57 protein-coding genes and 1 pseudogene (1 of these 58 only partly in view) are annotated in these 56,397 nt (G+C 66.4%); 38 read left to right on the forward strand and 20 right to left on the reverse strand.

The genetic code is table 11. The features are described 5' to 3' along the window. Window positions 1–64: 64 nt before the first annotated feature. Together VH326_RS00005 and VH326_RS00010 are read right to left on the reverse strand one after the other, a co-directional pair. Window positions 65–346 carry a DUF3297 family protein gene (locus tag VH326_RS00005; RefSeq protein WP_329629738.1) on the reverse strand — a complete coding sequence of 94 codons (282 nt, stop codon included), beginning with the start codon at window positions 344–346 and terminating at the stop codon, window positions 65–67. Between the two features lie 181 nt (window positions 347–527). Continuing rightward, a complete protein-coding gene (locus tag VH326_RS00010; RefSeq protein ID WP_329629739.1) occupies window positions 528–872 on the reverse strand; it encodes a hypothetical protein in 345 nt (114 codons plus the stop codon). A gap of 188 nt (window positions 873–1,060) precedes the next feature. On the opposite strand from VH326_RS00010, the gene VH326_RS00015 reads away from it, so the two are divergent. After that, a complete protein-coding gene (locus tag VH326_RS00015; protein WP_329629740.1) occupies window positions 1,061–2,383 on the forward strand; it encodes a hemolysin family protein in 1,323 nt (440 codons plus the stop codon). Between the two features lie 152 nt (window positions 2,384–2,535). Here VH326_RS00015 and VH326_RS00020 read toward each other — a convergent pair whose 3' ends face one another. Both VH326_RS00020 and purD read right to left on the reverse strand, forming a co-directional pair. Then, window positions 2,536–3,240, reverse strand: a complete 705-nt coding sequence (locus VH326_RS00020; protein WP_329629741.1) for a helix-hairpin-helix domain-containing protein — start codon at window positions 3,238–3,240, stop codon at window positions 2,536–2,538. Window positions 3,241–3,356: 116 nt separating this feature from the next. Continuing rightward, entirely contained in the window at window positions 3,357–4,622 is a 1,266-nt protein-coding gene (gene purD / locus VH326_RS00025) for a phosphoribosylamine--glycine ligase (RefSeq protein WP_329629742.1), read from the reverse strand. Between purD and xseA the strand changes: the two genes are divergently transcribed. Next, window positions 4,621–5,997 (forward strand): exodeoxyribonuclease VII large subunit, encoded by a 1,377-nt coding sequence (xseA, locus tag VH326_RS00030; protein ID WP_329629743.1) that lies wholly within the window; start codon window positions 4,621–4,623, stop codon window positions 5,995–5,997. The two genes, purD and xseA, sit on opposite strands and share 2 nt — an antisense overlap. A 32-nt stretch (window positions 5,998–6,029) precedes the next feature. Here the strand turns inward: xseA and VH326_RS00035 are convergent, their stop codons facing one another. Continuing rightward, complete coding sequence (locus tag VH326_RS00035; protein WP_329629744.1) at window positions 6,030–6,389, reverse strand: hypothetical protein; 360 nt, start codon at window positions 6,387–6,389, stop codon at window positions 6,030–6,032. A gap of 121 nt (window positions 6,390–6,510) precedes the next feature. Then, a complete protein-coding gene (locus VH326_RS00040) occupies window positions 6,511–7,302 on the reverse strand; it encodes a hypothetical protein (protein WP_329629745.1) in 792 nt (263 codons plus the stop codon). A 208-nt stretch (window positions 7,303–7,510) separates the two neighbouring features. Between VH326_RS00040 and VH326_RS00045 the strand changes: the two genes are divergently transcribed. From VH326_RS00045 to VH326_RS00060, 4 genes are all read left to right on the forward strand, one after another. Beyond that, window positions 7,511–7,711, forward strand: a complete 201-nt coding sequence (locus VH326_RS00045) for a DUF2093 domain-containing protein (protein WP_329629746.1) — start codon at window positions 7,511–7,513, stop codon at window positions 7,709–7,711. Beyond that, complete coding sequence (locus VH326_RS00050) at window positions 7,708–8,601, forward strand: M23 family metallopeptidase (RefSeq protein ID WP_329629747.1); 894 nt, start codon at window positions 7,708–7,710, stop codon at window positions 8,599–8,601. The genes VH326_RS00045 and VH326_RS00050 overlap by 4 nt, the downstream gene beginning before the upstream one ends. A gap of 248 nt (window positions 8,602–8,849) precedes the next feature. Then, the gene (locus tag VH326_RS00055) at window positions 8,850–11,894 is read left to right on the forward strand and encodes a TonB-dependent receptor domain-containing protein (protein WP_329629748.1); all 3,045 of its coding nucleotides are present in this window, start codon (window positions 8,850–8,852) and stop codon (window positions 11,892–11,894) included. A 295-nt stretch (window positions 11,895–12,189) separates the two neighbouring features. Then, the gene (locus tag VH326_RS00060) at window positions 12,190–15,297 is read left to right on the forward strand and encodes a TonB-dependent receptor plug domain-containing protein (protein ID WP_329629749.1); all 3,108 of its coding nucleotides are present in this window, start codon (window positions 12,190–12,192) and stop codon (window positions 15,295–15,297) included. A gap of 92 nt (window positions 15,298–15,389) precedes the next feature. Here VH326_RS00060 and clpB read toward each other — a convergent pair whose 3' ends face one another. Beyond that, the gene (gene clpB, locus VH326_RS00065; protein ID WP_329629750.1) at window positions 15,390–17,969 is read right to left on the reverse strand and encodes an ATP-dependent chaperone ClpB; all 2,580 of its coding nucleotides are present in this window, start codon (window positions 17,967–17,969) and stop codon (window positions 15,390–15,392) included. Window positions 17,970–18,087: 118 nt separating this feature from the next. On the opposite strand from clpB, the gene VH326_RS00070 reads away from it, so the two are divergent. From VH326_RS00070 to VH326_RS00090, 5 genes are all read left to right on the forward strand, one after another. Beyond that, window positions 18,088–18,642: a hypothetical protein gene (locus tag VH326_RS00070; RefSeq protein ID WP_329629751.1), complete on the forward strand. Its 555-nt coding sequence runs from the start codon at window positions 18,088–18,090 to the stop codon at window positions 18,640–18,642. Further along, complete coding sequence (locus VH326_RS00075) at window positions 18,639–20,771, forward strand: penicillin acylase family protein (protein ID WP_329629752.1); 2,133 nt, start codon at window positions 18,639–18,641, stop codon at window positions 20,769–20,771. The genes VH326_RS00070 and VH326_RS00075 overlap by 4 nt, the downstream gene beginning before the upstream one ends. A 78-nt stretch (window positions 20,772–20,849) precedes the next feature. Then, window positions 20,850–23,666: a pitrilysin family protein gene (locus tag VH326_RS00080; RefSeq protein WP_329629753.1), complete on the forward strand. Its 2,817-nt coding sequence runs from the start codon at window positions 20,850–20,852 to the stop codon at window positions 23,664–23,666. Window positions 23,667–23,685: 19 nt separating this feature from the next. Beyond that, on the forward strand, window positions 23,686–23,988 hold the full coding sequence (locus VH326_RS00085; RefSeq protein ID WP_329629754.1) for a hypothetical protein: 303 nt from the start codon (window positions 23,686–23,688) through the stop codon (window positions 23,986–23,988). Between the two features lie 256 nt (window positions 23,989–24,244). Further along, a complete protein-coding gene (locus VH326_RS00090) occupies window positions 24,245–26,137 on the forward strand; it encodes a CocE/NonD family hydrolase (RefSeq protein ID WP_329629755.1) in 1,893 nt (630 codons plus the stop codon). Window positions 26,138–26,257: 120 nt separating this feature from the next. Here the strand turns inward: VH326_RS00090 and VH326_RS00095 are convergent, their stop codons facing one another. Together VH326_RS00095 and purE are read right to left on the reverse strand one after the other, a co-directional pair. After that, window positions 26,258–27,328 carry a 5-(carboxyamino)imidazole ribonucleotide synthase gene (locus VH326_RS00095; RefSeq protein WP_329629756.1) on the reverse strand — a complete coding sequence of 357 codons (1,071 nt, stop codon included), beginning with the start codon at window positions 27,326–27,328 and terminating at the stop codon, window positions 26,258–26,260. Between the two features lie 31 nt (window positions 27,329–27,359). After that, on the reverse strand, window positions 27,360–27,839 hold the full coding sequence (gene purE / locus VH326_RS00100; protein ID WP_329629757.1) for a 5-(carboxyamino)imidazole ribonucleotide mutase: 480 nt from the start codon (window positions 27,837–27,839) through the stop codon (window positions 27,360–27,362). 71 nt (window positions 27,840–27,910) lie between these two features. On the opposite strand from purE, the gene VH326_RS00105 reads away from it, so the two are divergent. Continuing rightward, on the forward strand, window positions 27,911–28,870 hold the full coding sequence (locus tag VH326_RS00105) for an alpha/beta hydrolase (RefSeq protein ID WP_329629758.1): 960 nt from the start codon (window positions 27,911–27,913) through the stop codon (window positions 28,868–28,870). On the opposite strand, the gene VH326_RS00110 is transcribed toward VH326_RS00105, so the two are convergent. Both VH326_RS00110 and gpmA read right to left on the reverse strand, forming a co-directional pair. Beyond that, on the reverse strand, window positions 28,867–29,139 hold the full coding sequence (locus tag VH326_RS00110) for a DUF4242 domain-containing protein (RefSeq protein ID WP_329629759.1): 273 nt from the start codon (window positions 29,137–29,139) through the stop codon (window positions 28,867–28,869). The two genes, VH326_RS00105 and VH326_RS00110, sit on opposite strands and share 4 nt — an antisense overlap. A gap of 61 nt (window positions 29,140–29,200) precedes the next feature. After that, a complete protein-coding gene (gpmA, locus tag VH326_RS00115; RefSeq protein WP_329629760.1) occupies window positions 29,201–29,887 on the reverse strand; it encodes a 2,3-diphosphoglycerate-dependent phosphoglycerate mutase in 687 nt (228 codons plus the stop codon). 83 nt (window positions 29,888–29,970) lie between these two features. Between gpmA and VH326_RS00120 the strand changes: the two genes are divergently transcribed. Further along, window positions 29,971–30,702 (forward strand): dienelactone hydrolase family protein, encoded by a 732-nt coding sequence (locus VH326_RS00120; protein WP_329629761.1) that lies wholly within the window; start codon window positions 29,971–29,973, stop codon window positions 30,700–30,702. Window positions 30,703–31,466: 764 nt separating this feature from the next. Here the strand turns inward: VH326_RS00120 and VH326_RS00125 are convergent. Beyond that, on the reverse strand, window positions 31,467–32,576 hold the full coding sequence (locus VH326_RS00125; RefSeq protein WP_414714228.1) for a M14 family metallopeptidase: 1,110 nt from the start codon (window positions 32,574–32,576) through the stop codon (window positions 31,467–31,469). Between the two features lie 17 nt (window positions 32,577–32,593). Next, the gene (locus VH326_RS00130; protein WP_329629763.1) at window positions 32,594–33,187 is read right to left on the reverse strand and encodes a DUF4136 domain-containing protein; all 594 of its coding nucleotides are present in this window, start codon (window positions 33,185–33,187) and stop codon (window positions 32,594–32,596) included. 145 nt (window positions 33,188–33,332) lie between these two features. Here VH326_RS00130 and ykgO point away from each other — a divergent pair, with 145 nt between their 5' ends. From ykgO to VH326_RS00150, 4 genes and pseudogenes are all read left to right on the forward strand, one after another. After that, window positions 33,333–33,458, forward strand: a complete 126-nt coding sequence (gene ykgO, locus VH326_RS00135; protein ID WP_003046794.1) for a type B 50S ribosomal protein L36 — start codon at window positions 33,333–33,335, stop codon at window positions 33,456–33,458. Window positions 33,459–33,571: 113 nt separating this feature from the next. Further along, a pseudogene (locus tag VH326_RS00140) lies at window positions 33,572–34,185 on the forward strand (HAD family hydrolase). A 38-nt stretch (window positions 34,186–34,223) separates the two neighbouring features. Continuing rightward, complete coding sequence (locus tag VH326_RS00145) at window positions 34,224–34,508, forward strand: type II toxin-antitoxin system Phd/YefM family antitoxin (RefSeq protein ID WP_329629764.1); 285 nt, start codon at window positions 34,224–34,226, stop codon at window positions 34,506–34,508. Then, window positions 34,505–34,900: a type II toxin-antitoxin system VapC family toxin gene (locus tag VH326_RS00150; RefSeq protein ID WP_329629765.1), complete on the forward strand. Its 396-nt coding sequence runs from the start codon at window positions 34,505–34,507 to the stop codon at window positions 34,898–34,900. The genes VH326_RS00145 and VH326_RS00150 overlap by 4 nt, the downstream gene beginning before the upstream one ends. Here the strand turns inward: VH326_RS00150 and pyk are convergent. Then, on the reverse strand, window positions 34,891–36,345 hold the full coding sequence (gene pyk, locus VH326_RS00155; RefSeq protein ID WP_329629766.1) for a pyruvate kinase: 1,455 nt from the start codon (window positions 36,343–36,345) through the stop codon (window positions 34,891–34,893). The genes VH326_RS00150 and pyk overlap by 10 nt on opposite strands. Before the next feature lie 69 nt (window positions 36,346–36,414). On the opposite strand from pyk, the gene VH326_RS00160 reads away from it, so the two are divergent. Continuing rightward, window positions 36,415–36,711, forward strand: a complete 297-nt coding sequence (locus VH326_RS00160; protein ID WP_329629767.1) for a DUF1244 domain-containing protein — start codon at window positions 36,415–36,417, stop codon at window positions 36,709–36,711. A gap of 7 nt (window positions 36,712–36,718) precedes the next feature. On the opposite strand, the gene VH326_RS00165 is transcribed toward VH326_RS00160, so the two are convergent. Together VH326_RS00165 and VH326_RS00170 are read right to left on the reverse strand one after the other, a co-directional pair. Beyond that, window positions 36,719–38,293, reverse strand: coding sequence for an FAD-binding protein (locus VH326_RS00165; protein WP_329629768.1), 1,575 nt, complete (start codon window positions 38,291–38,293; stop codon window positions 36,719–36,721). 17 nt (window positions 38,294–38,310) lie between these two features. Beyond that, window positions 38,311–38,667: a hypothetical protein gene (locus VH326_RS00170; protein WP_329629769.1), complete on the reverse strand. Its 357-nt coding sequence runs from the start codon at window positions 38,665–38,667 to the stop codon at window positions 38,311–38,313. 214 nt (window positions 38,668–38,881) lie between these two features. Here VH326_RS00170 and VH326_RS00175 point away from each other — a divergent pair, with 214 nt between their 5' ends. The 8 genes from VH326_RS00175 to ruvB all read left to right on the forward strand — a co-directional run bounded on the left by VH326_RS00175 (window position 38,882) and on the right by ruvB (window position 45,099). Next, complete coding sequence (locus tag VH326_RS00175) at window positions 38,882–39,121, forward strand: DUF2312 domain-containing protein (RefSeq protein ID WP_329629770.1); 240 nt, start codon at window positions 38,882–38,884, stop codon at window positions 39,119–39,121. Between the two features lie 140 nt (window positions 39,122–39,261). Beyond that, on the forward strand, window positions 39,262–40,443 hold the full coding sequence (locus VH326_RS00180) for an NAD(P)/FAD-dependent oxidoreductase (protein WP_329629771.1): 1,182 nt from the start codon (window positions 39,262–39,264) through the stop codon (window positions 40,441–40,443). Window positions 40,444–40,494: 51 nt separating this feature from the next. Next, window positions 40,495–41,238 carry a YebC/PmpR family DNA-binding transcriptional regulator gene (locus tag VH326_RS00185; RefSeq protein ID WP_329629772.1) on the forward strand — a complete coding sequence of 248 codons (744 nt, stop codon included), beginning with the start codon at window positions 40,495–40,497 and terminating at the stop codon, window positions 41,236–41,238. A gap of 103 nt (window positions 41,239–41,341) precedes the next feature. Then, window positions 41,342–41,827 carry a crossover junction endodeoxyribonuclease RuvC gene (ruvC, locus tag VH326_RS00190; protein WP_329629773.1) on the forward strand — a complete coding sequence of 162 codons (486 nt, stop codon included), beginning with the start codon at window positions 41,342–41,344 and terminating at the stop codon, window positions 41,825–41,827. A 189-nt stretch (window positions 41,828–42,016) separates the two neighbouring features. Beyond that, the gene (gene ruvA, locus VH326_RS00195) at window positions 42,017–42,610 is read left to right on the forward strand and encodes a Holliday junction branch migration protein RuvA (protein ID WP_329629774.1); all 594 of its coding nucleotides are present in this window, start codon (window positions 42,017–42,019) and stop codon (window positions 42,608–42,610) included. Window positions 42,611–43,157: 547 nt separating this feature from the next. Then, window positions 43,158–43,493 carry a GFA family protein gene (locus VH326_RS00200; RefSeq protein ID WP_329629775.1) on the forward strand — a complete coding sequence of 112 codons (336 nt, stop codon included), beginning with the start codon at window positions 43,158–43,160 and terminating at the stop codon, window positions 43,491–43,493. A 29-nt stretch (window positions 43,494–43,522) separates the two neighbouring features. After that, a complete protein-coding gene (locus VH326_RS00205; RefSeq protein WP_329629776.1) occupies window positions 43,523–44,080 on the forward strand; it encodes a DUF4337 domain-containing protein in 558 nt (185 codons plus the stop codon). Beyond that, complete coding sequence (ruvB, locus tag VH326_RS00210) at window positions 44,077–45,099, forward strand: Holliday junction branch migration DNA helicase RuvB (RefSeq protein ID WP_329629777.1); 1,023 nt, start codon at window positions 44,077–44,079, stop codon at window positions 45,097–45,099. The genes VH326_RS00205 and ruvB overlap by 4 nt, the downstream gene beginning before the upstream one ends. Before the next feature lie 26 nt (window positions 45,100–45,125). On the opposite strand, the gene VH326_RS00215 is transcribed toward ruvB, so the two are convergent. Genes VH326_RS00215 through VH326_RS00230 form a run of 4 tightly spaced genes read right to left on the reverse strand, consistent with a single transcriptional unit; the run spans window position 45,126 to window position 47,958 of the window. Beyond that, window positions 45,126–46,553, reverse strand: a complete 1,428-nt coding sequence (locus tag VH326_RS00215) for a hypothetical protein (protein ID WP_329629778.1) — start codon at window positions 46,551–46,553, stop codon at window positions 45,126–45,128. Then, window positions 46,553–47,284, reverse strand: a complete 732-nt coding sequence (locus tag VH326_RS00220) for an ABC transporter ATP-binding protein (RefSeq protein WP_329629779.1) — start codon at window positions 47,282–47,284, stop codon at window positions 46,553–46,555. The genes VH326_RS00215 and VH326_RS00220 overlap by 1 nt, the downstream gene beginning before the upstream one ends. A 22-nt stretch (window positions 47,285–47,306) precedes the next feature. Continuing rightward, on the reverse strand, window positions 47,307–47,516 hold the full coding sequence (locus VH326_RS00225; protein ID WP_329629780.1) for a helix-turn-helix transcriptional regulator: 210 nt from the start codon (window positions 47,514–47,516) through the stop codon (window positions 47,307–47,309). After that, a complete protein-coding gene (locus VH326_RS00230) occupies window positions 47,509–47,958 on the reverse strand; it encodes a hypothetical protein (protein WP_329629781.1) in 450 nt (149 codons plus the stop codon). The genes VH326_RS00225 and VH326_RS00230 overlap by 8 nt, the downstream gene beginning before the upstream one ends. Before the next feature lie 126 nt (window positions 47,959–48,084). On the opposite strand from VH326_RS00230, the gene ybgC reads away from it, so the two are divergent. From ybgC to VH326_RS00290, 12 genes are all read left to right on the forward strand, one after another. Next, a complete protein-coding gene (gene ybgC, locus VH326_RS00235; RefSeq protein ID WP_329629782.1) occupies window positions 48,085–48,543 on the forward strand; it encodes a tol-pal system-associated acyl-CoA thioesterase in 459 nt (152 codons plus the stop codon). Between the two features lie 19 nt (window positions 48,544–48,562). Next, window positions 48,563–49,255 carry a protein TolQ gene (gene tolQ / locus VH326_RS00240; protein WP_329629783.1) on the forward strand — a complete coding sequence of 231 codons (693 nt, stop codon included), beginning with the start codon at window positions 48,563–48,565 and terminating at the stop codon, window positions 49,253–49,255. Between the two features lie 3 nt (window positions 49,256–49,258). After that, window positions 49,259–49,699, forward strand: a complete 441-nt coding sequence (gene tolR / locus VH326_RS00245; protein WP_329629784.1) for a protein TolR — start codon at window positions 49,259–49,261, stop codon at window positions 49,697–49,699. Next, window positions 49,696–50,622 carry a cell envelope biogenesis protein TolA gene (locus VH326_RS00250; RefSeq protein WP_329629785.1) on the forward strand — a complete coding sequence of 309 codons (927 nt, stop codon included), beginning with the start codon at window positions 49,696–49,698 and terminating at the stop codon, window positions 50,620–50,622. The genes tolR and VH326_RS00250 overlap by 4 nt, the downstream gene beginning before the upstream one ends. 8 nt (window positions 50,623–50,630) lie before the next feature. After that, window positions 50,631–51,998, forward strand: a complete 1,368-nt coding sequence (gene tolB, locus VH326_RS00255) for a Tol-Pal system beta propeller repeat protein TolB (RefSeq protein WP_329629886.1) — start codon at window positions 50,631–50,633, stop codon at window positions 51,996–51,998. Between the two features lie 122 nt (window positions 51,999–52,120). Further along, window positions 52,121–52,633, forward strand: coding sequence for a peptidoglycan-associated lipoprotein Pal (gene pal, locus VH326_RS00260; protein ID WP_329629786.1), 513 nt, complete (start codon window positions 52,121–52,123; stop codon window positions 52,631–52,633). Between the two features lie 154 nt (window positions 52,634–52,787). Further along, window positions 52,788–53,777: a mechanosensitive ion channel family protein gene (locus VH326_RS00265; protein ID WP_329629787.1), complete on the forward strand. Its 990-nt coding sequence runs from the start codon at window positions 52,788–52,790 to the stop codon at window positions 53,775–53,777. 58 nt (window positions 53,778–53,835) lie between these two features. Continuing rightward, a complete protein-coding gene (locus tag VH326_RS00270) occupies window positions 53,836–54,747 on the forward strand; it encodes an SPFH domain-containing protein (protein WP_329629788.1) in 912 nt (303 codons plus the stop codon). Window positions 54,748–54,756: 9 nt separating this feature from the next. Next, complete coding sequence (locus VH326_RS00275) at window positions 54,757–54,966, forward strand: toxin-antitoxin system HicB family antitoxin (protein ID WP_329629789.1); 210 nt, start codon at window positions 54,757–54,759, stop codon at window positions 54,964–54,966. Further along, on the forward strand, window positions 54,963–55,910 hold the full coding sequence (locus VH326_RS00280; protein ID WP_329629790.1) for an alpha/beta hydrolase: 948 nt from the start codon (window positions 54,963–54,965) through the stop codon (window positions 55,908–55,910). The genes VH326_RS00275 and VH326_RS00280 overlap by 4 nt, the downstream gene beginning before the upstream one ends. Further along, the gene (locus tag VH326_RS00285; RefSeq protein ID WP_329629791.1) at window positions 55,907–56,149 is read left to right on the forward strand and encodes a hypothetical protein; all 243 of its coding nucleotides are present in this window, start codon (window positions 55,907–55,909) and stop codon (window positions 56,147–56,149) included. The genes VH326_RS00280 and VH326_RS00285 overlap by 4 nt, the downstream gene beginning before the upstream one ends. Before the next feature lie 114 nt (window positions 56,150–56,263). Further along, on the forward strand, window positions 56,264–56,397 hold the 5' portion of the coding sequence (locus VH326_RS00290; protein ID WP_329629792.1) for an aspartate aminotransferase family protein. Its footprint extends 1,063 nt past the window's final position; only the first 134 of its 1,197 coding nucleotides appear in the window; its start codon is at window positions 56,264–56,266; its stop codon lies beyond the right edge, outside the window.

Below are 56,397 nucleotides of genomic sequence, written 5' to 3' on the forward strand. Positions count from 1 at the left end.
CCCATCGACAGCTTATCCTTCGCCACGCTGCGGTCGCGTGCTGCGACAGGTCATCGGCGGTTTATCACGCTTTGTCCTCGTCGGCGCTAGGCGCTTCTTCATGGCCACCGCTCTCAAACCAGGCCTCGACCTCCCCGCTCAGCTTCAACGTCAGCGGATTGCCGTGCCTGTCCACCTTCTTGCCCAGCGCCACCCGGATCCAGCCTTCGGAGATGCAATATTCCTCGACGTCGCGGCGCTCGACGCCCTTGAAGCGGATGCCGACGCCGCGCTCGAGCAGCGGCTGGTCGAAATACGGGCTGTTGGGGTTGGTCGAGAGGCGGTCGGGGGCGGTGTCGGTGCTCATGCCCGCGTCCTTAGCCGCGGGGGCTGCGCGAACGCAACGGCGCGGGAGGGGTTGAGCCTCTCCCGCGCCGTCTTTCTTGTCCGGGGGTGGCGCCACGTCGTCAGACGGAGCCGCTGCGCGGCACCGCTGCCCGACGTGGCGTCTCGTGGATTAGCTTGGCGCTAATCCACGTGCGCCCGTGTCAGTAACAAACCCGCACGCGTACCGGGCGCCCGTAATACGGGTCGTAGCGGCGCTCGATACGGCACTCGCGGTAATTGTAGCGCGGGTATTCGTTGTAATAATTGTACCGCGGCTGGTTGTAGTAATAATCGTCGCGATAATAGCGGTCGCGATTGTTGCTGGACGCGATCGCCGCGCCGATCGCGAGGCCGGCGATGCCGCCGACGATCGCCGCGCCCGTGGCATCGCCGCCGCGGTGATAGCGGTGGCCGCCGTAACGCTGCGCCTCGGCCGGGGCCGCGGCGGTCAACGCAGTGGCACCGAGCGTCGCGCCCAGTACCGCTTTGGTCAGAAAGCTATTCATCTCGAACCTCCGTCTACATGAGCCCGTTTTTCCGCATCGCGTATCAACGCAGAACTGTCCGAGCCTGTTGCATGGGTGTAGGCGATTCGGTCTGAATGGCCGCTGAGAGGCGCATTCAGTTGCGGTTTAACTACGAAAGGGCGCTGTTGCGCCTGACCGCCGCACCCGTATAGGCTCCGCCCCGCACCATGGCCCCGGCTCCCCCTCTCGACCCCTTTCCCTGGATCGACGTCGTCATCATCCTCGTGCTCGTCGCGGTCAACGGCGTGTTCGCGATGACCGAGATGGCGATCGCCTCGTCGCGCAAGGCGCGGCTGGAGGCGATGGCGCGGACCGGGAGCCGCGGCGCGCGCGCGGCGATCGATCTCGCCGCCGATCCCGGCAAGTTCCTGTCGACCGCGCAGGTCGGGATTACTTTGATCGCGGTGCTGTCGGGCGCCTATTCGGGGGAGGCGCTGGGCGGCCCCGTCGCCGCGCGGCTCGAGCTGGCGGGGATGAGCCACGATAGCGCGGGCACGGTCGGGTTCGTTCTGGTGATCGGACTCACCACCTTCGTCTCGCTGATTGTCGGCGAACTGGTGCCCAAGCAATTCGCGTTGCGTTCGCCCGAACCGATCGCGGCGGTGATGGCGATCCCGATGACGTGGCTGTCGCGGATCGCGGCGCCGCTCGTGTGGCTGCTCGATTCGACCAGCGGGCTGTTGTTCCGGCTGGCCGGATTGAGCCGCGACAGCGAGGATCAGGTCACCGCCGAGGAGCTCCATTTGATCGTCGCCGAGGCGAGCAAGTCGGGCGTGATCGAGGAGCATGAGCGATCGATCATCTCCGGCGTGGTGCGGTTGGCGGATCGCCCGGTGCGCGAAGTAATGACGCCGCGGACCGAAGTCGACTGGCTCGACAGCAGCCTCGACGATATCGGCATCCGCGCCAAGCTCGCGGGCACGCAGCATACGCGGCTGCCGGTCGCCGACGGTTCGATCGACGCCGTGATCGGCGTCGTCCAGGCTCGCGACATCGTCGCCGCCGCGATCAAGGGCGAACCGCTCGACCTCAAGGTGCTGATGCGCGCGGCGCCGGTGGTGATCGACCAGCTCGACGCGATGGACGCGCTCGTGCGGTTGCGGCGAGCGCCGGTGCCGATGGCGCTGATCCACGACGAATACGGCCATTTCGAAGGGATCGTGACGCCCGCCGATCTGCTCGCCGCGATCGCCGGGGAATTCGCGTCGGACGCCGATCCGAACGAATCGCCCGATTTCGTCCATCGCGACGACGGCAGCTATCTGGTCGCGGGCTCCGCCTCGGCCGATCTGCTCGCCGAAAAGCTCGACCTCGATCTGCCCGACGACCGCGACTATGCGACCGCCGCGGGCTTTGCGCTCGCCGCATTCCGCCGCTTGCCGGGCGAGGGCGAGAGCGTCGTCGAGCAAGGCTGGACGTTCGAAGTGGTCGATCTCGACGGGCGTCGCATCGACAAATTGCTGGTCACGCGGGCGAGGGAGGGGCGCTAAAGCGCTCGATAATTTTACGCTTCCCCGGCGAAGGCCGGGGCCCAGTTACAGTACAGATGTGATGAGGCAGCGCCTTCAATTCGCCGCTCCCACCTGGGCCCCGGCCTTCGCCGGGGAAGCGTAAGGGGAGCAGTAAAAAGGAAAGCGCGACGCTAGCCTAGTTTCCCGAACTCCGCCTCGTAGCCCGCGGTGTCGCCGCTCGCGAGCAGCCTGGCCTGGTCGATCCAGCGGTCGCGCGTCATGCGGCCGGTGAACGCGCCGAGCTGGACGTCGAGCGCCGCGGCGTCGTCGGGGGTCAGCGCCGCGATCTGATCGACTCGCGTGATGCCGCGCTCGGCGAGCATCGCCGCGACCTTGGGGCCGAGACCCTTGATCGTGGTGAGCGCCAGCGCGCCGGCAATCGCCGGTTCGACCGCCGGCGCAGCTTCGGGCTCGACGGCGGGTGCAGCCTGGGGCGCGGCGGCCGCGACGGGCTCGGGCTCGGGCTCCGGGGCGGCCGCAGGTCGGGCTGGCTCGGGCTCCGGCTCGGGCTCGGGTTGGTCTTCGGCCGGCGCGGCGGGCGCCAGTTCGTACCCCGGGTCCCGCGGCGTTCCGGGGGTGGGGCCGGCTTCCGCTTCGGGCTCCACGGCAGCGATCGTCTCGCCGTCCGCAACCTGTTCGGGCGGCAGCTCGATCCCGGCTTCCTCGGCGCGCTCCTCGGCGGCTTGTTGCGCGCGATGCCGCTGGTGCGCGAGGCGCCGGCCATAGAGCATGCCCGCGACCACCGCGACGGCGGCGAGCGCCATCAGGATCAGCTGGATGATCGTCCAGCCATAGAAGGCATCGGCGGCGCCACCGACCGTTACGGGCGTCTGCATCCTGGGAGTCCTCGATCGTATCTTCCCGTCACCCTTAGCGGATGACGGGCGATACGCCATAACGGGGCCGGTCGGTGGACGTTCCGCGGCGGCGGTCGGCGAGCGTTGCCGCGCGCTCAGTCCGATTCGCGGGCGATCTCGCGCGCGCCGATGTCGCGGCGGCAGAAGCCGGTGGGGAAGTCGATCGCGTCGACCGCGCGATACGCGGCGGCTTGCGCGGCGCGGACGGTGGCGCCGGTCGCGGTGACCGCGAGCACGCGTCCGCCTGAGGCGATTAGGCGGCCGTCGACCGACTTGGTTCCGGCCTGGAACACCTTGGCGCCGCCCGCCTCCGCCGCGTCGATCCCGCCGATGGCGCCGCCGGTCTCGGGCGTTCCGGGATAGCCATTGGCCGCCATCACCACCGTCAGCGCGACATCGTCGCTGAACACCGGGGCGGGCGCATCGCTCAGGCGCCCCTCCGCAATCGGCAGCAGCAGCGCGAGCAAGTCGCTCTCCAGCCGCATCATCAGCACCTGGCATTCGGGGTCGCCGAACCGCGCGTTATATTCGATCAGCCTGGGCCCCTGGCCGGTGAGCATCAGCCCCGCGTAGAGCACCCCCGAATAAGGCATGCCTTCCGCGGCCAGGGTCGCGATGGTCGGGGCGACGATCTCGCGAAGCGCGCGGGCTTCGAGTTCGGGCGTCAGCACGCGCGCCGGGCTGTGCGCCCCCATGCCGCCGGTGTTCGGGCCGGTATCGCCATCGCCGACGCGTTTGTGGTCCTGCGCGGACCCGAACGGCACCATCGCTTTGCCGTCGGTCAGCACGAACAGGCTGACCTCCTCGCCGTCGAGGAATTCCTCGATCACCGCGCTCGCGCCGGGCTCGGCGAACAAGGCATCGATCGCGGCCTCCGCCTCGGCCATTGTCATTGCCACCGTCACGCCCTTGCCGGCGGCGAGACCGTCGGCCTTGACCACCACCGGCGCGCCGAACGCGGCGAGCGCTGCCCGCGCCTCATCGAGCGAATGCGCCGTGCGATAGCCGGCGGTCGAGATGCCGGCGCGGTCGCACAGCGCCTTGGTGAACGCTTTCGATCCTTCGAGTTGCGCGGGTGCCTTGTCGGGCCCGAAAACCCTGATCCCGGCCGCGCGCAAATCGTCGGCGAGCCCCGCGACCAGCGGCGCTTCGGGCCCGACCACCACCAGCGCGATCCCGGCTGCGCGGCAGAAATCGATCACGCCCGGATGGTGCGTCACGTTCAGCGCGACCAGCTCCGCCTCCTCGCCGATCCCCGGGTTTCCGGGCGCGGCGTAGAGTTTCGTGAGGAGGGGCGATTGCGCGAGCTTCCACGCAAGGCCATGTTCACGCCCACCCGATCCGATCAGCAGGACGTTCATGCCCGACCCTTTTCCCGACGACGACAACGCGCGGCTGGTAGCGGAGGCTCGGCCTGGCGACAATTCCGCGCCGGAAAGCGTGTCGGAACTGTCCGGACGCCTCAAGCGCATGGTTGAGGGCGAGTTCGGCCGCGTCCGGCTGCGCGGCGAGATTTCTGGGTACAAGCGCGCGGCGTCCGGCCACGTCTATCTGTGCCTCAAGGACGATGCCGCGGTGATCGACGGGGTGATGTGGAAGGGGCAGGCGGCTTTGCTGCCGTTTGCCGCGCAGGACGGGATCGAGGTGATCGCGTCGGGCAAGCTCACCACCTATCCGGGCCGTTCCAAATACCAGGTCGTGATCGATCGCATGGAGCTGGCGGGCGAGGGCGCGCTGATGGCGCTGTTCGAGAAATTGAAGCAGCAATTGGGCGCCGAAGGGCTGTTCGACCAAGGCCGCAAGAAGACGCTGCCGTTCATGCCGCGCGTGATCGGCGTGGTCACCTCGCCGACCGGCGCGGTGATCCGCGACATCCTCCACCGCCTCGCCGATCGCTGCCCGACGCGCGTGATCGTGTGGCCGGTCAAGGTGCAGGGCGTCGGTGCGGCCGCGGAGGTCGCCGCGGCGGTGCGCGGGTTCGACGCCCTGGCGGCGGGCGGCGCGGTGCCGCGTCCCGACCTGGTCATCGTCGCGCGCGGCGGCGGGTCGATCGAGGATCTGTGGGCTTTCAACGAGGAAGTCGTCGTCCGCGCGGTCGCGGCTTGCTCGATCCCGATCATCTCGGCGGTGGGGCACGAGACCGACACGAGTCTGTGCGACCACGCCGCCGACTTGCGCGCGCCGACCCCGACCGCGGCGGCCGAGCTCGCGGTGCCGGTGCTCGCCGAATTGCGGCTCGGGCTCGACGCTTATGCCCAGCGCGCCGAGCGCTGCGCACGGCGCTATGTCGAACGCGGGCGCGAGCGGAGCGATGCGCTCGCGCGGCTGCTGCCCAAGCGCGACGCGCTGCTCGGCCCGCAGCGCCAGCGCGCCGACGATGCCGCGCAGCGCCTCGACCGAGCGCTCGAACGGCGCGTGACGCTGGCGCGGGGCCAGCTCGACCGCACCGCCGGCGCGTTTCGCCCCGCCTTGCTCGTCCAGCGCGTCGCTGCCGCGCGCCAACGGCTCGACCAGACCTTCAAGCTGGTCGAAGCGCTCAACCCCCGCCACGTGCTCGATCGCGGCTATGCCTGGGTCGAGGCGCGGAGCGGCGGCGCCGTCGCCAGCGCGGTCGCCGCGCGCAAGGCCGGCGCGCTGACGCTCCATTTCGGCGATGGCGACGTGGCGGCGCGAGTCGAGCAGCCGGGCGGCAAAACCCACGTCAAGGACAAATCGGATCAGCCGACCTTGTTATAGCGGTTGCCCGTCAAACGGCGTTTGTGCCCACATCACCGCCAGCGGACTTGCGATCCCGGCTGGACCGCCCGCATCAGTCCCTCCAGTTCGGATAGGATCAGGCCGATGCTCTCGGGCTTGAAAACCAGCGGCAGCTCGGTTCCGCCGTCGAGCGACAGGAACAGCACCGGCTCGCCCTGCTCGGTCCGTCCCGTCTGCATTCCTGTGGGCCGGATGAACTGCTGGTTGCCCTCCCCGTTCAGCTTTTCTGCCTCGGCGGCCAGCGCCGCTCCGAGGGCGCCGGCACATTCGGCGCTCACCTCGAAACGGTGAAGCTCCTGATCGTCTCCGAGCATTTCGAAGCGGATGCCGTCGCGCTCCGCCGACCATTGAACAACCTGAACGTACTTCAACGCAGCTTCCCCTCGATGCGACGATGATCGTGCCGGCGAAGCGTGCATCGCCGCCGGCTTGTTTGCAAATTGCCGAGCGCCGTTGCTCGCGATGACGATGGCCGCGGACGGTGCGGCGGCGTCATTCCTTCGGGAATAGCAACTTCGCCGGCCGGCGCTCCCGAGCGTTCTTGAACAGCGAATAGGTCTGTCCCACGATCTCGCTGACGCCGGTAATCGAGGCCATATGGCTTTCCAGTTCGGGCGTCTTCTTCGCCGCGATCAGCCGCACGGGTGCCGCCGGATCGGGTCCCTCGAACCGGACGTAGAAAAGCGGCTCGCCGCGCCGGAGAATGAGGTCCTTCGCGGTGTCGTGCCACTCGAAGGCCCACATCAGCGCGCGCGGCCAGATATCGATCGGGAAGCGCCCGTCGATCTGGATCCCCGGCCTGTCCGGCGTATAATGGAGGATCGGGGGATATTGGTTGATGTAGACCGGATCGTCCGAAACGAACACGTAGGAGGTCAGCATCTGCAGCACCGGCCGCTGCGGGTGGCGCCACTCGTGCCGCGGCTGGAATACGATCCATCGCTGGAGCGCGTCGGCGCGGATCGGGCTTTTGTCCGCGAGCACGTTGGTGATGTCCATCCCGCCCGGCGTCAAGTTCAGGCGCAGATGCACGTCGATCGGGCAATTGATCACGAAATGACGGCGGTCGAAGTCGAGAACCGAGGGACATTGCCCGACCGACCTGGGATCGCTGCTTTGGGATTCGGTCCGGACCGGCTTCGGGGTGTCCCAGATGATGCTGGCATCTTCGGTCTTGAGCAGCCAGCCGACAGTGTAGGCCCGGGATTCGGCCGGTTCCGAGCCGGCAAGGCTCGGCTCGGTCTCCGCAGTGCGGGGACCCTTCGAAAACAGATTCCTCAGCATTGGCGGGTTAGTGGCCTTTCTGTCGCTTCGGCTGCCCTGACGCGCCGGCTTGTGCGGCATCGGCGCGTAGCACGGCAGTCCCCGGCGAGCTAGCGGGCCGGCTTCAGACCGAGTTCACGCAAGCGGCGTCAACAGCCAGTGCAATTTCAATCGGGCGGGATTATCAAGTCGGATGTCGCGTGTGGATCACGAAGGGAATGCTGCGCTCATGCTGATGTCCAATACCGATCGCCCGGCGCGGCTCCACTACATGGCGAACGGGTTTCGCGTGCTGCAGCCGGGCAGCCATGTGACATGCGCGGTGTCGGGCGCCACGATCGATCTCGACGACCTGCGCTACTGGAGCGTCGAGCGGCAGGAAGCCTATGCCGACGCCAGCCTCGCGCTAGAGGCCGAAACCCGGCGATGAAGCGCGCGCGGCGCTGGGTCTTCGGCCTCGCCGCTTCGGTCGCCACGGGAAGCTGCATCGAGGCTCCTGCGCGGCTGGCCCTCATCTCCGCGCCGTTGCGAGCCGCGCCGCTTGTTCCGCAAAACTCCGCTGCGTTCGAACTCAACGGCAGCATGACACAAGGCGGATTGCTTCGCGGGGTGGTGCCGCCGCGGACCGCCTCGCTGGCGCTCGACGGCGTTCCAGTTGCGGTGGCGTCCGACGGTGCGTTCGTGATCGCGTTCGACCGCGATGCGGGGCCGAGCGCGATGCTGGTCGCGACATTGGCCGACGGCGGTATCGTGTCGCGCGCGCTGAGCGTCGCGCCGCGCGCATGGAACATCTCGCGGCTGTCGACTCTCCCGAAATATCCGGTGCCGCCCGCCGATTTCGCCCGCATTCGCCCCGCCGAGCTTGCCGCGATTAAGGCCGCGCGCGCGGCATCGATCGAATCCGAAGGCTGGCGCCAGCCATTCCGCTGGCCCGCGACGGGGCGCATCTCGACGCTGTTCGGGTCGCAGCGCGTCTACGCAAACGGCGAGGCCGGCGCGTACCATTCGGGGATCGACATTGCGGTGCCCGAGGGGACGCCGGTGTTCGCGCCCGCCGACGGCGTGGTCATGCTGGCGTCGGACCATCCGTTCCTGCTCGAAGGCAATCTGTTGCTGGTCGGGCACGGCATGGGCGTCGAAAGCGCGTTCATGCACTTGTCGCGGATCCTCGTCGCGGCCGGCCAGACGGTCACGCGTGGGCAGGTGATCGCCTATTCGGGACGGACCGGGCGAGCAACCGGGCCGCACCTCCATTGGGGCCTGCGGTGGCGAGGCGCCAGGATCGACCCGTTGCTCGTCGCGGGGGCGATGCCGAGGTAGCCGAAGAGAGACGGCAGCCATACTGTCCTATCGCAATAAGACACCTAATCTGCCCCTTTGTGGCAAAGTTGTTACGCCGATGCACCAAATCGCGCTTGGTCCGGTCCGGCCGCTTTACACAGGTTACGACTCGTTTATCGATTGGTCGTCGGTTCGGCTGGAGGGCTTGCGACCGGCGAGAGGGGATGTGGCCGGCGCGCAGGGGGTCTGCGCGCGGGCTCCAACCCATATTGGGGATATATACCAGGATGGCTTTTTTCCGTTCGGCGCCCAAGCTGCGCCTGCTGACGACCGCGGCTCCGCTCGGGCTGATCGCGACGCTCGCCGCTACGCCGGCCTTTGCGCAGACGACGCAGCCGACCGCGACGCCGGCGAGTGCCACACCGGCCGACCAGGCGACCGACGATCAGAAGGACGACATCGTCGTTACCGGCACGCTGTTCGCCAACGCGACCAAGACCGCGTCGCCGGTCACCGTTGTGACTGCGGAGAATTTGGACCGCGCCGGCATCACCAACGTGTCCGATGCGGTGCGCTCGATCTCGGCCGACGGTGCGGGCTCGATCGGCAACGGCTTCAGCAGCGGTTTCTCGGCGGGCGGCTCGGCCGTATCGCTGCGCAATCTCGGCGTCTCGTCGACGATCACGCTGATTGACGGTCTGCGCTCGGCGAACTTCCCGCTGAACGACGATGGCCACAACAATTACGTCGATCTCAACAGCATCCCGATGGCCAACGTCGAGAGCATCCAGGTGCTCAAGGACGGCGCGTCGTCGCTGTACGGCGCCGACGCGATCGGCGGCGTGGTGAACCTCATCACCCGCAAGAGCTTCAAGGGCTTCGACGCTACCGTCGATGCCGGGGTTTCGGAGCGGGGCGAAGCCGCGAAGTATCGCGCGCGCATGCTCGTCGGGTTCGGCGACTATAGCCGCCAGGGCTTCAACATCTATATCGGCGGCGACTATGAGCGCAGCGCGCTGGTCACCAACGACTCGCTCGGCTTCCCGTTCAACACACTCGATCTTCGGGCGATCGGCGGCAACGACAACAATCGCGCCGACGATACGCTGACCACGGCGACCCCCAATGCCGTCGTTACCCGCACGACGCAGACCGACCTCAACAACCCGTTGGCGGGTTCGGTCGCCAATGCCACCACGCCGGCGATCTTCAACTCGCTGACGCCGATCGGCAACTGCCCGTACGGCACGTTCTCCGAGAACACCTCCGCGCGGATCGGCACGGCGTGCGCGCACGACCTGCAGAAGGAATTCGCCATCTTCCTTCCCAAGCAGGAGCGCTACGACTTTGTCGGCCGCGCAAGCTTCCGCCTGGGCAGCAGCATCGAAGGCTATCTGGCGGGGAGCTACGCGAACAATCGGGTCGATATCACCAGAGCGCCGGTTGCCGTTCGCCAGACCCAGGCGTTCGGCGGCAGCCCAGCGACCTCGACGACCACCCCCGGCGTCGTCCTTCCGGTCTATATCTGCGCTGCGGGCACCAACTGCGCGACCGACCCGAACCGTCAGCTCAACCCGAACAACCCCTATGCCGCGGCTTTTGCGGCCAATCCCGCCGCCGGCGCGGCGCGGCTTTACTACCTGTTCGGCGACATCAAGTCGGGCAGCAAGCGCATCAACAAGGTCTACCGCGTGTCGGGCGGACTGAAGGGCGAGATCGGATCCAACTGGCGGTGGAACATCGATTCCGCCTACTCGCGCGACAATCTTGACCTGACGGTGTACGGCAACTTCAACCTGGCCGGTCTGGTCAAGGCGATCAACACGGGGTCGTACAATTTCGTCAATCCGGGTCTGAACAGCGCAGCGGTGCGCAACTCGGTCGCCCCGCCGATCAACGCCAGGTCGGATTCGACCGAAATCACCGCCGACGCGATCGTCAAGGGCAAGCTGCTCGCGCTGCCGGGCGGCGATCTGCAACTCGCGGTCGGCGGCCAGTTCCGCCGCGAGGAACTCAACAACCGCAGCCTCAACCCGAACCTCGACCTGCCCGGCGTGTCGACCGCGCAGGCGTTCGGCAAGCGTTCGGTCGTGGCCGGATTCTTCGAACTCGACGCGCCGATCCTCGACAATCTCGACGTCAACATCTCGGGCCGGTACGACCATTACTCGACCGGGATTGGCCGCTTCTCGCCCAAGGCGACGATCAAGTTCCAGCCGGTGAAAGGCCTCGCGCTCCGCGGCACCTATTCGGAAGGATTCCGCGCGCCGACCTTCGCCGAATCGAACCCCCTCAGCTCGTATTCCGGGTTCGTCGGCTACACCCCGAACGCAGCGTTCGTTGCCGCGCATCCGGGCAATGCCGGGTATGTCGCGGCCTACAGCCTCGGCAGAGGCTTTGTCGGTAACCCGAACATCCAGCCCGAAATCTCGCGCAGCTATACGGCCGGTCTGATCGTCGATCCGGTGCGCTGGCTGACCTTCACGGCCGACTATTACCGAGTGAAGAAGTCGAACCTGATCGTCACCGGGCCCCAAGTCGGCGACGCGATCACGGCGTATTATTCGGTTGCGAACCAGTCCTTCGCTTCGGCGGCTGCCGCGGCGGCAGCCGGCTGCGCCAAGGTCGCGGCGGTTGCACCCGGCTATTCGTGCAACGTCATCGACGGCGCCGATCCGTCGGCGCTCAACGCGTTGCCGCGTTTGCTCGTCGTCAACGCGCCGTATGTGAACTCGGCATATCTGATCAGCTCCGGCCTCGAGTTCAGTCTCGATGCCCGGATCCCGATCTCGAACGATATCAAGCTCGAGAGCCGGCTCGATCTGCAGGAAACGCTGCAATACGACCTCCATCCCACGACCGGCCCGGTGCAGAAATACGCCGGCACGGTGGGGCCGGAGGATCTGTCGTCGGGCGGCGGCACGCCGCGCTGGCGCGGCAACTGGCAGAACACGCTGGTTGCGGGAGCGTTCTCGCTGACCGCGACGACCTATTATGTCGGTGGCATCAAGGCGGTCGCGGCAGACCAGGCGTCGTCAGCGGTCAGCCCGACCGTCAACGACATCTCCTGCAACGCCGTCGTCTACAAGGTGACCGGCCAGCCGGTGGACAAGTTCTGCCACGTGAAGAGCTTCATCTACACCGACTTGAACCTGGCGGCGAACGTGGGCGACCAGTTCACGTTCTCGCTCACCGTCGGCAACGTGTTCGGTGCGCGGGCACCGCTGTTCGCGAACACCGCTTATTCGACGCAGACCAACTACCTGGCGTCGTGGCACGCGGCCGGCCTGATCGGCCGTACGTTTCGGGCGGGTGCCCGGTTCAGGTTCTGATCCGCTGGGCGGGGCAGCGTCGGGCTGCCCCGTCCACGCAATTCGGAACGTCTCCCACGTAATCAACGTCGCGCCGCAGGGCGAGACGGGCGGATTCGCACGCCCGCGGCCTGTGACTTTTTGGCTACAGCCGGTCTGAAATCTCGGCGGCAGGCTACGAGCCGCCTTTACAGTCGCGGCGGCTAGCGCCATCCACCGGCCAATGCCCCAGTCGGCGCTCTGTGCGCCGCGTCGGGGTGTGGCAACCGCCCGGAACCGCGAATGCGTGGCTGGGTCAAGCGAGGGAAACCGCTACGTGACCAAGAATTCGATTTTTTCGCGCTCGCTGCGTGACAGCACCGCGATCCGCGCGCTGACGCTGCTCGGCGCCGGCGCGATCGCCTCGGCGATGTACGCCACGCCGGCACTGGCGCAGGCGACGACTGCGACGCCGACTCCGGCGACGACGCCGACTCCCGATCAGGCCGACGCCCAGGCGGGTAAGGCCAACGACATCATCATCACGGGTTCGATTTCGCGCAACCCGGCCGCCGCAACCGCCTCGCCTGTCGTGACCACGACGGCGGCAGACCTGCAGAACCGCGGCGTCACCACCGTTGCCGACGCGCTCCAGCTGCTGACCGCCAACAACGCCGGCACCGCGCCGCCGAGCTGGTCGTCGTTCGGGTTCGCCACCGGTGCCTCGGCGCCGTCGCTGCGCGGCCTCAACGACGCCTACACGCTGACGCTGTTCAACGGCATGCGCACCGCCTTTTACCCGCTGGGTGACGACGGCTATCGCAACTTCGTCGACATCAACACCATCCCGATCTCGATCGTCGACCGCATCGACACGCTGCTCGACGGCGCGTCGGCGACCTATGGTTCGGATGCGATCGCCGGCGTGGTCAACGTCATCATCAAGCGCCAGATCACCGGCCTGCACCTCAACGGATCGGCCGCTATCTCGCAGCGCGGCGACGCCGGCGAGCGCCGCCTCTCCGCGACCGCGGGCTATGGCGACCTCGATCGTCAGGGCTTCAACGTCTACATCAACGGCGAGTATCAGAAGAGCGACCCGCTGCTCGTTCGCGACCGCGGCTATCCGTTCAACACCGCCGACCTGAGCCGGATCTGCGGCACTGCCGCAGAGGGCTGTTTGAACAACGGCATCCGCAACGGCATCCAGGCCGACAACAGCTTCCTAGGCTTCGCGTCGACCAGCGTTCCGTTCGTGCGGGCATACACCCCTGGGCTTGCGGCGGTCGGCACCCCCTATCAGCTGCTGAACCCGGGGCTCGGCTGTCAGAACCTTCCGGGGTACGCGCTGACCGCGGCCAATAACGCCGCAACCCTTACGCGGACCGGTGCGGGAATCGCGACGAGCACGCCCGCGACCGTCTGCCAGGAAGACTTGGTCAACGAATATCGCGCCTATAATTCGGACATCACCCGCAAGGGTCTGAACGCTCGTGCTACGTTCAAGCTAGGCTCGTTCGGCGAGGCCTATGTGATGGCCAACTATTACAACACAACGACCAAGGGGAACAACGCCGGTCCGCAGGGCTTCACGGGCTCGACGGCCGCTGGTGGTATCATCTCGACGGTCAGCGCGATCTTCCTGCCACAATATGTCTGCTCGGCAGGCACGTCGACGATCGTCGGCGGTAACCTAACGGCTACGGGTTGCACCGCCGCTAACGGCACGCTCAACCCGAACAACCCGTTCGCGGCGCAGGGTAACCTCGCTCGTCTGGTTGCGCTGCCGCAGGTGACGCGTTCGACGAACACCGACACCCGGACCTATCGCATCAGCGGCGGGCTCGACGGCTCGTTCGGCGATGGCTGGAACTTCAACCTCGCCGCGACGGCGTCGGAAGTTCAGCTGAAGACCCAGAACAATGGCTACATCTACCTTCAGGGCCTGATGAACGCGATTGCCCAGGGCACGTACAACTTCGTCGATCAGTCGCAGAACACCGCGGCGCAGATCGCCGCCGTGTTCCCGCAGAACAACAACAAGTCGACGTCGAAGCTGACCCAGATCCAGGCGACCTTGAATAAGGATCTGTTCAACCTGCCGGGCGGCGCGATCAACGTCGCCGTCACCGGTCAGTTCCGCTACGAAGCGATCCACAACCCCAGCGCCAACCCGGCCAACCTGACCAACCCGAATGCCCGTTACTTCGGCATCAATGCGGTCGGCGTGGACGGCAAGCGCCACGTCTGGTCGGCCGGCTACGAAGTCACCGCCCCGATCTTCAGCATGCTGAAGCTCAAGGCGGAAGGGTCGTACGACAGCTATTCGACCGGGCAGAGCCGCTTCTCGCCGAAGTTCGAGGCGGAGTTCAAGCCGATCGAGCAGATCAAGCTGCGCGGTACCTACGGCAAGGGCTTCCGTATTCCGAGCTTCGCCGAGTCGTTCTCGTTGCCGACGACGGGCTATGTGTCGTCATCGATCAACTGCGCCTCGCCAACGTATACCGCGTTCTGCGCGGCGCACGCGACCAACACGGCGTATTATCAGGGTGGGTACAGCTATGGCCTGACGTCGTCGGGTAACCCGAACCTGAAGCCGGAAGTGTCGACGTCGCTCACCGCCGGCATCGTGTTGCAGCCTATCAGCCGCGTCACGATCACGGTCGATTACTGGTCGACGAAGATCAAGAACGTGATCATCGGCGCGTCCGTGTCGGCGGCTGACATCGCCCAATACTATACCAATAACGGCGTTATCACCGCGCCGGGTATCACGGCGGTCAAGGGCGTTGCCGATCCGCAGAACCTCAATGCGCTGCCGTTGCTCGGCTTCGCGGTCGGTTCGTACAAGAATGCCGACTCGTTCCTCGCCAAGGGCATCGACTTCTCGGCGAGCGGGAAGTTCGACCTTACCAGCGGGATTCAGTGGCGGACCAACGCCAATGCGTCTTTGCTGCTCCGCCTTCAGCAGACGAACGAGGACGGGACGATCAACCGCTACGACAACTCGCTCGGCTCGTGCAACATCACGTCGTGCTCCGGTGCACCGAAATGGCGTGCCAGCTGGCAGAACACGCTGAACTTCGGCGACACGGCCAGCGTCAGCCTGACCGGCTATTACACCGCTGGGTTCTCGTCGGTGGCGACGGACTCGGGCGGCGTCTATGGCGACTGCGCGGCCAGCGCGCTGAACGGGCAGCAGGCCATCTACAACAACGGCGATCCGATCGAGTGTAAGTCGAAGTCGGTGTTCAACCTCGACGGCCACTTCGAGTTCTATGTCGGCAAGAAGTTCACCTTCTACGGCGACGTGCAGAACGTCCTCGACCGCAAGCCGTCGTACGATCCGAACGCCGCTTATGGCCTGTATCAGTTCAACCCGGCTTGGGCTGACCGTCTGTTCATCGGCCGTCTGTTCCGCTTCGGCGCGAAGGTCGACTTCTAAAGTCGATCCGAGGACCAAACAAATCGGGCCGCTCCTTCGGGAGCGGCCCTTTTTGTATTCGTAGCGATGGCGGCGCGCTCGGCCGCCCAAGGTCAGGTGACCGATAGCGTCAGCTTGCCGTCGCCCTCGTCGACCGCCACCGTCTGGCCGTCCTTGACGCCGCCCGACAGGATCAGGTCGGCGAGCGGGTCCTGCAAATAGCGTTGCACCGCACGTTTGAGCGGCCGCGCGCCGTACACCGGATCGTAGCCGACACGGCCCAGCCAATCGCGCGCCGCGGGCGTCAGATCGATATGGATCTTGCGTTCGGCCAGCAACCTGGCGACGCGCGCGACCTGGATATCGACGATCGGCGCCATCTCGCTTTGCCCGAGCCGATGGAACAGCACGATCTCGTCGAGCCGATTGAGGAATTCCGGGCGGAAGTGCGCGCGGACGATCTCCATCACTTGGCCCTCGACCGACGCCACGCTCTCACCCTCGCCGAGGCTCGACAGGAACTGACTGCCGAGGTTCGACGTCAGCACGATGATCGTGTTGGTGAAATCGACGGTGCGGCCCTGGCCATCGGTCAGCCGGCCGTCGTCGAGCACCTGGAGCAGCACGTTGAACACGTCGCCATGCGCCTTCTCGACCTCGTCGAACAAAACGACCTGGTACGGCCGACGACGAACCGCCTCGGTTAGGACGCCGCCTTCCTCGTAACCGACATAGCCTGGCGGGGCGCCGATCAGGCGCGCCACCGAATGCTTCTCCATGAACTCGCTCATGTCGATCCGGACCATCGCGGACGCATCGTCGAACAGGAATTCGGCGAGCGCCTTGGTCAATTCTGTCTTGCCGACCCCGGTCGGGCCGAGGAACAGGAAGCTGCCGAGCGGCCGGTTAGGATCCTGTAGCCCGGCGCGCGCGCGCCGCACCGCGGTCGATACCGCGCGCACCGCATCGGCCTGGCCGATCACGCGCTTGCCGAGCTCGGCCTCCATCGCGAGCAGTTTCTCGCGCTCGCCCTCCATCATCCGATCGACCGGAATGCCGGTCCAGCGGCTGACCACGCCGGCGATATCCTCGGCAGTGACTTCCTCGCGCAGCATCGCGCCCTTGGCCGCGCCGGCGGCGTCGGCGAGCTGCTTTTCCAGCTGTGGGATCGTGCCGTACGAAAGCTCGCCGGCCTTGGCGAGATCGCCCGAACGCTGCGCTTGGTCGAGTGCGATGCGGGCGGCGTCGAGCTGCTCCTTGAGCTTTGCTTCGGCGCCGATCTTGTCCTTCTCGGCCTGCCAGCGCTGCGTCAGTTCCGCCGACTGCTGCTCGAGATTGGCGAGCTCGCCCTCGAGGCTGGCGAGCCGGTCCCGCGACGCTGCGTCGCTCTCCTTCTTCAACGCCTCGCGCTCGATCTTGAGCTGGATGATCCGGCGGTCGAGATTCTCGATCTCCTCGGGCTTCGACTCGACTTCCATGCGGATGCGCGACGCCGCCTCGTCCATCAAGTCGATCGCCTTGTCGGGCAGGAAACGGTCGGTGATGTAGCGGTTCGACAAGGTCGCCGCCGACACCAACGCGCCGTCGGTGATCCGGACGCCGTGGTGCAGCTCGTATTTCTCCTTCAGGCCCCGCAGGATCGAGATCGTGTCCGCGACCGTCGGCTCGCCGACGAACACCGGCTGGAATCGCCGCTGCAGCGCCGGATCCTTCTCGACGTATTTGCGATATTCGTCGAGAGTCGTGGCGCCGACGCAATGCAGTTCGCCGCGCGCCAATGCCGGCTTGAGCAGGTTCGACGCGTCCATCGCGCCCTCGGTCTTCCCCGCGCCGATCAGCTGATGCATTTCGTCGATGAACAGGACGATGTCGCCCTCGGCGGCCTTGACCTCGTCGAGCACGCCCTTGAGCCGCTCCTCGAACTCGCCGCGATATTTGGCACCGGCGATCAGCGCGCCCATGTCGAGCGCCATCAGCCGCCGGTCCTTGAGCGTATCGGGCACGTCGCCATTGGCGATGCGGATCGCGAGCCCCTCGGCTATCGCGGTCTTGCCGACCCCGGGCTCGCCGATCAGCGCGGGGTTGTTCTTGGTGCGGCGCGCGAGGATCTGGATCGTGCGGCGGATTTCCTCGTCGCGACCGATCACGGGATCGAGCTTGCCGTCGCGCGCCACTTGCGTGAGGTCGCGCGCGAACTTCTTGAGCGCGTCGAACCGGTCCTCCGCGCCCGCGGTGTCGGCGGTGCGCCCGCCGCGGAGCGCATCGATCGCGGTGTTGAGACCTTCCGCCGTCACGCCCGCCGCCTTGAGCGCCTTGCCCGCGGCGGTGTTGAGGCTCAACGCGAGCGCGACCAGCAGCCGTTCGACCGTGACGTAGCTGTCGCCCGCCTTCGCCGCGATCTGCTCGGCCTGGTCGAGAACGCGGACCGAATCGTTATCGACGCCGGGCGATTGCTGCGCCCCCGATCCTGACACCGCAGGAATCTTGGACAGCGCCAGATCGGTCTCGCTCGCCGCGCGCTTGGTGTCGCCCCCGGCCGACTTGATCAGCCCGGCGGCCATGCCCTGCTCGTCGTCGAGCAATGCCTTCAGGATATGCTCGGGCGTGATCCGCTGATGGTTGAGCCGGATCGCGATCGTCTGCGCCGCCTGGAGAAAACCCTTGGCGCGGTCGGTGAATTTTTCGAGGTTCATCTACAGTCCCTGCTTGCCTGGGGTCGAGATAGTGTTGCACATTAGCAACACAAGGGGCGGCGTGGCTAATCGCGCTTCGCCGGTATAGGACGCGGCGAAACGAACGGAAGGGGCGGGGATGCTGCGCAAGATCGGATGGGGGCTGCTCGCCTCGAGCTTGCTCGGCGCCGGGGGTCCGCCTACCGCCGCCGGCGCCGCAGAGCGGCCCCGACCGCTTATCGTGCTTCGCCCGTCTACCGGCGCTTGCCTTCTGACCTGGGACGGCGCTGCCATCGACACTCGCGACATCCGGCGGCGAGCCCGCGCCTTGCCGCGCCCGCGCAAGGTTACGCTCACGATCGTCGGCAACGCACCCTATCGTTGCATCGGCGCTGTCATCTATATGCTGCAGGGCGCTCGAGCGGAGGTGACCTTCGATCCCCCGCTGCCATTGACAGCGGTGCGGATCACCGTCGAACCGGGGGCATGCCGTCCGACGATCGACGGCGTGGCTTATTCCCTGGACGCGTTCGGCGAACGCGCTAAGGCGTTGCGCCAACAAGAGGTGCATTTCCAGCCAAGCGCCGATGCCAGTTATTCCTGTGTCGATGCCGTGCTGGCCAGGATTCGTGAGGCGGGCATCTATAAATTGGGCTTCATCGGCAACGAATATGTGCCGGAGACACGCAAATGAGATGGCTCCGTCGGATCGGTCTGAGCGTTCTCGTCATTCTTGTGCTAGTCGCGATCTTCCTCGGCACGTGGGAACCGCTGACCGCCGCGCGCGCCGAGGCACCGCCGCCGCACACCTATGATGTGACCGTCGCGCGCGACACGTACGGGGTGCCGCATATCTTCGGCGGGACCGATCCCGACGTTGCGTACGGCATCGCCTATGCGCATGCCGAGGACGATTTCTCGACCTTGCAGGAAGTGCTGGCGATGACTCGCGGGCGGCTCGGCGCGATGACCGGGGGCGATGGCGCGAAGACCGATTTCGCGCTCCATTTCCTCGACGCGCGCGCGACGGTCGATCGCGATTACGACAAACAGCCCGCCGATGTCCGCGCGTTGCTCGATGGCTACGCCTCGGGGCTCAACAAATATGCCGAGCGTCACCCCGACGAAGTGCGGCTGGCGCGGCTGTTTCCGGTCGATGGCCGGGATGTCGCGACCGGGTTCGTGATGCGGTCGCCGTTCTTCTTCGGGCTCGACGCGACGCTCGGCGCGCTCGTGGGCGACAAGCCGCTCCCGCGCGAAACCGCGCCCGCTGAAGCCGCGCCCAACGTCACCCCGGTCGGACCGAACGGGCGGGAGAACGGATCGAACGCGTTCGTCATCGCGCCGAAGAAAACCAGCGACGGCGCGACCCGGATGGTGTCGAACTCGCACCAGCCATGGACCGGCGGCGTCGCCTGGTACGAGCTCGTCGTCCATTCGCGCACCGGCTGGAACTTCGCGGGTGCGACCTTCCCCGGCGCGCCGTATCCGCTACTCGGGCATAACGCGACGCTCGGCTGGACGAACACGGTCAACCGCCCCGATCTGATCGACACGTACAAGCTGACGCTCAACGATGCGGGGGATGCGTACCGCTTCGACGGGCAATGGCGGCCGCTCGAAAAGCGGCTCGTCTGGTTGCGCGTCAAGCTGTGGGGGCCATTCGTGCTGCCGGTCCCCAAATATGTCTATCGCGCGGTGCAAGGCCCGGTGATCGAGAACAAGTCCGGCGCCTACGCGATCCGCTATGGCGGCGCCGACCAGCTCAAGATGGTCGAGGAATATTACCGGCTCAATCGCGCGCGCGACTTCGGCGAGTGGCAGAAAGCGCTGGCGATCCAGGGGGTGCCGGCGACCAACTTCCTCTACGCCGACGCGGCCGGGCACATTGCCTATTTCTACAATGCGAGCTTTCCCAACCGAAAGCCCGGCTACGATTATCGCAAGCTGCTCCCCGGCGACACGTCGGCCGATTACGCGCCCGGCACGGTGCCGTGGCGCATGGTGCCGCGCAACGTCGATCCCACCTCGGGCTTCCTCGTCAACGCCAACTCGACGCCGTTCCTGTCCGCCGGACCGGGCAGCGAACTCAAGCCGAGCGACTGGTCGCCGCTGCTCGGGATCGAGACCGACACCACCAATCGCGACAACCGCGCGCTCCAGCTGATGCTCGCGACGCCGAAGATCGGTGCGGCCGAGATGGCGCGGATCAAGTTCGACACGGGCGTGGCGAAGACCGGCTGGACTGCCAAATGGTTCGGCGATCTGATGGCGGTCGATCCGAAGGGAGACGCGCTGATCGGCCAGGCGCAGGCGCTGCTCCGGCAATGGGACTGGACCGAGGACGGCAAGGGGGCGGCCGACTCGCTCGCCGACATCCTGATGCACGCCGGGCAGACATGGCATTACCAGCGCTTGCCCGAAGCCGATCCGCGTACCGAGTTGGTCGCGGCGGCGCGCTATCTCAAGCAGCATTTCGGCCGGCTCGATGTGCCGCTCGGCACGGTGCTCCGGTTGCGGCGCGGCAAGGTCGATCTGCCGCTGGACGGCGGCCCCGAGATCCTGCGCGCGGCCGCGAACTGGGACGAAGCGCCCGACGGGCGGCTGGTGGTCAAGCACGGCGACAGCTTCGTGATGTTCGTAACCTGGCTCAACGGCCATGTGTCGTCGCAGTCGATCCAGCCCTACGGCGCCGCCTCGACCCGCCCGAACTCTCCGCATTACGCCGACCAGGCAGCATTGTTCGTCCAGCATAGGCTCAAGCCAGTCTATTTCTATCCGGGCGACCTCAAGGGGCACATCGAGCGGGCATACCGTCCTTGACGTGAACGCGCTTGCCAGCGCCTTTTCAGCGTCTTAGCCATAAAGGACATCATCACTGTCCGAGTCTTTGGGGGTATCATGAACACCAAGCTTATCGCGCTGTCGGGCGCCGCCTTGCTCGCGGTCGCCGCGCCTGTCGCCTTTTCGCAAACCGCGCCCGCCGCCGCACCGGTCGCGGTTCTCGCGAAGGCGGTCGACATCCCCTACACGCAGTTCGTCCTCAAGAACGGCCTCCGAGTCATCGTCCATACCGACCACAAGGCGCCGGTCGTCGCGGTCAGCGTGTGGTACAATGTCGGGTCGAAGATGGAGCCCAAGGGCAAGACCGGCTTTGCGCACCTGTTCGAGCATCTGATGTTCAACGGCAGCGAGAACGCGCCCGGCGATTTCTTCGGGCCGCTGAAGGACGTCGGCGCGACCGATTACAACGGCACCACCTATTTCGACCGGACCAACTATTTCGAGACGGTGCCGACCCCGGCATTGGCGCGCGCGCTTTTCCTCGAAAGCGACCGCATGGGCTATCTGACTGGCGCGATCACGCAAGGCGTGCTCGACGAGCAACGCGGCGTCGTCCAGAACGAGAAGCGTCAGGACGACAACGAGCCCTATGGGCTCGTTCAGTACAAGCAGATCGAGGGGCTGTTCCCGCCGGGCCATCCGTACGGGCACACCACGATCGGTTCGATGGCCGACCTCGATTCGGCGAGCCTGGCCGACGTCAAGGAGTGGTTCCGGTCGCACTACGGCCCGAACAACGCGGTGCTCGTGCTGGCGGGCGACGTCGACGTGCCCACCGCGCGGCGGCTCGTCGAGAAATATTTCGGCGGTATCCCGGCGGGGCCGAAGACCGTGCTGCCGGTGGTGACGATCCCGACCTTGCCCGCGTCGAAGTTCGAGACGATCAAGGACCGGGTCGCGACGACGCGGATCACGCGCGCATGGAACGTGCCGGGGCTGAACGACCCGAACAATGTCGCGCTGGACGTTGCCGCCGGCGTGCTTGGCGGCGGGGCGAGCTCGCGGCTTTATCAGGCGCTGGTGCGCGGCGACCGGCTCGCCGTGCGCGTGCGCGCGAGCAACCAGAGCTTCAGCCAGATCGGCAAGTTCGAGATCAGCGTCGACGTGCGCCCCGGTGTGGATCCCGCTTTGGTCGACAAGAAGATCGACGCGATTCTGGCCGACTTCCTCGCCAAGGGGCCGACCGCCGACGAAGTCCAGCGCTATCAGGTGACGACGATCGCCAGCCGGATGAAAGGGCTCGAATCGGTCGGCGGGTTCGGCGGCAAGGCGGTCGCGCTGGCATCGGGCGCACTATTTTTGAACGACCCGGGCTTCTACAAGAAGCAATTGGCCGAGCTCGCCGCGGAAACCCCGGCGGCGGTCAAGGCGGAGGCCGACAAGTGGCTGAGCCGCCCGGTCTATGGGCTGACCATCGTCCCCGGCCCGCGCGACGCGTATGAAGAGGCGAAGGTTCCGCCCGCAACGGCCATCAAACCCGCTGCCGACGTGCCCGCCAAGGGCACGCGCGGGCCGTTGCCGGCGGCCGGATCGATCGCCAATTTGACGTTTCCGCGCGTCGAGCGAGCGCGCCTGTCGAACGGTATCCAGGTGATCTACGCACAACGCACAGCGACGCCGGTTACGCGAGTCTCGCTCGATTTCGACGCCGGCATCGCCGCCGACGATCCCAAGGCTCTGGGCACGCAGACGCTGACGCTGTCGTCGATGCTGGCCGGAACCGCCAGCCTCGACGCGCTGCAGTTGAGCCAGGCGCGCGAACGGCTCGGCGCCGGGATCGGCGCCGGCGCGGATACCGACCGCACGTCGGTCTATATCGACTTGCCGAGCGCCAACCTGCGGCCGGGCATGGCGTTGCTCGCCGACGTCGTGCGCCACCCGGTGTTCCCGGCGGGCGAGGTCGAACGGATCCGCAATCAGCAATTGGCGGCGATCGGCAGCGAGCTGAGCAATGCCAACGCGCTCGCCTCGCGCGCGATCATGCCGTTGGTCTACGGCCCACAATCGCCCTATGCCAAGGCGATGGGGAATGGCGACCTGAACGCGCTCGCCAAAGTCGATCGCGAAGATCTGATCGCGTTCCGCCAGGCCTGGTTCCGGCCCGACAAAGCGACGATCTTCGTCGTCAGCGATCGCCCGCTGGCGGAGGTTCGTTCTGCGCTCGAGTCGGCGCTCGGCGACTGGACGATGGACGGCAAGCCGGGGGTCAAGGGCGACCTGGCGACGATCGCGCCGGCGAGTCCGCGGATCGTGCTGGTCGACCGGCCGGACTCGCCGCAATCGGTGATCTTCGCCGGCATCCCGACGGCGCTCAAAGGTACCGACGATCTGGTGCCGATGGAGATCGCCAACGACGGGCTGGGCGGCGGCTTTCTTGGTCGGCTCAACATGGACCTGCGCGAGGCGAAGCACTGGTCCTATGGCGCGGGCGCCGGGTTGCAGACCACGCGCGGCGCGACGCCGTATCTCGCCTACACTTCGGTACAGGCCGATCGCACGGGCGATTCGATCGTCGCGATGACCGGTGACATCGCCGATTATGTCGGCGCCCGGCCGATGACTCAGGTCGAGTACGATCATGCCGTCTATGGCGCGATCCGCGAGCTGCCGGGGAGTTACGAGACGTCGAACGCGGTGCTCGGCGCGATGGAGCAGAACGAAGCTTATGGGCGGCCCGACGATTACCAGTCGACCCTCGCCAGCCGCTATCGGGCGCTGACGCTGGCGCAGTTGCGCCAGGTGATGCGCAGTACGCTCGACCCCAAAAAGATCGTCTGGGTCGTGGTCGGCGATGCCAAGACGGTGCGGGCGCAGCTTGACAAGACGGGGCTGCCTGTCGAGGTCGTACCCGCGGCGTCGCTCGGCAGCCGCTGACGAGATTCTTGGGAGAGAAATGATGGCAGTCGACGGCACCTACGAAACGGTCGTGAAGTCGCCGATGGGCGACCAGAAGGCGACGCTGACGGTGAACAGCAACGGCGATACCTGGACCGGCACCCAGGCCGGCGCGATGGGATCGACCGAGATCACCGACGGCAAGGTCAACGGCAACACGCTGACCTGGTCGGTCGGCATCACCGTGCCGATGCCGATGACGCTGACCAACGAAGCGACGGTCGACGGCGAGACGATCACGGGCACCGTCACCGCAGGCGCGTTCGGCAGCTTTCCGCTCACGGGTACGCGCGTCGGCTGACGACCAGGTCCCTCCCCGGGACGGGGAGGGGAACGATCGCGCAGCGATGGTGGAGGGGGCGGGCCTCTCTAGTGGTGCGCTTGGGGGGAGCCCCCCTCCGTCGCGCTGCGCGCGCCACCTCCCCGTGAACGGGGAGGATCGAGAGAAGCGTCCTATTGGCTGGAAAAAGGCCCGCCCCCAAATGGCGGGCCTTTTTCGTTGCGCATGCGGCGACTCCGCGCCACCATCCGCCCACACTGAAAACGGGGAGTGGCGTATGCGCTGGCGGCTGGCATTGGCGATCGGGTTGGCGGTGTTCGCCGCATCGAGCGGCACCGCGCAAACCTATGACGACCGCCCGGCCAAGCTGGTCGCCCCCAATTACGGCTTCAACTACGAGCGCCGCACGATCGAGATCCCGATGCGCGACGGGGTCAACCTCCACACCGTCGTCCTGATCCCGAAGGGCGCGCATGACGCGCCGATCCTGCTGACGCGCACGCCGTACAATGCCGACGGGCTGACCACCAACCGCAAGAGCGGCGACTTGGCCACCTCGCTCTACGGTTACGACAACGCCACCGACGTGATCGTCGAGGGCGGCTATATCCGGGTCATCCAGGACGTTCGCGGCAAATACGGGTCGGGCGGGACGTTCGTGATGAACCGCGCTTTGGTCGGCACGGCCGAGAACCCGACCAAGGTCGACGACGCCACCGATTGCTACGACACGATCGACTGGCTGGTGAAGAACTTGCCCCAATCGAACGGCAAGGTCGGCATCCTGGGCATCAGCTATGACGGCTACGAGCCGCTCGCGGCGCTGGTGAACCCGCACCCCGCGCTCAAGGTGTCGGTGCCGATGAACCCGATGGTCGACGGCTGGATGGGCGACGACTGGTTCCACAACGGCGCGTTCCGCCAGATGAACATGGATTACGTCTGGGAGCAGGAAGCGACCCGCGACAACAGCGCGCCGTGGATCAGCTCGAGCGACGATGTCTACGATTTCTATATGCGCGCGGGTTCGGCGGGCGAGCTCGGCAAGCGGATGGGGCTCGACCAGATCGGCTTCTGGCGCAGCCTGACCGCGCATCCCGCCTACGACCAGTTCTGGCAGGACCGTGCGATGGACGCGTATCTCTCCAAGCGGCCGCTCAAGGTGCCGGTGATGTTGGTCCATTCGTTGTGGGACCAGGAGGACAGCTACGGCGCGTTGGCGGTCTATCGCGCGCTCGAGCCCAAGGATTCGGGCAACGACATGGTCTATCTGACGATGGGGCCGTGGCACCATGGGCAGGAGATCGAAGACGCCAGCGCGCTCGGCGAGATGCGCTGGGGGCAGGATACCGGCACCTGGTGGCGCCGGCACGTGCTCGCGCCGTTCCTGGCGCATTACTTGAAAGGCACGCCGATGGATGTCGCGCCGGTGACCGCGTTCGAAAGCGGCACCAACGAGTGGCGGCGCTTCCAGGCGTGGCTTGGGGGCGGCGACGGCGCGAAGCTGTACCTCAAGCCTGGCATGGCGCTCGGCTTCGACGCGGCGGCGGGCGGCGAGGAGACGGCGGATTACGTCTCCGACCCGGCGCATCCGGTGCTGTTCCGCAACCGCCCGGTGATGGCGATCGGATACGACAACAATCCGTGGCCCAACTGGCTCGCCGACGATCAGCGCGCGGTGTCGAGCCGCCCCGACGTGCTGACCTTCACCAGCGACGTGCTCACGCAGCCGCTCAAGATTTCAGGGCGGCCGATGGTCAATCTGACCGCGTCGACCAGCGGCACCGACAGTGACTGGGTGGTCAAGCTGATCGACGTCTGGCCCGACCAGGTGCCCGGTCGACCGGGGTTCGGCGGGTATCAGTTCGCGGTGGGCATGGACATTTTCCGCGGCCGCTATCGCGAGGGGTTCACGGTGGCCAAGCCGCTGACGCCGAACGCGCCGCTCAAATACAGCTTTGCGCTACCGGCGGCGAACCACATCTTCCTGCCCGGCCATCGGATCATGGTGCAGGTGCAGTCGAGCTGGTTCCCGCTCTACGATCGCAATCCGCAGAGCTTCGTTCAGAACATCTTCTTCGCCCAGCCGGGGGATTACGTGAAAGCGACGCAGAAGGTGTGGGTGTCGGGGCCGAACGCGAGCTACATCGCGTTGCCGGTGGTGAAATAGGGCGGGGCGCCAGCCCAACCCAGAAAACGTCACCCCGGCCTCGTGCCGGGGTCGGCCGCTCCATTCGCGAGACGCTCGATTGTGGCACTGCGGATGCCGGGACAAGCCCGGCATGACGGACTAGAGGGAGCGCTTGAGCCGAGTCACATGCCCCATCTTCCGGCCCGGCCGAGCGCCATTCTTGCCGTAGAGGTGCAAGTGCGCGCCGGGCTCGGCGAGGATCGCGGCCCAATCGTCGTCGGCGTCGCCGATCAAATTCTCCATCACGACCTCGGGGGCGGTCAGCGCAGTGTCGCCGAGGGGAAGGCCGCAGATCGCGCGGATATGGTTCTCGAACTGGCTCGCGACCGCGCCCTCGATCGTCCAATGCCCCGAATTGTGCACCCGCGGCGCCATTTCGTTGAGCACCGGGCCGTCGCTGCACGCGAAGAACTCGCACGCCAGCACCCCGACATAATCGAGCGCATCGGCGATCCGCCCGGTCAGCGCGGCGGCGACGCCCCATTGGCTGGCGATCTCCGCCGGCGCCGGGAGCGACGAGCGCGCGAGGATGCCCTCGACATGCTCGTTCCATGGCGGCGGATAGCTGACCATCGCGCCGTCGGCACCGCGTGCGAGAATGATCGAGAATTCGTGGGTGAAGTCGACGAAACCTTCGAGGATTGCCGGGCGTCGGCCGATCGCGTCCCACGCCGCTTGCGCGCCGCTAGCGTCCGCGATCCGTACCTGTCCCTTGCCGTCATAGCCGAGCCGGAGCGTCTTGAGGATCGCGGGCGCGCCGATCTCGCCCAATGCCGCCGTCAACTCGTCGAGCGTTGCGACCCGCCGCCAGGGCGCCGTGCGCCCGTCGATCGATTCGACGAACGCCTTCTCGCTCGCGCGGTCCTGCGCGACCGCCAGCGCATGCGGGTTCGGGTGCACCGGCACATGCCGCGCGAGATATTCGACCGGCTCGACCGCGATATTCTCGAACTCGTAGGTCACCACGTCGCAGCGCGCCGCCATTTCGTCGAGCACGATGCGGCTGTGGTAATCGGCGCGCGTGAAGCTCGAAGCGGTCTGCGCCGCGACGCTCTCGGCGTCGGGGGCGAGGATGTGGGTGCGATAGCCGAGCTCGGCCGCCGCTGACGCCAGCATGCGTCCGAGCTGCCCGCCGCCGAGGATGCCGATCGTGGAGCCGGGGGGGAGCATCGTCACATGCCCAGAGAGGGTAGGACCGAGTTCATTCCGGATCGACCGCGACGCTCTCGGTCTGTTCCGCGCGCCAGGCCTTGAGCCGCTCCGCCAGCGCATCGTCGCTCGTCGCGAGGATCGCCGCCGCGAGCAACCCCGCATTGATCGCCCCCGGCTTGCCGATCGCCAGTGTCCCGACCGGCACCCCGCCGGGCATCTGGACGATCGAATAGAGGCTGTCGGCGCCCTTCAATGCTTTCGACTCCACGGGCACGCCGAGCACCGGCAAGTGCGTCATCGACGCCGCCATGCCCGGCAAATGCGCCGCGCCGCCCGCGCCCGCGATGATCACCTTGAGCCCGCGATCCGCCGCGCTCGTCGCATAATCGTACAGTCTTTGCGGGGTGCGGTGCGCCGACACCACCTTGGTTTCATGCGGCACGCCGAGTTCGTCGAGCTTGTCGGCGGCATGGCGCATCGTCTCCCAATCGGAGGTGCTGCCCATGATGATGCCGACCAAAGGTTGCATCGCGGCGGGGTAGCGGGGGAGCGCGAGCAGGGCAACTGGCGCGCGCGGGCGCAACGCCGTAGAATACCGCCATGAGCGAAGAGAAATCGAACACCACGCGCAACGGCGCGCTGATCGGGCTGGCGGCGATCGTCGCCGTCGCAGGATCGAGCGTCGCGATCGCCCGCGCGGTTCGCGCCAAGGTCGATCGCGGGCGGCGCGACCGCGGGCTGTCGTTCGGCACGGCGCGCGTGCACGGCGCGGTGCTCCACTTCGCGCGGAGCGGGCGCGGGCCGGCGCTGATCCTGCTCCACGGCTTCCCGCAGGATTGGAGCGAGTGGCGCCCGATCATCGCTCGGCTGGCGCGGCGCTTCACGGTCGTCGCGGTCGACTTGCGTGGGATCGGCCAATCGACCGCAGGGTCCGCGCGGTTCGACGCGGCGACGATGGCGGCGGACGTCCATGGGCTGGCGAGCGCGCTCAAGCTCGAGCGGCCTTACGTCGTCGGACACGACATCGGCGGGATGGTTGCGCACGCCTATGCGCGGCTGTTTCCGGACGATCTGCGCGGCGCGATGATCCTCGACGTGGCGCTGCCGGGGCTCGACGGCTGGGACGAGGCGATCGGCGAACCGGGGGCGTGGCACGTCGGGTTCCTGCAGACCCCCGACCTTCCCGAAACGCTGGCCGCCGGGCGGCAGGACCTGCTGCTCAACTATTTCCTGCGGATGGGCCGGCACAGTTCGGCGCAGATGGACGAATCGCTCAAGGCCTATGCGTCGGCGGCGCAATTCCACGCCGCGTGCGAGATGTACCGCGCCTTCCCCGCGAACGCCGAGTTCGGTCGCGAGCAGCGGGGGGCGAACGACGTGCCGATCGTTTACGGCACCGGCGACGGCTCACCCTTTGCCGGCCTCGCCGATCGCATCGTCGCGGCACTCAAGGGCAGCGGCTTCGCCAACGTCACCCGCGCGACCGTGCCCGACGCGGTACATTATCTGGTAGCCGACAACCCGGACGCGACCGCCGCGCTGATCGAGCAATACGCTTAGTCCGCAGTCGTCGGATCGATCACCGTGCGCACTTCCGCGACCGAGTTGGCGGGAAAGCCCGCGGTTTCGGCGTGCTGCTTGATCAGGTCGGCCGACGGCGCGCGGTAGATGCAATAGATCTTGTCGTCGGTGACGTAGCTATGGACCCACTGGATGTCCGGGCCGAGGTCGCGCAGCACGCTGCATGAAGTCTGTGAGGCGCCCTTCAAATCGGCTGCGCTGGCGCCGCCGATACCCGGCATGTCCCGTTCGATGACGAATTGCTGCATTGGCACATCTCCCTTGGCTGAAGGTGCGCCGCGGGTCGGCCACGCGTCTAGGACGAAAGCGTCACCGCTCACTAAGGTAATAACGATCGGTCGCATTCAGCGCATCGTCGAGCTCGTAGACGATCGGCTGTCCGGTCGGGATTTCGAGGCTGGTGATCTCGTCGTCGGGAATGTCCGACAGGTGCTTGACCAAAGCGCGGAGCGAATTGCCGTGCGCTGAGATCAGCACGCGCCGGCCATCGCTCAGCGCCGGCGCGATCCGCCCCTCCCAATAGGGCAGCACGCGCGCGATCGTATCCTTGAGGCTCTCGGTCGCGGGGATCGCGATCCCGGCATAGCGGCGATCGCTGCTCAGATCGTACGCGCTGCCCGCCGCCAGCGGCGGCGGCGGGATGTCGAAGCTTCGGCGCCAGATATGCACCTGCTCGTCGCCATGCTTCGCCGCGGTCTCGGCCTTGTCGAGCCCGGTCAGCCCGCCATAATGCCGCTCGTTGAGCCGCCAGTCCTTCTCGACCGGCAGCCATAGCCGTCCCATCGCCTCCAGCGCGATATTCAGCGTCTTGATCGCGCGCGTCTGGAGCGAGGTGAAGCATTGATCGAAGTCTAGGTCCTTCGCCGCCATCAGCTCGCCCGCCGCCTTCGCCTCGGCCGCCCCCTTTTCCGTGACGTCGACGTCCCACCAGCCGGTGAAGCGGTTCTCCAAATTCCACGCAGACTGGCCGTGGCGGATCAGGACGAGGCTGGGCATCGGGCACTCCTTGCGGGCGGATCGCCGGCTCTGTAGCGATTGCGGCGACGACATCAAACCTTGGGCAAGACCGGGAGAGAGCCATGGCGATCGTGCGGCAGACAATGGTGTATGACGGCCCCGGCGGCCCGTTCGAAGGCGTGTTCGCCTATGACGACGAGGTCGAGACCGCGCGCCCCGGCGTGCTGGTCGTCCCCAATGTGCTGGGGCAAAAGGAAGCCGACAATGTGACGGCGGAGAGCCTCGCCAAGCTCGGCTATGTCGGGTTCGCGTGCGACGTTTACGGCCAGGGCAAGCGCACCGATTTCGATTCGCCCAATCCGGCGGAGTATATGATTGCGCTCAACGCCGACCGCGCGTTGCTCCGCGACCGGCTCAAGGCGTCGCTCGACACGCTCAGGGGCTTCGCGTTCGTCGATCCGGAGAGGACTGCGGCGTACGGCTACTGCTTCGGCGGCAAGTGCGTCCTCGACATGGCGCGGGCCGGGCTCAATGTGCTCGGCGTGGTCAGCTTCCACGGCGTCTACGACAAGCCCGACTATGACACGGTCGCGCCGATTAAGGCCAAGGTGCTGGTCTGCCACGGCTGGGAAGACCCGATCGCCCCGCCCGACGTGATGGTCGGGCTCGGCAAGGAACTGACCGAAGTGCAAGCCGACTGGCAAATCCACGCCTACGGCAATGCCGGCCACGCCTTCACCGACATGGATCGCAAAGGCGGCGCGAACACGCGCCCCGGGGTCGCGTACGAGGAGCGCGCGGATCGGCGGAGTTGGGAGGCGGGGAGGGATTTTCTGGCTGAAGTGTTCAAGTAAACCAGAAATTCGAACTAGGGTGAATGCGATTGCTCGGCAGCCAACTGATTATCAGTTTCAAACGTCATTAGCGGTTTTCCAAAGTGGCGCTCCATATCCCGGTTGTACTGCTTGATCGCTGAGTCGCCCTCGCGAGATTTTCAGTACTCAGGGCCATCACTCCATCAAGAAGGGAGTCTAGCATAATAGCGTAAGGCAAGACCTTGGTTTTCTGATCTGCGGTCAACTCGTGAGTGAACCTTAGACCCTGATTAGCGACAGGTGGCGGCATCAACTCAAATAGAGCCTCATGTCGAATTTTATATTGGTTCATTGCGTACACAATAGATAGGTAGCGCCCCATACACATGTCGATTTCCATAAGGAGGTCGGCAGCTTTTGCCTTCAGCAAGAAATCGATTTCTGTTTGATTTAGTTCAGATACCGGGCGATCCGGCACACCAAGCGGTCGCACGAGCGGAATTTGAAGCCAGCTGGGGAAGGCTTCTCTTGTGACGATAAAGCGCTAGTAATGTGCCGATCTATGTCAGCTGTGTGGTTGAGTACCCGAAGTAGCTTCCAACCTATTGCGCGGCCGACCTCTTTTTCTCGTAGGACCTGTCCCGTCTTTCTGCGTCGGTTGGCAATAGGATAGGCTGAAAGCGCCACGACGACAGCGAGCGCCGACATTGTTCCGGAAAACCAATCCGCCCAGCTTCCGGCGTCAAGGCCGACTAAGCCAAATAAGCTGTAATTTTGATTCATCAGCAGCGCTTCTGTCTGACCTAAATCCCGTCAATCACCTCTTCGATCGTCTCCAAGCACGCCACCGCCAGCACCTTGCACCGCGCCGGGCTCCAACCGAACTCGGCGTCGGGGTTGGGGTCGTGGTCCTTGAACGGCATTTCCAGCGTCATCGCCACCGCGCCGAAGCGTTCGGCGAGTTGGTTGGTCGACATGGTCAGGTTGGCCTTGCCGGGCGGCGATTTGTCATAGCCTTTTTCGGTCTGGAATTCAGGGGTGCGCGCCGCGAGACGCTGCCCGAAATCGTAGAATTTCTCGCCGAGTTCGTCGGTCCAGCTTGGGATTCCCTCGAACCCCGCGAGGAAATTGGCCGGAATCGCTTCGTCGCCATGGACGTCGATCGCAAGCTTGACGCCGGTCGCATCCATCGCGTCGCGGACCAATTTGACTTCGGGGCTCTTCTCCATCGACGGCGCGTGCCATTCGCGGTTGAGATTGATCCCCGCGGCGTTGGTGCGCAGATGCCCGCGAAACGTGCCGTCGGGGTTCATGTTGGGGACGACGTAGAAGCTGCACTTGGCCTTCACCGCATCCGCCGCCGGGCTGGTCAGCCATTCGAGCGCGCCTTCCATCCACCATTCGGCCATGCTCTCGCCGGGATGCTGGCGCGCGTAGAGCCAGACGGGTTTCTCACCACTGCCGATCGTGAACATATCGATCGCGCGTCCATCGAGGCTGTGGCCGAGCTCGCGATGCGTTACGCCCGGCTTGGCGGCATATTCGGCGATCAGCGCTTCGTGCCGCTCCATCGTGTACGGCGCGAAATAGGCGAACCACGCGACTTGCGCGTCGCTGTGCCAATCGAATTCAAGCACGCCATCGGCGTAACGCGTCTCGATCTGCCGCCACGCGACGCGATCGGTCGATGCGCGCGCCTTGTAGCCCGGCCAGCCGAACGGATAGGCCGAGCCGCCGGCGTTGACGATGCGCAAGGTCAGTTTCCGCCCGGCCGCGTTGGCGAGCCGGAACGAGAACCATTGGTAGAAATCGGAGTCGTTGTCCTTAACGATCTCGAGATCGATCCGGTCCCCCTCGATCGCGACGAGCTTGATGTTGCCGCCGTCGAGGGCGCCAGTGATTGCAGGGGTGATGGCGGGGGTGCGGTCGGTCATTTCACCTCGATAGTCCGTCCCGATTCGCCGGGGAACCCCGTGAACAATGCGGTCGCGAGCTTGGGCGCGGTGACGGTCGCGTCGCCGGTGCCGGCGGGGCGCTCGATCTGGTTCTGCGCGCGGCCTTCCCACACGCCCTGATTGCCGTCCCGGGTGTTGATCTTGACCGACAAGGTGGTCGCAACCTGTTCGAGCAATTTGCCTTTGCCGATCGGGATGCCGACACCCCCGCCGATCCCGACTCCGCCGCCACGCCCGCCGCTATACGAGCCGCCGCCCAGCCCGATGCTGAACGGTGCCGGGCCGCGCCGGGTGCGTTTGTCGATCGCGATCCCGACGCGCGCGACATAAGCGGCATTGGTCGCGGACGGCACCACGGTATAGCCCTGCACGGTCAATGCGTCGCCGACCGCGTTGGCGTAGGTGCGGAACTCCGGCCCGTCGCTCGCTCCCTCGTCGGGCACGATCGCGATCGTACCGCGCCCCACCTCGTCCACGTGGAAGCGCGTGACCTCGACCGGCCATGTCCTCGTCGTCGCGGCGCACCCGCTCATCAGGAGCCCCGCCGCCAGCACGATCGCGATCCGCATGTCCTTGTCTCCCGATAAGCAACTATGAATGTGCAACGCGCCGGCACGGTGTCCGTTTCGCGAGGGGCCGCGGGTTGACTTGCGGCCACCCTCCCTATAGGCGCGCCGCTTCCAGTTTTCACCGCAAACATAAGCAGCGCGCTCCATGAAGATTCGCAATTCCCTCAAGTCGCTCAAGGACCGGCATCGCGACAACCGCGTGATCCGCCGCCGCGGCCGCACCTACGTCATCAACAAGACCAACCGCCGGTTCAAGGCGCGGCAAGGCTGAGTTCGGCGGATTAGCCGCGCTAATCCGCAACTGAACGAGGCCCGGCCGGCGGCGCATCGGCGCCGTACGACGACACGAGATTTACGCCCGTGTCGGGCTCCGCGCTTCGTGAAGTGACCGCACCAAATTCCGTCATCTTCGACGTCGGCCGCGTCCTGTTCGACTGGGACCTTCGGTTCCTCTACGAGCGCCTCATCCCCAATGGTGAGGCGCTCGATGCGTTCCTGCGCGACGTCGTCACGCCCGAATGGCACTTCCAGCACGACGCTGGCCGGCCGTTTGCCGAAACCTCCGCCGAGCTGATCGCACAATATCCCCACCACGCCGAAGCGATCGGCGCGCTGTATCCGCGCTTCAACGAAACGATCGGTGCGGCAATGCCGGGCTGGCGGCTTTGGTCGCCGACCTCGAGGCGGCGGGCGTGCCGCTTTTCGCGATCACCAATTTCTCGGGCGAGTTCTGGCCGCCGTTTCGTGCGCGCGAAGCGGCCTTCTTCACCCCATTTCGCGACGTCGTCGTGTCGGGCGACGAGAGGATGATGAAGCCAGACCCCGCAATCTACCGCCTAGCGCTGGATCGCTTCGGCCTGCGGGCGGGGGAAGCGGTGTTCGTCGACGACGTGTTCGCCAACGTCGAGGGTGCACGAAGCGTCGGAATGCACGCGCTCCACTTCACTGGCGCGGACAAGCTCCGAGCGGATCTCCACGGTCTGGGCTTGCGTATCTAACCGAACTGTGTACAACGTGTACACAAGGAGCCGTTCCGATGAAGATGTCCGTCCGCGAAGCCCGCGCGCAATTCGCCGCCGCCTTGACCGCGGTCGAGAATGGCGAGCGAGTCACGATCACCAGGAACGGCAAGGCTGTTGCCGAGCTCGGGCCGCCGCCGAAGAAAGGCGGCCTCGATTGGGAAAAGCTCCGCGCAGCGAGCAAGAAATCCGGGCTCGACAAATATACTCCGGAAGAATTGTGGCCGCCCGAATTCGACGACCCCGCATTCAGTCGCGCGGTGTTGGGTCTGGATGACGATTGGGAGCCGTATCGACCTTGAGGATTCTGCTCGATACGCATTTCCTCGTTTGGCTGGCCGCGGGGGGCAGCAACCTGCGCCCCGCGGAGCTGACCAAGATCCAGGACGGCGATAACGAGATATTGGCGTCGGCGGCGTCGATTTGGGAATTACGCATCAAATGGACCAAGCAAGGTCGCCCGGGCCGAATCGAAGCCACAGCCGATCCAATGGCGGCACTCACGTTCGCGGAGGATGCGGGCATCCCCGTGATGCCGCTATCGGCTGCCGATTGCGCCGTTTCTCTGGAGGTCGCGACCCAGCATCGCGACCCGTTCGATGAAATGCTGCTGATCCACGCGCAGCGGTTGGGCGCCCGCCTCCTGACGCGTGACCGCGCGATGTCGAACCACCCCCTGGCGCTTCAGCTATAACCCTTCAACTCGTCCCCCACGATCCGCACCACATGCAGCACGTTGGTCGATCCCGGGGTCCTGAACGGCACGCCGGCCATCACGATCACGCGGTCCCCAGCCGCGGCGAGCTTGTGGCGCAGCACCATGCGCTTGGCCTTGGCGACCATGTCCTCGAACGAATCGACGTCGCGGGTGTGGACGGCATAGGCGCCCCAAAGCAGTCCCGATCGCCGCGCGGTCTCCATCTTGGGCGTCAGCACCATCAGCGGCACCGACGGGCGTTCGCGCGCGATGCGGCGCGCGGTCGATCCCGACGAGGTGAAGCAGACGATCGCCGCGGCATCGACCGTGCGCGTAATGTTCTTCGCCGCTTCGGACAGCGCGTCGGCGGTGGTCGGGTCGGACCGGATCACGGTGAAGTGGATTCGGTCGCCGTGCGCCGGATCGCGCTCGACTGCCTCGCCGATCGCATTCATCATCGCGACCGATTCGACCGGCCATTTGCCCGCGGCGCTTTCGGCGGACAGCATGATCGCGTCGGCGCCGTCATAGATCGCAGTCGCCACGTCGGACACTTCGGCGCGCGTCGGCGACGGGCTCTCGATCATCGATTCGAGCATTTGCGTCGCGACCACCACCGGCTTGCCCTGGCGCCGCGCGGCTTCGACGATGCGTTTCTGCAGCGGCGGCACGTCCTGCGGGGGCAATTCGACGCCGAGATCGCCGCGCGCGACCATCACGCCGTCGCACGCCTCGACGATCTCCTCGAGCCGCTCGATCGCCGCAGGCTTTTCGATCTTAGCGAGCAACGCGGCCTTGCCGCCGATCAGCTTGCGCGCTTCCCACAGATCCTCGGGGCGTTGTACGAACGACAGCGCGATCCAGTCGACCCCCTGGTCGACCGCGAACGCCAGGTCGCTGCGGTCCTTTTCGGTCAGCGCCGCCATCGGCACGACCACGTCGGGGACGTTGAGGCCTTTATTGTTCGACAGCGGCCCGCCGACCTCCACCTTGGTGACGATGCGGTCGGGGTCATGCTCGACCACACGCAGCACCAGCTTGCCGTCGTCGAGCAGCAGCCGCGCGCCGCCCTCGACCGCTGCGAAAATTTCCTTGTGCGGCAGCTCGACCCGAGTGGCATCGCCGGGCGCGGTATCGCGGTCGAACGTGAATTGGGTGCCAGTCTTCAACTCGACCTTGCCGCCCGCGAATTTGCCGACCCGCAGTTTGGGCCCCTGTAGATCGGCGAGGATCGTCGTCGGCCGGCCATAACGCTTCTCCAGCCCCCGGATCGCCTCGATCACCGCGACTTTCGATGCCTGGTCGCCATGGCTCATATTAACTCGAAAGGCGTCGGCGCCGGCTTCGAACAATCTACCGATCATTTCGGGCGTGTTGCTCGCCGGGCCCAGCGTCGCGAGCACGCGGACCTTGCGCGAGCGGGGGCTGGTCGACTTGGTCATGCGTTCCTCTCGCTTGTCGCGGGCAGGCTCTAATCGCTATCTCGACGCGATCAACCTTGGAGCATTCGTATGGACAGGCTCGACACAATCGACGACGCGGTGGCGGCCGCGGCATTCCGCCGGCTGGTGCGCCATTTGCGCCATCGCAGTGATGCGCAGAACGTCGACCTGATGGGTCTCGCGGGATTCTGCCGCAATTGCCTCGCCGATTGGCTGATCGAGGCCGGCGCCCCGCTCGACAAGGCCGCCGCGCGCGAAATGATTCACGGCATGCCCGCAGCCGAATGGAAGGTCCGCTTCCAGAGCGAAGCCACCTCCGAGCAGCTCGCCCGGATGGCGCAGAGCGTCGCGAAGAACGCGGGCTGACCGCCTTTCAGCCGGCCAGACCGGCGCGGCGGACGAAATCGTTTTCGAACAGCACGCGGTCCACCGGGTCGGGCAGCAACGCATGGCGAGCCGCTAGCCATTTGTCCCGATCTTGGCCGAAGGCCGCCTCGACGCGAGCGGGCGTATAGCCGTTGATCTTGCCCCAATGCTGCGCGAAGGGAATGCCCTTGGCCTCCATGCGTGCCGGCACCGCGTCAAGAAATTTCAGCGAGCTTGGGTTGTAAATCCCGTCGATGCTGATCACCGCAGTCGGATCCCAACGGTTGATCGCGAGCAGCGCCGGCGACTTGCGCTGATAGCGGCACCCGAACACCAGCGGGACCGGCCCAATCTCCTTGTTGAGCGCGATCAGCGCGTCGAGCGCGTCGAGCACGCGCGCCGCGGGTACCGCAACGCTGCCGCTCGCGACTTTGGTGCGCATGGTCTTGTAGCCGAAGATTTCGCCCCAACTGCCCGTCGTCAAGCCCAGCTTGAACATTTGCTGGCTCACCAGATTGGCGAACAGCGGGACGAGGTTGCGGAACAGGTCGAGCGCGCGCCCGGCCACCGAAATGAAATCGAACCCCGGTCCGAACCCATCCTGCCGGGTGCGGTAATCCGGTCGGTAGCCAGCGGGCCAGGGTTGCTCGTACATCTGGGTTATCAGGACATCGGGCGGATTGACGTTGGGATTGATGATGGGCTGAAAGAAGTAGGGCCGGCCGTTTTCTCCTACCGGATTCAGTTCGGGGCTTGCGGCAAAATCGAGTTCCTTGATCCGTTGCCGCACCGCGGGATTGAGGGTCAGGCGCTGCCCATTGCGGTCCGTGCCGTAGTTATACGCGCGCAGCGTGAAGCGCGGCCGCGCCTCGATCACGACATTGTGGATCACGCCGAACGCACCGAGGCCGACCAGTACCGCGTTGAACATGTCGTCGTCCCGGATCAGTTCGGCTCCGAGCGATTGCGCCATCGTCGGCTTGAGCACGGGATAGCCGGCACGCTCGAGCCACACTTGCCGCGCGGGACCGGCGAGCAGGTGAATCGCGACGACATGATCGTGGAACGCGCCGACATCCAGCGCCGATCCGTGAATTCCGGTCGACATCGCGCCGGCGATGGTCTGCCCGTTCGCCGCGCCGCTGGTGCGCAACGACAGGCCGATCGGATCGCTTTCAAGCCAGGCGTTGAGCTCGGAGACGTAGGTCCCGCTCTGGATCAGGCAGAGCCCGTCGCGAGCCTGCGCGGAGCCGCGATAGTCCGGGTCGACCTGGTCGGCCCGCAAGCGCTTGCGTCCGATCAGCAGTGAATTGTCGAGCAGCAGACCGTCAACATAGGGCGCATCGGACAGCGACCAGCCGCGGCCGACAGCGCGATAGGGCTCGCCCGCCGCCTTGGCCGCGGCGATGGCGCGCTGCAATTGCGCCGTGCAGCGGTTGATCGCGTCGGCGCCGTAAGGCGGATTGTCGGACGGGTAGCTGATCTTGTCGATGCCCTTGATCGGCCCCGACACCGTTTCGTGCCAGTTCGTCCACTGCCCCGGGCCGCTGACCCGCTTCACCATTGTTTGATCGTCCGCCACGTCGCGCGCTCCCGTGCTTACAGCTTGTTGGGATCGGGCGCAGCCTCGGGTGGGGGCGCTGGCTTGGCACAATAGAAATAGATCGTAACGGGCGACACGATGCCCAGCGTCAACACCGTGACCAAGCCCTGCCCGAGATTGCGGCGAACCTCGACCCGGGTCAGGCCTTCATTGCCGCATTCTTCTCGCGTCACGTATCCGCTGGAGCCGTGGCTCGACAACCCAGCGCGCCCGGCAATCGACACGTCGGACACCCGGCAGGGCATGCCCGCTAGGCAGGTGCCATCCGGTCGTGCCGAACTGATCAGATGACTGGCGCAGCCGCCCTGCGACAACAGCACGCCGATCAACAGAGTATTTCGAATTCTCTTCATGCCCGGTCCGCCCATAATTCTGAGCCGAATGTACGCCGATACAATCTGAAGGCAAGACGATCTTGTCGGGGACGAGCTTTCTTTTGGCGCTTGATTTCCACGCTACTTGCGGTTCTGGCATGGGTCGATTTTCGTTCATACCGGCATTCCCGAATCGGGCGCTCGGCGCTAGGGCATCGCGCGCGTTTCAATCGATTTAACCCAAGGATATATTATGAGCGACGTGATCGCCGCCGACCAGCTCCGCCTGTTCATCGAACGCATCGAGCGGCTGGAGGAGGAGAAGAAGGCCATCGCCGACGACATCCGCGACGTCTACGCCGAATCGAAATCGAACGGCTACGACACCAAGACGATGCGCGCGATCGTGCGGCTGCGGCGGATGGAAAAGCACCACCGCGACGAGGCGGAGGCGCTGCTCGACACCTATAAAGCCGCGCTGGGTCTCGCCTGATCTACCGGGATCTGAAGTTAACGCGCTTCCCCGGCGAAAGCCGGGGCCCAGTCGCGAGCGGTCCGTTATCGAACGACCCGTTCCGTCGCGTCCGTCTCCCAACTGGACCCCGGCCTTCGTCGGGGAAGCGTAAGTAGGCAATGGCCCGCGCCCATACCTACGACGCGATCATCCTCGGCGCGGGCGCGGCGGGGATGATGGCGGCGGCAGTGGCGGGACAGCGCGGGCGGCGCGTGCTGCTCGCCGACCATGCCGATGCGCCGGGCAAGAAGATCCTGATCTCGGGTGGCGGGCGGTGCAACTTCACCAATTTGCGCGCAGGCTCCGCCAACTACCTGTCGGTCAACCCGCATTTCGCGCGCTCGGCGCTGGCGCGGTACACGCCGGCGGATTTCATCGCGCTGGTCGACCGCTACGGCATCGCCTGGCACGAAAAGACGCTGGGGCAATTGTTCTGCGACGGGTCCGCGCGGCAGATCGTCGCGATGCTGCTGGCGGAATGCGACGCCGGCGGAGTCGAGCTCAGCCTGAGCCGCGCCGCGACCGCGATCGACCATGCCGACGGGCAATTCCGCGTGACGCTCGGCGGCCGCACCGTCACCGCGCCGAGGCTGGTCATCGCGACCGGCGGGCCGTCGATCCCCAAGATGGGCGCGACCGGGTTCGCCTACGATGTCGCGCGGCGTTTCGGGCTCAAGGTGGTCGAGCCGCGCCCCGCGCTGGTGCCGCTGACGCTCGGCGGCGACGAGACGCTGTTCCGCGAGTTGTCGGGTGTCGCGACCGAAGTCGTCGCGAGCGCGGCGACGGGGCGTTTTCGCGAGGCCGCATTGTTCACGCATCGCGGGCTTTCGGGGCCGGCGATCCTGCAGGTCTCGTCCTATTGGCGGAGTGGCGAGCCGGTCGAAATCGACTTCCTGCCCGACCGCGCGTCCGGCTGGCTGACCGCCGAAAAGCGCGCACGGCCCAAGGCGACGTTGCGCTCGACGCTCGGCCAATCGCTCCCCGACCGCCTCGCCGAGGCACTGGCCGAGCGGATCGCGCTGCCCGGCAACCTTGCCGATTTGCCCGACAAGGCGCTCGCGACCGCCGAGCAGCGCCTCGCTGCCTGGACGTTCCACCCCAACGGCAGCGAAGGCTTCGCCAAGGCCGAAGTCACGATCGGCGGCCTATCGACCGACGCTTTGTCGCAAAAGACGATGGAGGCGAAGGCGGTCTCCGGTCTCCACTTCATCGGCGAAGGGGTCGACGTCACCGGCTGGCTCGGCGGGTATAATTTCCAATGGGCGTGGGCGAGCGGTTTTGCCTGTGGCGAGGCGCTTTGACCCTCCGCTGCGGCTGATCTAGAGACGCGGCAACACGCCAATGAGGACCCAATGGCCGGCCATTCGAAATACAAGAACATCATGTACCGCAAGGGCGCGCAGGACAAGAAGCGCTCGGGCATGTTCTCCAAGCTCAGCCGCGAAATCACCGTCGCGGCCAAGATGGGCTTGCCCGATCCCGACATGAACCCGCGGCTGCGCGCCGCGGTCAACGCTGCCAAGGCGCAGTCGATGCCCAAGGACAATATCCAGCGCTCGATCGACAAGGCGACCAAGGGCGACGCCGAGAATTACGAGGAAATCCGCTACGAAGGGTTCGGCCCCGGCGGTGTGTCGCTGATCATCGAGGCGCTGACCGACAACCGCAACCGCACCGTCACCAACGTGCGCACCGCGGTGTCGAAGAACGGCGGCAATCTCGGCGCGCCAGGCTCGGTCAGCCATGCCTTCGACCGGATGGGGCTGATCACCTATCCGGCCAAGGCGGGCGACGCCGACACGGTGTTCGAAGCTGCGCTCGAGGCGGGGGCCGAAGACGTGTCGTCGAGCGAGGACGGCCACGAAATCTGGACCGAGCAGGGCAGCCTGCACGAAGTCGCCCGCGCGCTTGAGCCGGTGCTGGGGGATGCCGAAGGCGCGAAGCTCGCGTGGCGCCCGCAGGTGATGGTCGAGGTCGGCGAAAGCGATGCGGGGACCTTGTTCAAGCTGATCGACGCGCTCGACGACGACGACGATGTCCAGACGGTGTGGGGCAATTACGAAGTGCCCGACGCGGTGATGGAGAAACTGGGTTGATCCTGTTCCCCTCCCGCTTGCGGGAGGGGTTAGGGGTGGGCGTGTTCAACGCCGACTCCTCTCCGGCCCACCCCCGGCCCCACCCGCAAGCGGGAGGGGAGTCATGATCGTCCTCGGCCTCGACCCCGGGCTCGGCACGACCGGCTGGGGGCTGATCCGAGCCGAGGGCAACCGGTTATCGCACCTCGCCAACGGGCAGCTGAAGACCGACGCGAAGGAGAGCCTCGCGCGCCGGCTGGCGCACCTCGACAGCCAGCTCGCCGCGCTGATCGCCGATCACGCCCCCGACGCCGCCGCGGTCGAGGAAGTGTTCGTCAACACCAACCCGCAATCGACGCTCAAGCTGGGCCAAGCGCGCGGCGTCGTGCTGCTCGCGGTCGCCCGCGCCGGGATCGAGCCCGGCGAATATGCCGCGCGGCTGGTCAAGAAGGCGGTGGTCGGGGTGGGCAATGCGGAGAAGCCGCAGGTCCACGCCATGGTCGCCCGGCTGCTCCCCGGCGCCAAGATCGCCGGTTCTGATGCGGCGGACGCACTCGCGGTGGCGATCTGCCACGCGCATCACTTGGCGTCGGCGCGGCGGCTCGGCTAAATTCGCTTTCCTACACGGGGGCGTTCCTGTTAGGTTCCGCACAATGCGCGCGCTGTCTGCCTCCCCCGTTCGAGATCGCCACACAATGCGAGCCGATGCGTCCCGGCGGTTCGATCCCGCCCCCATGGCCAGTGCGAACATTCGGGAACATTCGCGGCGGAGCCAGCCCGATTTGCTCAGTCGCGCCCGGTGATCGCCCACCTCAAAGGCCGGCTCGAAGCGACCGGGACCGATCATGCGGTGATCGACGTCGGCGGGGTCGGCTATCTGGTCGGCGCGTCGGCCAAGACGCTGGCGGCGATCGGGCCGGTGGGGGAGGCGGCGACGCTCTTCACCGAGATGCTGGTGGCGGAGGATTCGATCCGGCTGGTCGGCTTCGCGCGGCCCGACGAACGCGACTGGTTCCGTTTGCTGACGGGTGTGCAGGGCGTCGGCGCGCGCGTGGCGCTGGCGATCCTGTCGGTGCTCGAGCCGATCGATCTCGCGCGGGCGATCGGGGCGCAGGACAAGGCGATGATCGGCCGCGCCAACGGCGTCGGACCAAAGCTCGCCGAGCGCATCGTCCGCGAATTGAAGGACAAGGCCGGCGGGGTGATCCCGGGCGGCATCACCCCGGTTTCGGCGGCGAGCGGCGCGGCATCGGACGCGGTGTCGGCGCTGCTTAACCTGGGGTTTCGGCCCGCGGAGGCGAGTGCCGCGGTGGGCGAGGCGGAGGAGGAGCTTGGCGCCGGCGCGGGGTTGGATGCGCTGGTGCGGCTGGCGTTGAGGAAGGCGGCGAAGTGAGGTGGTTGCGCGCAGGTATCATTGGGCTAGCCGTCGCTTCGATAGTCACCCCTTCTGCGGCCAATGCGTGTACTGAATCAACAGGGCGACGTCAGATCTTTTTTCCGGTGCGACCCCTAACGCTCCCGGCCGGTTTAATCGTCTTACATGTGCGGGCGCCTGCCACGGCGGATGAAGGCTCGGCGATCTTAGTGGACGTCTTGGGGCCGGCGGATGGCGTACGAGACGCCCAGCGCGTTCGAATCAGGATTGAGCCGAAGGACAATGCGCGCCCTTGCGACCTATATGATTTAGGGGTGCTCGATGAGCCGGCCTACGTCGTTGGTGTTTACGAAGAAGGGTCAGAGGGGACCTATTTTCGCGCCATGTGGGTGAATGCGGTGTTTCCCAAATGGCGAGAGCCAAAGGACTGGCGATCGTATATCGTTGATCCTCAAGTCAAAGCCGCGGCCGGTAGACAATGACGGATTCAAGCCGGTTTCCGAACCAACCTCGCACCGCCAGCTGCGCTTGCGGCCAACTCGCGATCGAATGCGCGGGCGACCCTGTGCGCGTCTCCGTCTGCCATTGCCTCGACTGCCAGCGCCGCTCGGGCAGTTCGTTCGCGGCGCAGGCGCGCTTCCCCGAAGATCGCGTGACGATCACCGGGCAATCGAAACAATGGCCGCGGGTCGGGGACGAGGGCGGCGGGGCGGCGTTCGATTTCTGCCCCGACTGCGGTTCGACCGTGTTCTATCGCAACATCGACATGCCCGGTCTGGTCGCGGTAGCCGTCGGCGCGTTCGCCGATCCTAGTTTTCCGCCGCCGATCTATTCGGTCTACGAAGATCGTAAGCACGCCTGGGTCGAGATCGTCGGCGACGGCATCGATCACTACGCATGAGCGCGTGTCACCAAGCGAGGACAGGATAGATGGAAGTCGAGGTCAGCGCCGAGGCCAAGGACAAGCGCCTCAATCGCCTCGTCGCGATCACCGTGGTCGTGCTCTCGGTGTTCATGGGCGTCAGCGGAATCAAGGACGGCAACATCGTCCAGGGGATGCAAGCGGCGCAGGCCTCGTCGGTCGATCAGTGGAACGAGTATCAGGCGTCGCGCACCAAGCTGCACATCGCGGAAGCGACCCGGACCGAGATCGCGTTGCTCGCCGCCGATCCCGCCAAGGCCGCGCCGGTGCTCGCGGAGTACGACCGCGATATCGCCAAATACAAGGCCGAGGCGCCCAAGCTGGCGGCGGATGCCAAGGCACAATCGGACGCGTACGACGCGCTCAACGTCCACGACGACCAGTTCGACGCCAGCGACGCGGCGATCTCGACCGCGATCTCGGTCGCTGCGGTGGCCGCGCTCGCCGAGGCCGGCTGGCTGCTCGCCGTGGCATGGGCGTTCGGTGCGTTCGGAGTGTTCATGGGGCTGTGCGGGTTCTTGGGATGGGGATTCCACCCGGCGGTGCTGAGCGGGTTGCTGGGGTGAGCGACGACCGCCTCCTCGCGCCATTGCGCAAGCCCGACGATGTCGACGCGGCGCTGCGTCCCAAGACGCTCGACGAGTTCGTCGGCCAGAAGGCGGCGCGGGAGAATTTGCGGGTGTTCATCGCCGCCGCCAAAGCTCGGGGCGATGCGCTCGACCATGTGCTGTTCTTCGGCCCGCCGGGGCTCGGCAAGACGACGCTCGCGCAGATCATCGCGCGTGAGATGGGGGTGGGGTTCCGCGCGACCTCGGGCCCAGTGATCGCCAAGTCGGGCGATCTCGCGGCGCTGTTGACCAACCTCGAGGATGGCGACGTGCTGTTCATCGACGAGATCCACCGGCTCCAGCCTGCCGTTGAGGAAGTGCTCTATCCGGCGATGGAGGACCGCGCGCTCGACCTGATGATCGGCGAGGGGCCGTCGGCGCGAAGCGTTCGGATCGACTTGCCGCGCTTCACCCTGGTCGGCGCGACCACGCGGCAGGGGCTGCTCACCACGCCGTTGCGCGACCGCTTCGGCATTCCGGTGCGGCTCAATTTCTACACCGTCGACGAGCTCGAGCGCGTGGTGGCGCGGGCGGCGAAGCTGCTCGACCTCCACGTCGCCCCCGACGGCGCGCAGGAGATCGCCAAGCGCGCGCGCGGCACGCCCCGCATTGCCGGCCGCCTGCTGCGCCGGGTGCGCGATTTCGCCAATGTCGCGGGACACGTGACGGTCGATGCGCCGGCCGCCGACGCCGCGCTCAACCGGCTCGAAGTCGACGGCCTCGGGCTCGACTCGATGGACCGGCGGTATTTAACGATGATCGCCGACATCTATCGTGGCGGCCCGGTCGGGGTGGAGACGCTCGCGGCAGGGCTGAGCGAACCGCGCGACACGATCGAGGAAGTGATCGAGCCCTACCTGATCCAGCTCGGCCTCGTCGCCCGCACGGCGCGCGGGCGGTGCTTGAACGCGAGCGGGTGGAAGCATCTCGGGCTCAACCCGCCGGCGGGGAGCCAGGACGGGTTGTTTGATACCTGATTCCCCTCCCTTCCAGGGAAGGGAGCTTAGGAGAGCAGGAAAACCAGCAATCCCGCGCCGCCGCCGAAGATCACCGCGATGATCAGCCCTAATATGCCGGCGACGAACCCGCCCCGGCGGCGTTTGGCGAAGCTGGCGCGCTGACCGGGCTTGCCGAGCTTCAATTCGATCAGCCCCGCGATGCTCCCGCCGATCGCCGCCATGACCAAAGCGATCAGCCCGCCCAACGGCGTACGGCAAGCGACCGCAAGCGCGACTGGGATCACCGCCGCGAACGGCGCGGTCATCAGCAAGGCGGCGACGAGCTTGGCGGTGTCGACCTGCGCTTTCTGGATCGGCGCGACTGCGATCAAATCGGGCGAATCCTCTCCCGACACGGTGAGCCAGGCGAAGCTGCCCGCAAGCTGCGAGGCGACCAGCACGCTGCCAAAGGCAAGTCCCGGCGCGATCAAATGCCCGTCGCCGCGGAACGCCCACAGCACCAGCGGCGCCATGTACACCATGCGCAGCAGCGCCTGGAACAACAGCCCGGGGTCGCGGCGCAGCAGCCGCCATTCCTTCGCCAGCACGGGCCGGAACAGCCCGGCGTGGAACAGCCGCGCCGACGCCTTGCCCGTCGGGCGCGAGCGGCTGAGCGTCATCGTCGCGTCCTGATATCCGCTCAGGAAAAGCCGCCGCAGCACCGCGCCGGCGCCGGCGAACAGCACCACGCCGATCCCCAGCATCGCCGCGAGCGGGATCAAATACCCGAACGCCGCGTGGCCCGGCACGCTGCTCCATCCGCTCGCGCCGTATCCGCGGGCGCGGAACCAGTCGAACAGCGCCTGGAACGATCCGCGCCGCGCGCCGCCGTGCTGCGACAATTGGCTGGCCAGGAACAGCGCGCCGCCCATCACCGCGGCGGCGACTTGCCCGACCGTGCGCGCCGCGCGCGGCCCGGCGATCCGCGCCAGCACCAAGGTGATCGCGATCCCGATCGCCGCCGCCGCCATCGCCAGCGACGCGAGCAATCCGATCACGCCGAGCAAGCCGGGATGGCCCAATATCGCCACTGGCACCGCCATCGGCAGCAGCAACGTCGCATAGGTCAGCGCGATGATCCCCGCGATCCCGGCAAGCTTGGCGAGCAGCACGTGGCGCCCATCGATCGGCGCGGTGAACAGCAGGTCGAGATCGCGGCTTTCGTACAACGTCTGCTGGCTGCCGAGGATCGCTTGGGTAGTCATGAACGACAGTATCGCGACCGACCCTGCAAGGACGATCACCCCAATCCACGGATTGAACGTGAGCGGCACGCCCATCAGGCCATAAGCGGTTGCCATGCCCGCGATCACGTAGGCAGCGAGCAGCACCAGCGCGATCCAGCGGGCGCGCCGCTTGCTTCGTCCGCGCCACGCCAGCCGCAGCTCGTGCAGCGCCAGCCAGGTCACCGATCCGGGCGCGGCGAGCTGCATCAGGCGGCGCTCGTCAGGCGGATGAAGGTGTCCTCGAGCGTCATGCCTTCGGTCCCGGCACGGTCGCGCAGCTCGTCGAGCGTGCCCTCGGCGAGCAACTTGCCGCCGCCGATGATGCCGATGCGGTCCGCCATCCGCTCGGCGACCTCGAGGATGTGCGTCGTTACGATCACCGTCTTGCCGCGCGTGACTTGTTCGCGCAGCGCATCCTTGACCGCGCGCGCCATCGCCGCGTCGAGCCCCGTCAACGGCTCGTCGAGGATCAGCAGTCGCGGGTCGTGGATCAGCGCACCGGCCAACGCGACCTTCTGCTTCATGCCGCGCGAAAAGCCTTCGCAGCGCGTGTCGCGCTCGTCCCACAGATCGAGCCAGTGCAGCAGCCGCTCGGCTTCCTCCGCAGCGTGGTGCGGCTCCATCCGCCACAACCCCGCGACGAAGGCGAGATACTCCATCGGGCTCAACTTGTCGTAGAGCATCGGCTCATCGGGCAGCCACGCGGTGATCGCCTTCGCCGCTTGCGGATCGCGCCGCGCATCCACCCCGAAAATCTCGATCGATCCGGCATCGGGCCGCGTGAGCCCGGTGACCATCCGCAACGTCGTCGTCTTGCCCGCGCCATTAGGGCCGAGCAGCGCGTAGAGCTGCCCGGCGGCGATCTCCAGATCGAGCCCCGCGATGACGGGTTTGTCGAACGCCTTGGAAAGGCCGCGAATCTTGAGGGCAGAGGTCATGCCGCGCTGTTCTAGCTAACCATTACGCCTCGTCCAGCACGAACAATTGCTCGACCGGCTTGCCGATCGCCGCGGCCAGCTTCAGCGCGAGGATGGTCGATGGGACGAACACGCCATTCTCGACCGTGTTGATCGTCTTTCGGCTGACGCCGACGCGCTCGGCCAGCTCGGCCTGAGTCCAGCCGAGCCGTGCGCGTTCGTCGCGCAAGGTATTGGTCAGCGCGTCAGCCACCCTTGAGCGCGCGCCGCTCAAGCATGCCAAAGCGCAACAGCGCCGCTGCGATGCCGATCGCCGTCAGCACATGGATCGCCGCGCGCGCATCGACCGGCGTGAACAGCGACAGAATGTAGAGCAGGATCGCCCCGCCCATTGTGAAGAGGAAACCCCACTGGAAGGCTTGGGCGCGATTGGCCAGTGTGTTCTCGTCGTTCATCAGCGCACGGACGCGCCTGTCGCGCAACAGGGTGCCGCCCGTCACCAGCCCGAACAGGAGGACGACCGACAGCACCAGCCACCCGCCGATCGAGACGTAGTTGACGAGGCGCAACTTGCCCTCGTCGAGCCGGCTCCCGGTAAAATAGACCGCCTGTTGCGCGACGAACATCATCGCGAGCGCCGGCATCATGCGGGCTCGCTTGTCCATCAGCCGGTCGGCCGTGTCGTTGTCGGTCATGTCGTACCCCTCATTTCGATGTAACCTATACTACTCATGTAACCCACGGGTTACATCGCTGCAAGGGGCAAAATGCGGGACCAAATGGGTTTGCCTCGCGAGTCCGGCCCGCTAGAGCCTTTAACCATGACCGCCGTTGCCACCGATCAGCCCGTCGAAGGCCGCTTCGACGGACGCGAGCACCGTTTCCCGGTCCGCGTCTACTTCGAGGACACCGACCTGTCCGGCGTGGTCTATCACGCCAATTATCTGCGCTACATGGAGCGTGCGCGGTCGGACATGCTACGGCTGGTCGGGGTGGATCAGCGCGGGGTGATGGAGAGCGGCGGCGGCGCCTATGCGGTGTCCGAACTCGCGATCAAATACCATCACCCGGCCAGGCTCGACGATGCGCTGATCGTGGTGTCGCGGCTGACGCAAGTGCGCGCGGCGGCGGTCGCCATTCATCAGCGAGTCATGCGCGGTACGGACATATTGACCGAAGCGGACGTAACGGCGGCGTTGGTTGCGCCCGACGGGCGGCCACGGCGCCAGCCGGCGGAATGGGCGGCGGCGTATAGAGAGTTGTTGTGGAAGCCGGAATGAACAGGGGACTGACGAACTGATGCATTGGAGTTTCGACCTTTCGCCGGGATCGACCTCGCCGCTCGCTTTGCTGCTCCACGCCGATGTGGTGGTGCAGATCGTGATGGCCGGGCTGTTGATCGCTAGCATCTGGACCTGGGCGATCATCCTCGGCTCGTCGCGCCGGCTCGGCGGCACGCGCCGCGCGACCGCCAAGTTCGAGAACGATTTCTGGAAGGCCGACGATATCGATGCCTTCTACAAGGCCAACGCCGACAGCGACTTGCCCGCCGCGCGCGTGTTCTCAGCCGGCGTCACCGAATGGCGGCGATCGACCGCGGGCGGGATCGTCGACCGCGAGGGCGTGCGCGAGCGGCTGGCGACGGCGATGGGATCAGCGGTCGCCAACGAGGTCGATAAATTGTCCGACCGGCTCAACATCCTCGCGACGGTTGGGTCGGTGGCGCCGTTCGTCGGGCTGTTCGGCACGGTGTGGGGGATCATGTCGAGCTTCACCGGCATTGCTGCTGCACAGAATACCAGTCTCGCCGTCGTCGCTCCGGGGATCGCCGAGGCTTTGTTCGCGACCGCGATCGGACTGTTCGCCGCGATCCCCGCGGTGATCGCGTACAACCGGCTGGGTCACGCGGTGAACAAGATCGAAGCGCGCTTGAACCGCTTCGCCGACGGATTCCACGCGACGCTCAGCCGCCAGCTCGAGGCGAAGCGTTAGATCGTGGCCGCCTCGCTCCCCTCTGCCCGTGGCAAGGGCCGGCGCGCGCCGATGGCGGACATCAACGTTACGCCGTTGGTCGACGTGATGCTGGTGCTGCTGATCATCTTCATGGTCACCGCGCCGCTGATGACCGCGGGCGTGCCGGTCAACCTCCCCGACAGCCGCGCGAAGTCGCTCGACCAGGACCAGAAGCCGGTGTCGATCGCGATCGAGCGCGACGGTACGATCTATCTCGACGACAAGACGATCGACGAGGATGCGCTGCCCGACCGGCTGGCGGCGCTCGCCGCTGACAGGACTCCCGACGGCAAGCCGCGCCAGGTGTTCCTCCGCGCCGACCGCGGTCTCGATTACGGCAAGGTGATGAGCGTGATGGGCGAGCTCAACCGCGCCGGGCTCAACCGGGTCGCCTTGGTCTCCAACGCGAAGGAGAAAAGGTGACCGCGATCGCCGCCCGGCCGATCCTGCTGCCCGAGCGCGCCGCGGGCGGGCGCTGGACGTGGCCCGCGATCGGCCTGTCGATCGTCGCGCACCTGTTGCTGTTCGCGTTCCTGTCGCTGACCTTCTTCGCGCGCAAGGAACCGCCGCCGCCCGCCGCGATGGACGTCACCATCGCCGACGATGTCGGGCTGCAGGCGAGCGCGCCGCAAGCCGTCACGCCGCCCGCGCAGAGCCAGGCGCCGGATCTCGGCAAGCCCGAGGATGCCGCGCCGCCTACGCCGAGCGTTGCGGCCGCCGAGCCCGCGCCGCCCAAGCCGCAGCCCGAGGCGGCGCCGCCGCCCAAGCCCGCCGAAGTCGCCAAGCCGCAGCCGCCGAAGAAGGTCGCGCCGCCGGTGCCGCAAGCCGCCAAGGCCCCCGCGCGCCCGGCGCCATCCTCGACGCTTGCAAAAATCGTCGGCAAGGGTAGCGGCGCGACCGCCAACGCCGCCGCGCAACGCCCGCGCGGTTCGTCGCTCGGCGGCGTGATGAGCGGGCTGTCCCCCAACCCGAGCAAGTCGCAATCGGCGGTGCCCAAGGCCGCGATGACCGGCGCGGCGAAGGCTGACATTGCTAGCAAGATCGCCCAGCAGATTCAGCCCTGCGCGCGCAACCACAAGCTGCCGCCGACCCCGGGAATCGACAAGGTCCGAGTCATCGTGAGCCTCAGCTTCGCGCGCGACGGCAATCCGTCCGCAGCGCCGCAGATCGTCCGGATCGAGGGGCTCAACGACAATACCGAACGCTATGCCGATCTTGTGCGGCGAAGCGCGCTCGCGACGTTCAACGACAAAGGATGCCAGCCGATCCGCGGGCTTCCGGACGATCTGTACGACGTGCCGGGCGGCTGGCGCAGTGTGACCTTGGGCTTCAGGCTACCGGGATGAAGAAGATGATACGCAGCCTCCTGTCGACCAGTATCGCCGCCTTGGCGATCGCCGCCGTACCCGCGGTCGGGCAAGTCGCGCCCGCCCCAGCCCCAGCCGCGCCGCAGTCGGAAGACCCGATCGTCGACGTGATCGGCGGCATCTCGCAGCCGATGGGGATCGCCATCCCGCCGTTGCCGACGCCCGAGTCCGTCTCGACCCCCGCCGGCTCGACCGACGAACTCGGCCGCCAGCTCGCTCAGGTGATCACCAACGACCTTAGGAATTCGGGACTGTTCAAGCCGCTTCCCGCCGGGCAGTTGCTCGCGGTGCCGTTCGCCGAGGCGACGTCGCCGAATTACGCCGGGTGGAGCACGGCTGGCGCCACCGCGCTGGTTCAGGGCTATGTCCGCGCCAACGGCGACGGCACGATGACGGTCGGCTGCTACCTCTACGATATCGTGCAGCAACGCGAGATGGCGCGCCAGGGCTATATTGTCCCGTTCGCTGAATGGCGCCGCGCCGCGCACAAATGCGCCGACATGGTCTATACCAAGCTGACCGGCGAAGGCCCGTATTTCGACAGCCGAGTCGTCTATGTATCCGAAACCGGGCCCAAGGCGCGCCGAGTCAAGCGCCTCGCATTGATGGATCAGGACGGGTTCAACGGCCGCTTCCTGACCAACGGGCAGACGATCGTCCTCACCCCGACGCTGTCGCGCGACCAGCGCAAGATCGCGTACCTGTCGTACCTCGACAAGAAACCGACGATCTACGTCTACGACATCGCGGCGGGCACGCAGCGCAAGCTCGTCAGCGACGTCAGCCTGGCGTTCGCGCCGCGCTTCTCGCCCGACGGGCGGTGGATCCTGTTTTCGATGGCCACAAATGGCAGCACCAACCTGTACCGCATCCCCTCGGGCGGGGGGCAGTGGCAGAAACTGACGAGCTCGCCGGGCATCGACACCGGCGGCAGCTATTCGCCTGACGGATCGAAGATCGTGTTCGAAAGCGATCGGTCGGGCGCGCAGCAGCTGTACGTGATGAACGCCGATGGATCGAACCAGCAGCGCATCAGCTTCGGCAACGGCCGCTATGCCACCCCCGCCTGGAGTCCGCGCGGCGACTTGATCGCCTTCACCAAGATCGGCGGCGGCTTCCATGTCGGGATCATGTCGCCCTCCGGCGGCGGCGAGAAGATGCTGACCGACGGCTGGCAGGACGAAGCGCCGAGTTGGTCGCCCAACGGTCGCGTGATCATGTTCTTCCGCTCGACCGAGGGCGGATCGGGCGTGGCCGATCTGTGGTCGGTCGACCTGACCGGGGTCAACGAGCGCCGGTTGCCGACGCCGTTCGACGGTTCCGACCCCAATTGGGGACCCATTCGCACCGATTGATCATTATCCCTGTCATCCCCCCTCCCGTTCGTGCTGAGCTCGTCGAAGCACCTGGAGTTTGCGCCCTTCGACAAGCTCAGGGCGAACGGTTCTGTAAGAACGCCAAAGAAGGAGTACCGACAATGGCACGCACTACCACCAAGCTGATCCTGCTCGCCGCGCTCGCGGCGACCACCGCGTGCGCGCACAAGCGGCCAAAGGTGCTGCCGCCGGCGGCGGGCGACGTCGCGCCGCCGACCAACGACCAGACCGGGAGTGCTGGCGCGATCGAGCCGGGTAGCCCGCAGGACTTCCAGCGATCGGTGATGAGCGACACGATCCACTTCGCGCTCGACCAGTACGACATCGATCCGCAATCGCGCGCGATCCTCGACACGCAGGCGGCGTGGCTGGCCAAATGGCCCAACCGCCGGATTACGATCGAGGGGCATTGCGACGAACGCGGCACGCGCGAATACAATCTCGCGCTCGGCGATCGCCGCGCCAACGCGGCCAAGAACTACCTCGCCGCCCGGGGTATCGACCCGTCGCGGATCACCACGATCAGCTACGGCAAGGAACGCCCGATCGCGCTGGGTTCGGACGAGGCAAGCTGGGCGCAGAACAGGCGCGCGGTGACCATCGTTCTGCAGTAACTGGAATTATTCCCCTCCCGCCTGCGGGGAGGGGTTAGGGTGGGCATGTCCTACGGGGTGGCGCTGATGACAGGCCCACCCCCGACCCCTCCCGCAAGCGGGAGGGGAGGAAGAGCAAGGAACCGCTGCCTCCGCACCCGCGTTCGTTCGCGCAATGTGGCTTCAGAACACTGCCGCGCCGGTCGCGTTGACTCCGGTCAAGCAGCCGCCGGTGCTCGACCCGGTCTCCACCGCGACCGCGACGATGCACATCTGGTGGAACAGCGCGATCAGGGCGCTGCCCAGCATCGTCGCGGCGCTGATCTTCCTGTTCCTCGCTTATTGGGCGGCGCGAGGCGTCGCGGTGCTGGTCCGCCGCCTCGCGATGCGCCGCGACCGTCACGACCTCGGCACGATCATTGGGTCGATCGTATTCGGCGCGCTGATGATTTTCGCGGTGATGATCGCCGCCGTGATCGTATTCCCCAGCGTCAAGCCCGGCGATATCCTGTCGGCGCTCGGGGTGGGGTCGGTCGCGGCCGGGTTCGCGTTCAAGGATATCTTGCAGAACCTGTTCGCCGGGGTGCTGTTGCTGATCAACCGCCCGTTTCGCCGCGGCGACCAGATCGTGGTCAAGGATTACGAGGGTACGGTCGAGCACATCCAAAGCCGCGCGACATTGATCAAGACCTATGATGGCCGACGGGTGATCATCCCCAATGCCGACATCTATACGTCGCCGGTGACGGTCAACAATGCCTTCGCGATTCGCCGCACTCAGCTCGACCTCGGCATCGGTTACAACGACGATCTCGGCAATGCCGCGCGGTTCATCGTGGAAGCGATCCGCAAGGTCGAAGGGGTGATCGACGACCCGGCGCCCGAAGCCATTCCGATCGAGTTTCGCGACGGCGACGTGCTGGTCCGCGCGCGCTGGTGGACCGATTCGACGCAGAGCAAGGTCGTCCACATCCGCGCCAAGGTGGTCGAGGCGATCCTCCAGGCGTTCCGCACCGGCGGGATCGACCTGCCGTTCCCGACCCAAATCGTCCTGCTCCATGACCAGACCGGCAAGAACGAAGGCGACCGCGCGGAGCAACGGCTGCGCGGGTTCGATCAAGCGGCGGACGGCAAGGACGATGCGGAAACCCGGCCGCCAAAATAGCGCTTGCGACTCGTTCAATCCCGATATAAAAGTGATATCATAATAACGGGAGGGCTCCATGGCCACGCAAGCTTCGCCTATTGATCGCAATACCGCGCTGACGCTGTCGACCGAACGGCCGGCCTCGACTTCGAGCGGCTATCTGATGCTCGTCGTGCTGTTGGCCGCGATTATCGTCGCGATCTTTGGCGCCACTCAGATCGACGCCAATCCGACGCTCGGCGTGCCGCTGCTGCTGGCGGGATCGCTCGTCTTCGCGTTCGTCGTGATCGGATTCTACATGCTCCAGCCCAACCAGGCGGCGGCGATCACCTTGTTCGGCAGCTACAAGGGCACCGACCGCACCACCGGGTTGCGCTGGGTGGTGCCGTGGTACGGCAAGAAGAAGCTGTCGGTCCGCGCCAACAACATCATTTCGGACAAGATCAAGGTCAACGATCTGCGCGGCAACCCGATCGAAATCGCGGCGCAAGTGGTGTGGCGCGTGACCGACACGGCGCAAGCTCTGTTCGACGTCGACAATTACAAGACGTTTGTGCTCGTCCAGATCGAAGCCGCGGTGCGCACGATCGGCTCGCGCTATCCGTACGACGATTTCGAGCATCAGGAAGTGACGCTGCGCGGCAACCACGACCAGGTCGGCGGCGAGCTTCGCCAGGAACTGATCGCGCGGCTGACGATGGCGGGGATCACCGTCGATGAGTGCGGCTTCACGCATCTTGCCTATGCGCAGGAAATCGCGGGGGCGATGCTGCGGCGGCAACAGGCGCAAGCGGTCGTGGCGGCGCGCCAGACTTTGGTCGAGGGCGCGGTTGGCATGGTCCAGATGGCGCTCACGCAGCTTTCCGAGAAGGGCGTGGTCGAGCTCGACGACGAGCGTCGCGCGGCGATGGTCTCGAACCTGATGGTGGTGCTGTGCGGCGAACGCGACACCCAGCCGATCGTCAATGCGGGCTCGCTCTACCAATAGCGTCGGACGATGGGCGCTCCTCCTAAGAAGGCGTTTCCGCTGCGCCTCGATCCCGGCTTGTACGCCGCGATCGAGCGTGCCGCGGCGAGCGATCTGAGGAGCGTCAACGCCCAGGTCGAATGCCTGCTGCGCGAGGCGCTCGGGCGGCGCGGGGTGAAACTGGCGGAGCCGGTGCGCGCCAAACGCGGCCGGCCGCCCAAACAAGGGGATGAGCAATGATTGCGATCGCAATGATGATGGCGCTCGCCGCCGCGTCGGGAGACGAGGTGACGATTCCCGGTCCGCAGGGGCCGCTCGCCGGCACCTACCAGGCGCCGGCGTCGGGCGACGGCAACGGGCCGGTGGTGGTGATCATCCCCGGCTCCGGCCCGGCTGACCGCGACGGCAACAGCCCGATGGGCCTCAAGGCGCAACCCTACAAGCTGCTGGCGGAGGCGCTCGCCGGGCGAGGCATCGCCAGCGTCCGGATCGACAAGCGCGGCATGTTCGCCAGCCGCGCCGCGGCCGACGCCAATGCCGCGACGATCGAAGCCTATGCCGCCGATGCGCGCGCCTGGGCGAAGTTCGCGGCGAAACGCGCCGGCGCGAAATGCGCGTGGCTGGTCGGGCATAGCGAAGGCGGGTTGGTCGCGCTCGAAGCCGCGCAGGATTCGAGCGGGATCTGCGGCGTGATCCTGGTGTCGGCACCCGGACGGCCGCTCGGCGTGATCATGCGCGAGCAATTGCGCGCCAACCCGGCCAACGCGCCGATATTGCCGCAAGCGCTGGCGATGCTCGACGGTATCGATGCCGGCCGCACCACCGATCCCGCGACCCTCCCCGCGCCGCTGCCGATGATCTTCCCCGAAGCGGTGCAGCGCTACATGATTGCCGAGTTCAAGTTCGACCCCGCCAAGCTCGCCGCCACCGCGCGCGTGCCGGTGGTGATCGTCCAGGGCGACAACGACATCCAGGTCTCGCTCGACGACGCCAAATTGCTTGCCGCGGCACAGCCCAAGGCCAGGCTGGTCGTGCTGCCGGGGGTGAACCACGTGCTCAAGGTCGTGCCGATGGGCGACCGCGCGGCCAATGCTGCGAGCTATGCCGATCCCGCCCGGCCGATTGCGCCAGGCGTGGTCGATGCGGTCGCGACGGCGGTCGCAGGCAAAGGGCAACGGACGTGAGCGACGACGACTGGTTCGCGCCCAAGCGGTTCGGCTACGGCGCCGGCAATCCCATTGCGTGGCAAGGCTGGGCAGTATTGGTCGGCTATATCGGGGTTCTTACGATTGCCGGTTTTACGCTTCTACCGCGCCACTGGATCCTCTGGGTGGCGATCATCGTCCTCGCCACATTGGCGCTGACGGTGATTTGCGCGCAGCACACCAAGGGCGGCTGGCGCTGGCGCTGGGGCGACGATTGACCGTCCGATCCCCTCTGTTTGCGATGGTGTTGACGCTCCCCGGCTCCACCAAGTAAATGTCCGCTCCGGCGACCCCAGCGCGGGTCGCTTTTTTCGTTGAAGGGAGCCGCCCCCGTGACCATCACCCCGCTCATGCCCGTTTATCCGCGGTGCGATGTGCGGCCGGTGCGAGGCGAGGGGGTCTACCTCTATGGCGAGCGTGGCGAGAAATATCTCGACTTCGCCGCCGGGATCGCGGTCAACGCGCT

Source organism: Sphingomonas sp., assembly GCF_036269755.1.
GTDB lineage: Bacteria > Pseudomonadota > Alphaproteobacteria > Sphingomonadales > Sphingomonadaceae > Sphingomonas.

Coding starts and splice junctions, on each gene's coding strand:
- VH326_RS00005 (WP_329629738.1), bottom strand. CDS start 346: ATGAGCACCGACACCGCCCCCGACCGCCTCTCGACCAACCCCAACAGC.
- VH326_RS00010 (WP_329629739.1), bottom strand. CDS start 872: ATGAATAGCTTTCTGACCAAAGCGGTACTGGGCGCGACGCTCGGTGCC.
- VH326_RS00015 (WP_329629740.1), top strand. CDS start 1,061: ATGGCCCCGGCTCCCCCTCTCGACCCCTTTCCCTGGATCGACGTCGTC.
- VH326_RS00020 (WP_329629741.1), bottom strand. CDS start 3,240: ATGCAGACGCCCGTAACGGTCGGTGGCGCCGCCGATGCCTTCTATGGC.
- xseA (WP_329629743.1), top strand. CDS start 4,621: ATGCCCGACCCTTTTCCCGACGACGACAACGCGCGGCTGGTAGCGGAG.
- purD (WP_329629742.1), bottom strand. CDS start 4,622: ATGAACGTCCTGCTGATCGGATCGGGTGGGCGTGAACATGGCCTTGCG.
- VH326_RS00040 (WP_329629745.1), bottom strand. CDS start 7,302: ATGCTGAGGAATCTGTTTTCGAAGGGTCCCCGCACTGCGGAGACCGAG.
- VH326_RS00045 (WP_329629746.1), top strand. CDS start 7,511: ATGCTGATGTCCAATACCGATCGCCCGGCGCGGCTCCACTACATGGCG.
- VH326_RS00050 (WP_329629747.1), top strand. CDS start 7,708: ATGAAGCGCGCGCGGCGCTGGGTCTTCGGCCTCGCCGCTTCGGTCGCC.
- VH326_RS00055 (WP_329629748.1), top strand. CDS start 8,850: ATGGCTTTTTTCCGTTCGGCGCCCAAGCTGCGCCTGCTGACGACCGCG.
- clpB (WP_329629750.1), bottom strand. CDS start 17,969: ATGAACCTCGAAAAATTCACCGACCGCGCCAAGGGTTTTCTCCAGGCG.
- VH326_RS00070 (WP_329629751.1), top strand. CDS start 18,088: ATGCTGCGCAAGATCGGATGGGGGCTGCTCGCCTCGAGCTTGCTCGGC.
- VH326_RS00075 (WP_329629752.1), top strand. CDS start 18,639: ATGAGATGGCTCCGTCGGATCGGTCTGAGCGTTCTCGTCATTCTTGTG.
- VH326_RS00080 (WP_329629753.1), top strand. CDS start 20,850: ATGAACACCAAGCTTATCGCGCTGTCGGGCGCCGCCTTGCTCGCGGTC.
- VH326_RS00085 (WP_329629754.1), top strand. CDS start 23,686: ATGATGGCAGTCGACGGCACCTACGAAACGGTCGTGAAGTCGCCGATG.
- VH326_RS00090 (WP_329629755.1), top strand. CDS start 24,245: ATGCGCTGGCGGCTGGCATTGGCGATCGGGTTGGCGGTGTTCGCCGCA.
- VH326_RS00095 (WP_329629756.1), bottom strand. CDS start 27,328: ATGCTCCCCCCCGGCTCCACGATCGGCATCCTCGGCGGCGGGCAGCTC.
- purE (WP_329629757.1), bottom strand. CDS start 27,839: ATGCAACCTTTGGTCGGCATCATCATGGGCAGCACCTCCGATTGGGAG.
- VH326_RS00105 (WP_329629758.1), top strand. CDS start 27,911: ATGAGCGAAGAGAAATCGAACACCACGCGCAACGGCGCGCTGATCGGG.
- VH326_RS00110 (WP_329629759.1), bottom strand. CDS start 29,139: ATGCAGCAATTCGTCATCGAACGGGACATGCCGGGTATCGGCGGCGCC.
- gpmA (WP_329629760.1), bottom strand. CDS start 29,887: ATGCCCAGCCTCGTCCTGATCCGCCACGGCCAGTCTGCGTGGAATTTG.
- VH326_RS00120 (WP_329629761.1), top strand. CDS start 29,971: ATGGCGATCGTGCGGCAGACAATGGTGTATGACGGCCCCGGCGGCCCG.
- VH326_RS00130 (WP_329629763.1), bottom strand. CDS start 33,187: ATGCGGATCGCGATCGTGCTGGCGGCGGGGCTCCTGATGAGCGGGTGC.
- ykgO (WP_003046794.1), top strand. CDS start 33,333: ATGAAGATTCGCAATTCCCTCAAGTCGCTCAAGGACCGGCATCGCGAC.
- VH326_RS00145 (WP_329629764.1), top strand. CDS start 34,224: ATGAAGATGTCCGTCCGCGAAGCCCGCGCGCAATTCGCCGCCGCCTTG.
- pyk (WP_329629766.1), bottom strand. CDS start 36,345: ATGACCAAGTCGACCAGCCCCCGCTCGCGCAAGGTCCGCGTGCTCGCG.
- VH326_RS00160 (WP_329629767.1), top strand. CDS start 36,415: ATGGACAGGCTCGACACAATCGACGACGCGGTGGCGGCCGCGGCATTC.
- VH326_RS00170 (WP_329629769.1), bottom strand. CDS start 38,667: ATGAAGAGAATTCGAAATACTCTGTTGATCGGCGTGCTGTTGTCGCAG.
- VH326_RS00175 (WP_329629770.1), top strand. CDS start 38,882: ATGAGCGACGTGATCGCCGCCGACCAGCTCCGCCTGTTCATCGAACGC.
- VH326_RS00180 (WP_329629771.1), top strand. CDS start 39,262: ATGGCCCGCGCCCATACCTACGACGCGATCATCCTCGGCGCGGGCGCG.
- VH326_RS00185 (WP_329629772.1), top strand. CDS start 40,495: ATGGCCGGCCATTCGAAATACAAGAACATCATGTACCGCAAGGGCGCG.
- ruvC (WP_329629773.1), top strand. CDS start 41,342: ATGATCGTCCTCGGCCTCGACCCCGGGCTCGGCACGACCGGCTGGGGG.
- VH326_RS00205 (WP_329629776.1), top strand. CDS start 43,523: ATGGAAGTCGAGGTCAGCGCCGAGGCCAAGGACAAGCGCCTCAATCGC.
- VH326_RS00215 (WP_329629778.1), bottom strand. CDS start 46,553: ATGCAGCTCGCCGCGCCCGGATCGGTGACCTGGCTGGCGCTGCACGAG.
- VH326_RS00220 (WP_329629779.1), bottom strand. CDS start 47,284: ATGACCTCTGCCCTCAAGATTCGCGGCCTTTCCAAGGCGTTCGACAAA.
- VH326_RS00230 (WP_329629781.1), bottom strand. CDS start 47,958: ATGACCGACAACGACACGGCCGACCGGCTGATGGACAAGCGAGCCCGC.
- ybgC (WP_329629782.1), top strand. CDS start 48,085: ATGACCGCCGTTGCCACCGATCAGCCCGTCGAAGGCCGCTTCGACGGA.
- tolQ (WP_329629783.1), top strand. CDS start 48,563: ATGCATTGGAGTTTCGACCTTTCGCCGGGATCGACCTCGCCGCTCGCT.
- pal (WP_329629786.1), top strand. CDS start 52,121: ATGGCACGCACTACCACCAAGCTGATCCTGCTCGCCGCGCTCGCGGCG.
- VH326_RS00265 (WP_329629787.1), top strand. CDS start 52,788: ATGTGGCTTCAGAACACTGCCGCGCCGGTCGCGTTGACTCCGGTCAAG.
- VH326_RS00270 (WP_329629788.1), top strand. CDS start 53,836: ATGGCCACGCAAGCTTCGCCTATTGATCGCAATACCGCGCTGACGCTG.
- VH326_RS00275 (WP_329629789.1), top strand. CDS start 54,757: ATGGGCGCTCCTCCTAAGAAGGCGTTTCCGCTGCGCCTCGATCCCGGC.
- VH326_RS00280 (WP_329629790.1), top strand. CDS start 54,963: ATGATTGCGATCGCAATGATGATGGCGCTCGCCGCCGCGTCGGGAGAC.